Below are 54,720 nucleotides of genomic sequence, written 5' to 3' on the forward strand. Positions count from 1 at the left end.
GCCACCCCCCCCCCCTGGTTGCGTTTGTTGGGCCCGGGGGGCCGTGCGCCCCCCCCCCCGCCCCCACCGGAAGCCTTTCGGCCGGCTCGCCTGCCGTGCAGGTCAGGGTTCGTTCCGCGGCCCGCGGCCGAGCGTGACCGGCCCGGTCGCGGGCCCCTACCGTCTACGCGGCACGAGTCCGGTTTCGAAGGCGATGATCGCCAGGTGGACGCGGTCCCGGGCCACGAGCTTGGCGAACAGACGCGCGACATGGGTCTTCGCGGTCGCCGCGCTGATCACCAGCCGCTCGGCTATCTCGGTGTTCGACAGTCCCTGTCCGACCAGTGCCAGCACCTCGCGCTCCCGGTCGGTGATCCCCGCGATGGGACTCGGGTCCGGGGCGGGCCCGGCGTCCGGTTCGGGGGCCGCGGGGCCGGACGTTGCGGCGAAGTCCGCGATCAGCCGTCGGGTCACGCTCGGCGCGATCAGCGCGTCGCCCGCGGCCACCACGCGGATCGCTTCCAGGATCGCGTCCAGGGCCATGCTCTTGAGCAGGAATCCGCTGGCCCCGGCGCGCAGTGCGCCGTAGACGTACTCGTCGTCGTCGAAGGTCGTCAGCACCAGGACCTTGGGCGGGTCCGGCTCGGCGGTCGCCTGCCGGGTCGCCTCGATCCCGTCCATGCCCGGCATCCGGATGTCCATCACCACGACGTCCGGCCGCAGTTCACGCGCCAGGCGCACCGCCTCGCGGCCGTCGCCGGCCTCGCCGACCACCTCCAGGTCGTCGGTGTCGCCGATCAGGATCCCGAGCCCGACCAGCATCAGCGGCTGGTCGTCGACCAGCAGCACCCGCACGCTCATGCCGGGAGCCTCGCCGTCACCCGGAACCCGCCCTCCGGACGCCGGCCGGCGCTGAACTGGCCGGACAGCAACGTCACCCGCTCGCGCATGCCGAGCAGGCCGAAGCCGCTCCCGCCGGCCGCGGAGAGCCTCGGCCGGCCGGGCCCGCCGCGAGCGTCGTCCCCGTCGTCCACCACCTCGATCGTCACCCCTTCCGGCTCGTAACCGACCGCGACCCGGCACGTCCGCGCCCTGGAATGCCGCACCACGTTCGTCACCGACTCCTGGATGATCCGGAACGCCGACAGTTCGATCTCCGGCGGCAGTGGACGCCGCTCGCCCCGCCAGGTCACCTGAACCCGCACCCCGGCGCCGGCCGTGCGTTCGGCGAGCTGCGGGACGTCGGCCAGGCTGCCGGCCGGCGCCAGCGGAGCGGCCTGCGGCATGGCGTCGTCGGGCTCGGCGCGGCGGAGCGCCCCGAGCATGCGCTGCAGCTCCAGCAGCGTCTCCCGGCCGGTGGTCTCGATGCCGGCCAGCGCCTGCCGCGTCTGCTCGGGCTTGGTCTCCACGACCCGCGCCGCCGCTCCCGACAGCACCGTGATGATCCCGATGCTGTGCGCGACGCTGTCGTGCAACTCGCGGGCGATCCGCAGCCGCTCGGCCATGACGACGCGGGCCGCGGTCTGCTCCTGCAGGGCTTCGAGGTACTCACGGCGTTTGCGGTACACCCCGCCGAAGACCCACGCGACCGCGAACCACAACGCGAACCCCCCGGCCCACTGGGACGCGTCGCCGAGGGACTGCTCGCGGCCGTGGAGGTCGTTGAAGAACGCGGCCACGACGCTCGCGACGGAGCCGGCGGCGGCAGCCTTCGGCCGCCGGACGGCGAGGTACCCGCCCAAGCCGACGAGCAGGACGAACACGATCGAGGGCCGCGCGCCGAAGGCGTCGCCGAGGACCGCTTCGCCCAGGACCGCCGTGAAGACCGTCGTCGGCAGACGGCGCACGAGCAGAACCGGCAGGGCGAGCAGGAGCCAGAGACCGATCTTCTGGAAGCCCCCGAGGTCGGGGAACCGGAACAGGCCGTGCTCAGGGGCCGGCATCGTCAAGGGGAGCATCAGCGCATACAAGCCGGCGGTGGCCAGCACCACGGCCTGCGACATCAGCCAGGTCACGCGCTTCGATGTCGAGAGACGCTGGAGAAGCTCTTCCATGCGGAGATCGTATTCAGCCGCGCCGGCCCTGCGCGTCGCCCCGGGGATGTACGCCGGATACGCCCCCGGGCCGACGGCCTGGGAGGAGCTGGCATCCGCCGGCCGACGCGGTGGATCGTGGCCCGTTCCTACGTTCCGCCGGGCCGCGCTGCTGCTCGACGGCCTCCGGAGCGCCGGCCGGGTTCGCCTCCGGGATCGGGCGACGGAGCGTCACGGCGAGCAGGACGGCCGTGGCGAGGGCCGTCGAGACGGCGGGCAGCCAGGCGGGGGAGCCGTCGAGCAGGGCCGCGCCGAGTGCCGAGCCGCTCGCGATGCCGATCTGGAAGCCGGTGACGTAGATCGAGGACGCGCGGTCGGCGTCGTCGCCCGCCAGGCGCATGATCCCGGTCTGGAACACCGGCCCGGCGGCGGCGAACGCCCCGCCCCACAGGGCGACGGCCACCGTGGCCACCGCGGCGGCGACGGCTCCCGGCAGCGGGGCGGAGCCGAGCAGGAGCAGGCCGACGCCCGCCGTGAAGGCCGTCATCGTCACGGTGGCCGTCCGGCGCGGGGCGGTGTCGTTGTGGCGGCCGACGAGGAACGTGCCCGCGGCGCCGGCCAGTCCGAAGACCGTCAGCAGGGTGACCACGGACCCGGCCGAGCCGGTGATGCCGGCGACGAGCACGGAGAAGTAGGTGTAGCTGAGGAAGTGGGTGGTGACCAGCACGAGCGCCACCCCGCACAGCGTCAGCACCGCGCGCCGGTCCATGCGGACGCCCTCGCCCGTCCGTGCGGGCGCCTCGGCGGGCCCGACCTCCGGCCGCCGGCGCAATGCCCACGCCAGGGCGCCCGTCACGGCCGCGGTGGCGAGCGCGAGCAGCAGTGCCGTGGCGCGCCAGCCGATCAGCTGCCCGATCAGGGTGGTCCCGGGGCTGCCCACGATCGACGCCAGGGTGGCGCCGCCGAAGACGGCCGCGGTCGCCGTGCCGACCCGCTCGCGCGGCACCAGTCCGGCCGCCTCCGGGGCGATCAGCGACCACAGCACTCCGTGCGTGAGCGCGGCGGCGACCCGGCTGGCCGCCATCGTCGGGTAGTCGTGCGCGAGCGCGGCCATGAGCTCGGCGGCGAGCAGGACGAGTAGGCAGACGAGCAGGGCCGTGCGGCGGGAGACCCGCGCGGCGAGCGCGACGGTCGGCATGGTGACCACGGCCGCGACGACGGCGTAGCCGCTGAGCAGCAGCCCGATCCGCCCGGCCGGGACGCCGAGGTCGTCCGCCATGTCCTGGAGCAGGCCGACGGGGAAGACCTCGAAGGTGACGTAGACGAAGGCGGCGGCGGCCAGGGTGGCCAGCCGCGCCGCCGTGCGCGCGTCGATCCGGGCGGGGCGGTCCGCGCCGGGGCGGTCCGTGCCGGGGCGGTCCGTGCCGGGGTCCGTTCCGTTCATCAACTCACCAGCGCCGCTGCGGTTTCGGCCACGCCGCCCGGCTGCTCCGCCCCGATGCGCACCAGGACCTTGGGCCGTCGGCGGTCCGGGGACGCGAGGTGGGCGAACGCGGCGTCCAGGGACTCCACGGATTCCAGCGGGAAGACCCGGTCGACGAGCGGGTCCAGGTCGACGGCGCCCGACTCGACGAGCTCCACCAGCCGGTCCCAGTAGCCGACCCCGGACAGCGCGGCGTGCAGCGTGACGTCCTTGATCACCAGTGCGGCGGCGTCGAAGCCGTCGACGGGGTGGTGGGGCGTGCCGAGCTGGGCGATCCGGCCGCCCGGGGCGACCAGGCCGACGGCCGCCCGGACGGCGGCGCCGCTGCCGGAGGCCTCCACCACGGCGTCGTACGCCCCCTGGTCCCGCTCGCCCGGCGCCGCCAGGGCGGGCAGGCCGAGGGCGGCCGCGAGCTCGCGGGCCGCGGGGTGCGGGTCGAGGACGACGGTGTCCGCACCGAGCGCCCGCGTCACCTGGGCCGCGGCGAGCCCGAGGGTGCCGCCGCCGAGCACGGCGACCCGGTCGTGCCGGCCCACCGCGATCCGGTCCACCGCGTGCACGGCCGCCGCGGTGGGCTCCAGCAGTGCGGCGGCGGTGTCGGACAGGGCGTCGGGGATCCGGGTCAGGGTGTCCACCGGGGCGGTCAGCAGCTCGGTCCCGGCGCCGGGTCGGGGCCCCAGCACCCCGATCTCGCTGCGGTCGGGGCAGTAGCGGATCCGGCCCGCCCGGCAGGCCGGGCAGCGCCCGCAGACCCGGAAGTTGTGCCCGGAGACCCGGCGTCCGGCCCAGTCGGCGTCGACGCCGGGGCCGGTCCCGCACACCGTGCCGACCCACTCGTGGCCCGGGACGAACGGGTAGCTCTTGAGGCCGTCCCGCAGGTAGTTGCTGGTGCCGTCGAAGAAGCCGAGGTCGGTGCCGCAGAACCCGAGCAGGCCGACCCGGACGAGCACCTCGCCGGGGCCCGGTACGGGCGGGTCGACCTCGGCGATCGTCACCGTGCGCGGTGCGGTCAGCAGGATGGCTTTCACGGGGCGTTCTCCCTGGGAGCGGTGTGAGGGGTGTGCCGGGTGTGACGGGTGTGCAGGGACGCCTCGCGACACGCGGTGACGTCGGCGCGCAGGCGGCCGGGGGCCCGGCGGTAGTCGTTCTCGACGAGCACCGTGCGGGCGCCGGCGTGCCGCAGCAGGTCCGGCAGTTCGGTGCGGATGCCGCGCCAGGTCGTGGGGCGCGAGGGGTCCTTGACGTGCAGGTCGGGCAGCAGCAGTCCGGCCGCCGCGACGGCGCGGGCGAAGCCGGCGGGCGGGGTGCCGGCGTCGAGCAGGTTGCCGGTGTCCAGGACGAGGCGCAGGGCCGGGCGGCCCACCGCGCGGGCGAGGGCGAGGCTGTCCTCGGCGTCGAGCGGTGACTCGTAGGCGAGCGTCAGCCCGGCCGCGTCGGCTTCGTCGCCCAGGGTTTGCAGCAACTCGGCCGTCCCGGCGCGTAGGTGGGGAGTGACGGGCAGGCTGCGCCGGAAGCCCGGGACGTGCAGGACCCGGGCGCCCAGGCGCAGGGCGCAGTCCAGGGCCCGGCGCAGCAGGGCGAGGGCGGCGGGGTTGGCCGTGCCGTCGGGGAGGGCCAGGCCGAGGTCGTTGGCGTGGTTCACCGCCAGGACGGGGACCGGCAGGATCCCGGCGATCCCCTGGGCGGCGGCGAGTTCGGCAGGGTCGTCGAGGAACGGGCCCCGGTGGGCCCCGCCGAAGTCCAGCTGGAGCGCGTCCGCCCCGGCCGCGAGCGCGGCCCGGGCGGCGGCCGTCCGGTCGTCCGCGATCCGCCACTGCGGTGCGGCCACCGGGAGGGCGGTCACCGGCCACCCCCGACCCCGTACTGCCGGTCCCGCGGAGGTGCCACCCGGATCGCCGCCTTGAGGACCCGGCGGCCGTCCGCGGCGCGCCGCCGCGTGGTCAGGACCGTGTTGACGAGCTCGGCGGCCCCGTCGAGCCCGACCTCGTGGGTGAGGACGTCCCGGCCCAGCGCCTCGCGCGGGGCGGTGAGATGGGCGACGGCCTCGCGCAGGTGGTCGCCCGACACGCCCCGGTGGCCGTGCAGGAGCAGCGGACCGGCGGGCCGGGCGAGGCTGGTGGCCCGCGGCGGCCACGGCGCGCCGCCGCAGTGCTCGGCGCGCACCGCCGTGACGTCGACCGGGCCGGCGGTCAACTCGACCGGGCCGGACGGCAGTCCGGCGTGCACGTCCACGACCAGCGTGCCCGGCACGAGGCGGTCCAGCGCCCGCAGGGCGTCCGGGGTGCCGGTGCGCGGGGTGGCGATCACCGCGGCGACCGGTCCGGGCAGGGCGGCCAGCAGAGCCGGCAGCGCGGGGTCGTCCGGGTGGACGGCGCCGTCGCCGTGGCCGGCCAACAGGACGCGCAGGCCCGGCAGTTCGCGCGGCCACAGCTCGGTGGCGAGGCGGCCCACGATGCCGTCCCCCCAGACGACCAGCGAGGCCGGGCGCACCAGGCGGAGCGTGGTGCGCAGCCCGTACAGGACGGAGGCGAGCGGCTCGGCCAGCGAGGCGACCCGGGGGCGCACGGCGCTGTCCGGCACCGGGACGACGAGGCCCGCGCGCACCGCCGACGCCGGGATCCGGGCGAGCTCCGCCCACAGGCCGGGCAGGTTGTGCCCGAGCAGGAACGACGGGTCGTCCGGGTGCGTGGGGTTCACGGTGACGGGCGTGCCCGGGGCGAGCCCGGTGTCGCCCGGCTCGACGACGTACGCCACTCCCTCGTGCCCGAGCACCGGGGTGGGGTCGTCGCGCAGGCCGCGCAGGATCTGCCAGTCGGTGCCGCAGATGCCGGCCACGGCGGGGGCGAGCAGCGCGTCGCCCGGCCGCAGCGCGGGGGTGGGCACCTCGGCGACGTCGACGAGGGTGCGGCCGTGGCGGTCCGGGGCACGGCGCACCAGCGCGCGATGCGTGGCCGGGGTCGGGGCGCCGGTCGTGCTCGCGGCGCCGGCCGGGCGCACCGGGCTCACGGTGCTCGCCGCGCTCACCGGGCGATCCTCGGCGGCCAGTGGCCGATGCACTCCGCGCCGCGCAGCGCGTCCACGTCGCCGGGGCCGCACAGCACCAGGCGGTCGTCGAGCCAGGCCCGGCCGTAGCCGCGGGCGGCGTACGAGGTGGAGGCGGCCAGGCGGCGGCGCAGCTCGGTGGCGTAGTGCGCGCCGAGGCCCTCGACGACGCCGCCGCCGAGCCCGAGCAGGTCCAGGTGCGGGTCGAGGCACCACAGGGTGCGGATCAGCTGGGCGACCGGTTCGACGCACAGGCCGAGCAGCCGCCGGGCGGCCGGGTCGCCGGCGTCGAGCGCGCCGGGCAGCCAGTCGGCCACCCGTGCGGCGTCCGGCAGGCCCAGGCGTTCGGCGACCCGGACGAAGCCGGGGCCGGCGGCGAGCGAGGCGAGGTGGTCGGGGCCGCCGCACTCGCACGGCAGCCCGGCCAGGTCCGGCGGGCAGGCGACGGTCAGGTGTCCGACCTCGCCCTGCAGGCCCCACGCGTCGACGGGGATCACCGTCCGCTCCAGGTCGGCGGTGCGCAGCGCGATGCCGCTGCTGACGGTCAGGTAGGCGACGCGCCGGGTGCCGGGGCGGGCGTGGTTGACGGCGAAGTCGGCGAGGGCGGCGGTGACGTCGTTGACGAGGGTCCAGGTGACGTCCGGCCGGTGCTCGCGCAGGGCGGCCATGAGGTCGTACGGCTCGTCCGCCGCGCCCCACAGCGGGGCCGAGCCGTGGACGACGCCGGTGAGGTGGTCGATGGCCGCGCCGAAGGAGACGGCGGCCCTGGCGCCGGGCGGGGCGGCCCCGCCGAGCAGCTCGACCATGTCCCGCCGCAGGTCCGCGACGGCCCGTTCCGGGTGCCGCAGCCGGCTGGGCGCGGGCACCCGCTCGACCGGGCTCCCGGGGCCCCCGGCGCGCCAGCGCACCCAGGTGCCGCCGACGTCGGCGGCGAGGGTGGTCGCGGCCGGGGCCGTTGTCCCGGTCACGGCCGCACCGGCCGGCCGTCGGCGACGGGTTCCGGCACGGTGAGCGTCACGCCGGGGCGGGACGGGTCGGCCGGGGCCACCGCGAAGCCCCGGAAGTCGGGGTGCCGCTCCGCCTCGTGGTCGTGGTCGGCGCAGCCGCCGATGACCACCGTGCGCGCGCCGGAGGCCAGTCCGGCGCGGATGCCGGCGGGGGAGTCCTCGAAGACGACGGTCTCCCGCGGTTCCACGCCCACCCGCCGGGCGGCGAGCAGGTAGCCCTGTGGGTCGGGCTTGCCGCGGGTGACGTCGTCGGCGCTGACCAGCAGCTCCGGTACGGGCAGTCCGGCCGCGCCGAGCCGCACTTCGGCCAGTCGGCGGCTCGCGGAGGTGACGACCGCCCAGGAGCCGGGCGGCAGCGCGGCGAGGAGCGCGGCGGCGCCCGGCACGGCCGTGATGCCGGCGGTCTCCGACTCCTCGTGCGCGACCAGCCGCCGCGTCTCGGACGCCGCGAGCGGCGCGTCGGCGACGAAGCGGTGCACGGTCTCGCGGGTGGGGCGGCCGTGGGCGTAGGCGAGGACCTCGGCGAGGTCCAGCCCGTGCCGCCCGCTGAAGTCCGCCCAGGTGGACTCGACCAGGGCGGTCGAGTCCACCAGGGTTCCGTCCATGTCGAACAGCAGTGTGTGTGCCTGGAGCTGTGGCACGGGTCCTCCTCGACGTCGTGCTCGGGGACAGGGAGTCGGGCGCGCTCAGACGCCGGACGGGGGCGATGACAGTGCGCCGGACGGGGACGGCGGGCGGGACGGTGACACCGCGTCGGACTGGGACTGCGGGCGGGACTGGGACTGCGGGCGGGACTGGGACTGCGGGGTCCCTGCGCGGACCGGCGTCCAGCTCCGGTCCTCGTGCACGACCAGCGCCTCGCCCGCGTACGGCACCCCGCGCGTGCGGGCGAGTTCGGCCGCGAGTGGCCCGAAGTGCGCGGGCGTCATGTAGGCCCCGTAGTCGAAGCCCGCCGGCCGGCGGGCGCGGATGCCGGGGGTGTCCACCATCCCGGCGGGCAGCGCCTGGATGAACGTCACCTCGGCGGGGTCGGTCTCCTGGGCGACGGAGCGGACCAGCGAGTCGGCGGCGGCCTTGGTCGCGGCGTAGCCGGACCGGTTCGGGCCCGCGTTGTAGACCACCTCGGAGGAGATGTGCAGGAACAGGCCGGGGCCGGCCGCGCGCAGGGCGGGCAGCGTCTCCTTCAGTGTCCACGCCAGCCCGTGCACGTTGACCGCGAACTGGTCCAGCCAGTCGGCCTCGTGGACGTCCGTGAAGGGCTCGCGGCGGTCGGTGAAGTACACGGCCGAGTAGCAGACCAGGTCGACCCGGGGCGGGATGCCGGAGCGCAGGGCGGCCCGCGCCGCGTCGCCGTCGCGCAGGTCCAGCGGGTGCCAGGCGAGCAGGTCGGCGCCGGGGCCGGCGGGCCGGGAGCGGCTGAGGACGTGGGTCTCGACGCCCTCGGCGGCCCACGCGTCGGCGACGCCCCGGCCGATGCCGGTGGATCCGCCGATCACGACGGCGGTGACGGGCCGGGCCCCGCCGTGGGGGGCGCTCACGCCCACCTCGCTGCGCTCGCTCACGCGCTCACCCGCGCGTAGCCGGCCGGGATGTGCCCGGCCACCGCGGCCTTGCGCCGCAACAGCTCGGTGGCGGCGCGGAGTTCGGCCGGGGTGACGTCGTTGACGAAGTGGTGCCGGCCGATCCCGACGGGCAGCGGCAGCCGCTGGTGGCCGTCGCGATGGCGGACGGTGTCGAGCAGGGCGGCTTCCAGGAGCGCCGGGTCGGCCAGGACGTCGTTCCACACGGGCAGTCCGAGCGCGGTGGCCACGCGGTAGATCCGGTCGGCCTGCTCCTCGGAGAGGTCGCCGCGCAGGGTGGCCAGCGCGGTGGTGAGGGCCATGTCGATCATGACGGCCTCGCCGTGCAGCAGTTCCGGCAGCGCGTGCATCTCGACGGTCGGGCTGAAGGTGTGCCCGTAGTCCACGCACCGCTCCAGGTGGGACTCCCACAGGTTGGGCTGGAGCTCTTCGAGCATCAGGTGGATGGCCTCGGCGACGATCGCGTCCGACGCGGCGGCCAGCTCCCCGGTGGAGCCCTGGAGCCGGTCCGCGTGGACGGCGGCGCCCCAGGACTCCAGCAGCGCGAACAGTTCCTCGGAGCGGATGAGGGCCATCTTCATGATCTCGGCGAGGCCGTTGCTGATGTGCCGCGGCGCGAGGCTGCGCAGGAAGGTGCGGTCCAGGAAGGTGGCCGTCGCCGGGGCGTAGGTGCCCAGGCGGTTCTTGCCGAGGCCGTAGTTGACGCCGGTCTTGACGCCGACCCCGGCGTCGACCAGGCCGATCAGCGTGGTGGGGATGCGGATGTACGGGGTTCCGCGCCGGTAGAGGCTGGCGGCGAAGCCGACGATGTCGGTGAGCACGCCGCCGCCGATGGCGAGGACCGGCTCGCGGCGGCGGTCGATGCCGAAGTCGTTCATGGCGTCGACCACGCGCAGGACGGACTCCCACTCCTTCACGGGTTCGTCCGCCCGCAGCGGCAGCATCGTGACCGCGACGCGGTGGTAGGTGAAGTAGTCGCGGATCCGGCCGCCGTAGAGCTTGTCGACGTTCTCGTCGATGACGACGAGGCGGCGGTCGCCGGCGCGCATGGGCGCGTCCGGGCAGCCGTCGAGGAGGGCCGTGTTGTCGAGCGCGAACAGGTGGTCGGAGCTGACGACGTGGTAGCGCACCTGGCGGACGGCCTCCACCGTCCACGCCGGGCCGCCGGCCCGGCCGTCGTCGACGCTGTGCCGCAGGCCCTGGGTGAAAGTCGTACCGCTGCGCATGTCTCCTCCGGATTCGGAAGGGTTCGGGCGGTCCTGCGTCCCCGGCCTCCCGGGGCTCCTGCGCCCTGGACTGCCAGGGCTCCCGCACCCCGGGTGGCCGGGGCGACGCAGGACCTTCTCACAGGACGATTGTCTTTGTGGCGATCGCAAACGCCAGTATATTAGCACTTGCTGCCACTATATTGGCAGGTGTGTTGATGAGGTGGCACTGGTGTTAGACTTCGAGAACCTCGGCGACTTCACAGGCGAAGCGCTAGCGTCTACCCTGCCGTCACCGAACGTCGCGCCGAGTCGTCCCGACCCGAGGCGCCGGAGCCCAGGGAGACGGACATGGCCACGTTGGCGGAACGCCTCAACGCGTGGTTCGCGGATGCAGCCACCACGGACGCCGTGGGACGCCGCCGGGAACCCTCCACGTCCGAGGTCGCCCAGGCGATCTCCGAGGACCCGTCCCACGACGTCACCATCTCCAGGAGCTACCTGGCCGCCCTGCGCAACGGCTCGCAGACCAACCCCACGATCAGCGTGCTCGCCGCGATCGTGCAGTACTTCCGCGCCCGCCCGATGACCCTCCCGGTCTCGGTGGGGGCGCTCATCAACGAGGAGACGGCCGCCGACGCGGCCGACGACCCGGCCTGGGCCTCCGTCCTCGCCGACCGGCAGGTGCGCTCGATCGCGATGCGGGCCGGCGGGATGACCCCGGAGGTCCGCGAGCAACTACTGTCGATCATGGACGCGCTGGACGCCCCGAGGCCTCCGGCGCCGAGTCCCGGGGAGGACACCGCACGATGAAGGCCGTGGGGATCACGCGCACCGGAGGCCCGGAGGTACTCGGCCTCCTCGACCTGCCCGAACCGGACGGGGACGGACTCGTCATCCGGGTGGCGGCCGCCGCCGTCAACCCCGTGGACCTGGCCACCCGTTCGGGCTTGATCCCCACCGCCCTCCCGGCCGTCCTCGGCTGGGACCTCGCCGGCACCGTCGCCCACGCACCCGCCGGCTGCGGCTACACCGCCGGCGACCGCGTCATGGCGATGACCGCCCAACTGGGCACCGGTGTCGGCAGCATGGCGGAGTACGTCCGCTTCGACCCCGAGTACGTCGTCCGCGTCCCCGACGCCCTGGACCTCGTCGACGCGGCCGCCCTGCCGCTGGCCGGCGTCACCGCCGTCCAGGCGCTGCGCCGCACCCCCGTCCGGGCCGGCCGCCGGGTGCTGCTCGTCGGCGCCCAGGGCAGCCTCGGCGGACAGCTCGCCGTCCGGCTGCTCGACGAGCCGGACACCACCACCGACCTCCTCGTCCGCCCCGGCGACGCCGAGGCCTGCCGGGCGCTGCGCCTCGGCCGCCCGGGCGGGGGAGCGGTGCTGACCGACCCGGCGCGCGTCGAGGCGAAGGCCTACGACGTCGTCGTGGACGCCGGCGGCGCCCCGGACCTGATCGAGGCGGTGTGCCCGGGCGGCACGTTCCTGACCCTCGTCCCGTTCGCCGCGCCCGACCCGGCCCGCCGCCCGGACGTGGAGTTCGTCCTCCACGGTGTGGAGCTGGACCGCGCGGACCTGGCCGAGGTGGCCGCCCGCGCCGCCCGCGACGCCGGTGTGCGGCCGCGGACGACCGTCCTCCCGTTCGCCGACGCGCACGAGGCGCACCGGCGGCTGGAGGCCGGCGGATTCCGGGGCAAGTTCGTCCTGGTGCCGTAGGGTTCCCGCACCCTCGGGCCGGTGCGCCGGGCGGCGCACCGGCCCGGGCGGCTACGCCGCGCCCGTGCGCTGGGCCCGCAGCGCCCGCAGCTCGCGGGAGATCTCGATCAGCCCGACGAGGTCGCTCTCGTAGTCGTCGGAGGCCTCGCGGGGCCCCGGGATGAACAGCGCGTTCGTCTTCGGCGCCGCCTCGCCCAGCGACTGCGCCCCGTACAGGAGCAGCGCGCGGTCGACGATGCGGGCCGCCGCGCGCGGATCCTTCGGCAGACCGTCCCCGCCGGGTGCCAACTCGTCGGCGGCGAGCCGGAGGTAGGGGCCGAGCCGGGTCAGCCCGTCCCGGCACTCGACGTACCGCCGGTACGTCGCCGAGGCGTAGTCCGCGACGGGCCCCAGCTGCCGCCCGACGAAACTCCGCTGGTCGAGGATCAGTTCGGGGTAGAAGACCGCCACCCGCTGCCACAGCGCCTCCAGGCCGTGGTACTGCGCGCGGTGGTCGCGCCGGTCCCGCCGGAGCTGGAACAGGCCCACGAAGAACGGCAGGCTCAGCCCCGCGCACACCACGATCGTGGCGGCGATGCCGAAGCCGAAGTCCTCGTCGTACGTCACCGGCGTCCCGGGCGCGCGCAGCCCCGGCAGGTTGACCCACAGGACGCGGAAGACGCAGCTCAGGTCCAGCCCGATCAGGCCGGCGGCGATGACCGCCAGGGACCATCTGCGCAGCGGGTGCCCGGCGCGCGAGTGCCGCAGGGCGAGCAGGGCGCACGCGGCGTACCCGGAGAACAGGAAGACGTTGCCCAGGTCGTAGAACACCCGCACCCGCCAGTCGAGCAGGAAGTGGCTGGTCAGGGTGTGGTTGCGGAGCGGCGGCGGCAGCAGGACGGTCATCGCGACCATGCCCGCCAGGCAGGCCGCGCACAGCAGCACCTCCCACGAGCGCCCGGCCGTACGGCGGTTGATCGGGCGCTCCCGCAGGAACGAGACCATGAGGCAGAGCCCGACCAGGACCAGCGCGTTGTAGCTGCACTTGGCGACCCCAGCGGTGGTGCGCCGGTCGAGGAGGGCGACCAGGCGGGGCTGCGCCAGCAGGTTGCCCAGCCCCATGAACAGCAGGGACAGGCTCAGGTGCAGCCGCATGGGATCGCGGAAGCGGCGGCGGACGAGCGCGGGCAGCGTCCAGGCGGTACCGGCGAGCAGCGTGACGATGGCGACGCAGTCGAACGCCCTCACGTCAGCCCGTCGGTCAGGACCAGGCTGTTGTACACCGAGGGCTGCCAGGGCTCGTCGATGCCGTAGCGCTGCGCCCGGCGCCCGAGCGTGATCGCGTGCCGCATGATCGTGGAGGCGATGACCTCGGCGTCCCGCTCGTCCCGGTCGGAGTAACACCCGTGCGGCCCGGCCTCGGTGGGCCGTCCGCCCGCGAGGTCGTACGCGACGATGTGGCCGACCTCGTGCAGGATGATGTGGGCCTGGTGGGCCTTGGTGGTGTGGGACTGGTAGACGATGGCGTCCTCGTGCGGGCGCGATATCAGCATGCCGAACGGCCCGTCGACCGGCAGCTCCCACGGCATCAGCCGGATCGGCGTGCCGCGGTCCTCGCCGAGCCGCTCGCACAGCTCCGCCGGGTCGAGCGGCACGGGCAGCTCCAGCCGCCGCATCAACCGACGGCTGTGGGTCTGCAAGTGGGCGTCCCGGCTCCGGCCCTGGCGCGAGTCCCTTAACCGCCGATAGGAGTCCCGTACACGCCTGCTGAGCATTGCTTTCCCCCGCGTTGATCTCTTTAGGCCTTACCCAAACCTACGTCAGCAAGTGGGCTCCACCCAGATTTCCCAATCGAACGTAACGAAAACGTAACGCCATGTAATGGACAGGGCAACCGGGTTCGGGGCCGACGCCGGGCGCGCCGGGTCAGGCGCGCTGGGCCGGGTGTGCCGCGCCGGGCATGCCACAGTGCCCCCGGTCCCGCCTTCATCGGCGAGACGGCCCGGTAGGCGGCCGTCATCGCGGGCATCGCGCACAGGCCGATGCCGAATCCGCGCACCACCATCGCGGCGCCGAGGTACCAGTAGTTGGTGTCGGAGCCGATGGCGACGAAGGGGAGGGTGGCGACGATGCTGACCATGCCGCCGATGAAGGAGGTCGGCCCGCTGCCCAGCTTGTCGATCAGCCGCGCGCCGAGCACCATCGCGATGGCGGCGCCGCTCGGGATCGGCACCCTCTACCGGCACTTCCCCACCCGGGAGGCGCTGCTGGCCGAGCACACCGACCCCAAGCGCGCCTCCCGCATCCTGGCGCTCCTCAACGCCGGGCTGCTCAGTGACGGGCGTCCCACGCTCTGATCCGCCCGCGCGCGGTTCGGTGCCGAGCAGCGCGGCGCCCGCGCCGTCGCGTGTCCGGGATCCTGCGTTCCTGGGGCCGGCGGTGTGCCCGGGCGTTCTGGTCCATGCTGATCAGCTACGGAAGCTCCTGGGTCCACGTTCCGGTCCTGCCGCCCGAGGAGGAGGGGCCGGGCCGGTGGCACCCCGAACGGCTCTGCCCGGAAGTTCCGCTGACGCCCCTCGAACGCTTCCTGGCGGAGCAGTTGGGCACCGGACCGTTCTGACCGCTCCGGTCGGCCGGAGCACGGACGCCTGCGTGAGGTCGCCGTTCCCGGCCGCCCGGGGCCGAGGGCCGGGACCCGGGGCAACCCCGGCGGACCGGGCGGCGGGTACGGGCCGGACCGGGCGGCGGGTACGGGCCGGACCCGGCCGCGCGTTCGCGGCCGGGGCACCGGCCGCCCGGCTCAGTGGGTGGCGCCGGCCAGGCCGGTGAGCCGCTGCGCCACGTCCGCCGGGCTCGGCATCGCCGCGATCTCGGCGCCGACCTCGCGCGCGGCCCGGCGCAGCCCCTCGTCGGTGAGCAGCCGCTCCAGCAGCGCGGGGCCGATCTCCTCGGCACTCGCCCGGAGCCCCGCGCCGCGGGCGTGCACGGCGTCCGCGGTGATGTAGCGGTCGGAGCCGTCGGGCAGCACGAGTTGCGGGACGCCCGCGTCCAGCGCGCCGAGCGCGCTGGCGCTGCCGCCGTGGTGGATCGCCGCCGCGCTGGTGTCCAGCAGCGCCCGCCACGGCACCCAGCCGTACGCGCGGACGTTGTCCGGCAGCGTGCCGAGCGTGCTCAGGTCGAGTTCGCCGGTGGCCAGCACGAACTCCGCGTCGAGGCCGGCCGCCGCCGCGATCACCCGCTCGACCCTGGTCAGGCCGTCGGTCTTGGGCGGCACGGTGCCGAGCGTCACCGCGACGCGCGGGCGGCCGGCGGGCGCGGCCAGCGGTGCCGGGACGCCGCCCTCGCCGTTGTACGAGACGGGCCGCATCGAGCAGCCGTACAGATCACCCCCCGTCGTGCTCGGCGGTGCGAGGTCGATGGTCTCGGCCGGCTCGGGCAGCCGGTCGATCCCGTGCCGCGCGAAGGTGTCCGCCATCTCGGCGAGCATCAGCGCGCGCAGCTTCGGGGTGCGGACGAAGCCCAGGTCGTGCTGGACGGCGGGCACGCCCAGGCGGGCCGCCGCGAGCAGGGCCACCGGGAACTGGTACTCGTACACCACGAGGTCCGGCCGCCACCGTGCGGCGAGTTCGACCACCGCGTCGGCCACCCGGCTGTTGACGTGGGCTGCGAGCGGCACGAACGCCTCGCGGTCGGCCGAGTTGGTCGCGATCACCCGCTCCATCAGGTCGGGCCGCCGGGTGCGGCCGGCTTCCCTGATCTCCTTGCGCCAGTCGACGCCGGGGGCGATGGACAGGTACGGCAGCCCGGACGCGGCGACCGGCTCGCCGCCGTCCATCGAGGCCACCGCGACCTCGTGGCCGAGCCCGCGCATCGCCCTGGCGAGCGGGACCAGCGGGAAGAGGTGGCCGAAGCCGGGGGCGCCGGCGAACAGTACGCGCATGGGAGGAACCTCGGTCGTCGGGACGGGCGGGATCAGGAGGAGGCCCGGTGCAGGGCGGCTTCGAGGCCGTTCAGCACGGCGTTGCAGTCGCGGTGCAGGGTGGCGGCGTCGACGGCGGTCAGCAGGAAGACGCCGAGCCAGTTGCGCGACCCCGCGGCCGGGTCGAAGGCCGGCACCGGCTCGCCCTCGGGCAGGGTGAAGGCCGGCACGGCCTCGATGGTGCTGCCCGGCGACAGCAGGCCCTGCCAGTCCACGGCCCGCGGGTTCCAGACCGGGCTGCTCCGCCAGGGCGTCCCGGCCGCGTCGGCCGGGACGACGGCCACCGACGCGGCGGCCCTCACCCCGTCGGTGAGCATGGCCGCGGGGTAGTCGACGCGCTCGCCGAGCAACTGCCGCACCAGCATGCCGATCGGGTCGAGCCCGAAGACCTCGTGGACCTGCCGGGTCGTCAGCAGGCCGCCGAACCTCGCGGCGGTCTCGATGACCACCAGCCCGCCGTCCGCCATGAGCTTCAGCTCGGTGTGCGTGCCGCAGTTCTCCAGCCCGAGCGCGTCGACGGCCTGCCGCGAGACCTCCTCGATCCGGCGCTGCACCGGCACCGGGAGGACCGCGGGCGAGGTGCTGGCCACCTCGACGAAGGAGGGCACGGTCGGCAGCTTGGCGGTGATGGCCAGCGGGTGGTAGACGCCGTCCGCGACGATCCCCTCCACGCTCACGTAGTCGCCGTAGCCGGGCTCCTCGTACCAGCCCGCGGTGGAGCCCTGGGCGATCTCCTCGACCAGCCGGTCCCGGTCGGTGTCCGCGGCGTAGAGCTCGTTCATGCCGACCCGGCTGCCGGCCCGCAGCCCGCGCTCGATCTCCTCCCACGCCGGGGCGGCGTCCTCGGGCGCGTCCAGCACGATCTGTGCCACCGACCCGGCGCCCCAGGCCGGCTTGAGCAGCAGCGGGGGCGTCAACCCGGCCAGCGCGGCGTCCAGGTCGGCGAGGCTGTCGACCCGGCGGAAGGCGGGTATCGGCACGCCGGCCGCGGCCCACGCCTCCCGCATCAGCCTCTTGTCCCGGGCGCGGAGGATCCCCTGGCCGGCCCCGGCCAGCCCGAGCCGGCTCGCCGCGTGCGCGACGGCCAGCACGGCGAACTCCGAGAGGGTCAGCACCGCGTCGGCCCCGAGGGCCTTCGCATGCTCCACGATCAGCTCGACGAGCTCGTCGCCGCGCGGGGCGTCCGGCACGAGTTCGATGCTCGTACAGCTCGGACGCCAGACCTCCTCCGCGGTCGTGGGCAGCGGTGCCAGCGCGAGGACGTGCAGCTCGCCGCAGGCGGCGATGCGGGGGAAGGCGTATTCGAGCGGGGCTCCGCCCTTGACGTAGACGTACAGGATCTTGTTCAACTTCGGCTCTCCATAAGGAAGTTCAGTTGGCCCGGCGGCACGTGCGAGCTGCCTCGCGCAGGCCTGCTCAGGGCTGGGGGCCAAGGGTGCGGGACTCGTCAGCCGGCGGTGCGGAAGGGGCGCACCTGCAGCAGGCTGATCCGGTCGCCCTCGACCGCCCACTCGACGTCGACCGGGGCGTCGTACGCCTCGTCGGGCGAGAAGTGCGACTGCAGCAGCCGGCTGATCAGGGCCAGCCGGCCCAGGACGTCCTTGGTCCCGCCGTCCAGGTCGGCGCCGGCGGTGCCCAGCGAGACCGTGCGGCTGCCGCCCTCCATCGTGTTGCACAGGTACTGGATCGGGGCGCCCCGGCCGGTGACGACGTCGGTCACCGAGCGCGGCGAGATGTTGAGGAGGACGTTGCGGAAGTCCCCCGGGCTCAGCGGGTTGCAGCTCACCAGGACGCCGCCGACGGTGGCACCCACCTGCTCCTGGACGATCACGCCCATGCGGCAGTGCTCCGGCGGGATGCCGGCCTGGCTCCGCAGCAGCACCGCGCGCGGCGACAGCAGCGACGCCCACACCTCCCGGACCGCGTCGAGGAGCGCATCGCCCGGGGTCGTGCCCGGGGCCATGCCGCCCGCACTCCCGACGTTCGCCACCGACTCGTACAGGCCGGCGGCCGAGAAGCCGGGCAGGTCCTCGGCGTTGGAGGAGCTGCGGACGACCAGGACGGGTGCGCCGTACAGGTGCCGGCCGACGGCCCGGTCGATCTCGGTGCGGATCGGTCCGGGTACCGGGACGGCGCGGATCAGCCGCTGCGCTTCGAGGCAGAGCTCCTCGACCCGCTGGGCCGAAGTCCCGTCGGACACAGCCGAATCGATCGCTCCGACGACTCCCCGGAGCTCTGCCGACGAGTCGAGGAAGCACTGCTGGAGGGCGAAGGGCAGAACGATCCCGCGCGGAACCTGGGCATGCTCCTTCACCAACTGCTGTGCGGCGAAATCGAGTTCCGCGACGTCCGCGTCCTCCGGGAGGTCGAGCTGCCGGGCCAGGTAGCGCAGCAGGTTGTCCCGGGGCGGCCGGGGCGCGCGGTAGAAGCCGAGCCAGCGCGGCGAGCCGTGCTGCAGCAGGTGGGTGAGCTCGCCGAGGCCCGCCGCCTTGGTGCCGAACCGGACGTGGTCGCCGGCGCGCAGCTCGGACAGCGGGGCGATCGGCGTGGGCGTGAGGTCGGGCACGTCCACGACGACGCGGTCGCCCGGCGCGGCGGGCCGCGTGTCCCCGGGGTTGCCCGGCTGCGCGGCCTCCAGGTGGAAGTCCTCGCCGTCCGCCGCGACCCGGTAGCGCACCCACCGCCCGGCCAGCCCGGCACGCTCGATCCGTTCGACGGCCCCGAGGCCGACGGCGTTGGGGATCCGCCAGCCGGCGGCCATCACGTTGATGTGGGAGAGCGGCGTGGTGTGCTCGGTGTGGATGATCCCGGACACCCGGGGGATGTCCTCGGGCACCCGCGGCATCACCACGATGTCGTGCCACGCCAGCGGCTCGGGATCACCCCGGTACTCCTCCTCCGACCGGAACACCCGCAGCCGCCCGTGGGCCGCCCCGGCCGCGAGCGGCACGAACGCGGCCGTGGAGTAGAGCTGGTGGGACAGTACGCGCGGTATCTCGCTCTCCGGGATGCGGGCGACGTAGCCCTCCTGCCGGTGGTTGGCCGGCTTGAGGACCAGCGGCAGCGCCGGGTCGACGTGCTCGCGCACCCGGTGGAAGAAGTGCCGCAGCATCTCCTGGGACATGGTGTCGACGTCGACCGTTTCCAGGGACAGGAATTCGCCGTGGTGGTTGTGGTGGGTGTGGTGCGCGAGGGTGCCGAGATAGAAACGGCGATCGGGATTCCGGTAAACCTCGTCGTTGAACGCGTCGAGCCCGCGGGCCAGTTCGTCGATCGACATTCCGAGGATCTCGCTCGCGATGTACCGGACGTGGAGGGTGCCGTCGGCACTGTCGATGAAGTGGAGCACCGACTCCTGACGGTCGAGCACGATCTTCACGTAGGGGTAGCCCCCGACCTGCCCGGCGAGCCGGGAGAACTCCTGGAGCGTGAGCTGTTCATCTGGAAGGCGGGGCCGCGTGGTCGCGTCGTTGCGATCCGACCGGGTAGTGCGCACAGTTCAGCCATTCGTCATCGTGTACACGATCATGTGTACTTGGTGCAGAAGGGTGGTACGGCTACGCACACACTGCCATCGAATATGAAGGTTTGACGAATGATCACACGGCATCAGGCCATCGCGAATCGTTTCGGCCAGGTAAACGGCCGCCAATGAATGATGTGACCCTCGTGGCTGTGGCAAGGGTCACATCGGGGATGTGCGTCCAGATGCTTGATGTGCGATCAAGCGCATCCGGAATTATTGATTTCCATACGATTCTCCGGCGACCGCCGGCCGTTCAGTCCGCCACGGCGTACGCCACCGTCACCGGCGCGTGGTCCGACCACCGCTCGGCGTGGGTGTCGGCACGCTCCACGCGGGCTTCGGTGGCGCGGGCGGCGAGGCCGGGGGTGGCGACCTGGAGGTCGATCTGCCAGCGGATAGACGCCTTTTCGAAAGACGTCCGCCCAGTCGATCGACGCCTATTCGGTGGTGGGGGGGGGGGGGGGGGGGGGGCGGCGCCCCGGCCCCCCCCCCCCCCCCCACGGGGGTACCGTTGTTTCAGCGGCGCGACCAGCAGTCGAGCAGCACCGGTTCCAGCCGCAGTCGACTGCCGTCCCGGTCGAAGGCCTGGAGTGCTTCCAGACAGGTCAGGGCCCACTCGGATGAGGGTAGGTCCAGGCCGGCCAGCTCGATCGCGATGAGGACGTCCGCCTCGTCGGTCCAGTCCGTGCCGAACTCCTCGGCCACGGCGCGATAGCCCTGTCCCACCAGCGGATCCGCGGTGACTCCGACGGCGTGGAGGAAGTCTGCGGCGAACTCCTTCTGCTGGAGGTTGTCGCGCAGCACGTTCAGGGCCTCCTCCTCGTTCCCGGAGTGGTTGTGCAGGCTGATCGCCCGGTCCAGCAGGACAGGCCACCCGCCGGTGAGTTCGAGCAGCCGGGTCACCCGTTCCGCGGTGAATAGGTCGGTGTGCTGCGCCCAGGTCCGCAGGCTGCGCTGGTCGTGACGGCGGAGGAAGACCGCGATCGAGTCGATAACCTCCTGATCGGCCAGCAGCTCGCGCCAGAGCCGAAGTTGGTGGAGGCCGAGGATCAGGACGGCGGCCCGGGTGACACCCGGCCGTTCCGGCACGAGGGTGCGGGCGAGTGCCACGGCTTCCCGGCAGGTGTCCTCACCAGTCTGTTTTCTCGCCAGGTCGCTGACAATCACCCTTCGTTCACCGGGACGGCCATCGGTGAGAGCTTGCCGGAAGACCAACGGACGTCCGATTGGCGGCAAACTCCAACCCCCTACCCGGTCGGTGACCGACCGGAGCGTCCGTTCGATGTCACCGATACCGGTCGCGGGCGTGCCGAAGACCACCCTCGTCTGGTTGACGCGGCCAGCTGCCAGGAGGTCGTCCACCTGGGTGACGGTCAGTGGTGCGGTCCGCTTGTCGGGCAGCTCGGGTCGGCCTTCGAGGACGATGGTCTGCTCCAACGCGCATTCCTCGGAAGCGGTGAGCAAGCGGTTCTCGACCTCCTTGGCGGTGCCGATCATGCGCAGGGCGTTCGGCCCGCGCAGGTGCCAGCCCTGGCCGTCGTGGTTCGGCGCGAGGATACCGAGACCGACCATCTCCTGCAGGTAGGCGCGGAAGCCCTCGCTGTCCAGATCGACGAAGCCGTCGGGCCACCAGCTCGCGCACTCGTCACGGAGTTCGGCGTCGCTCAGACGGGTCTCCAACCCGTAGTCCCGAGCGTGTCGGGCGAGGACGTTCGCGATCACGTCGTACCGGTCGTCGAGCGTGAGGGTGTCCTTGAAAGCCGCGGTGATGTCGGCCCGCAGCGACGGGTCCGACTCGACCGCCTCGACATCGGTGACGGAGATGGCGTAGGGCGGGCCGCTGGCGTCTCCGCGGCTTCGCCGCTGTTGCATCACCTCCACCAGCCTGCTGCCGAACATCTGCAGGAGGAAAGGTTGGTACGAGCAGTAGCCCAGCACCCGGTTGACCAGGTCGACGTCGACGAACTCGAAGCCGAGGGCGCGCATCGGGTCGACCAGCAGGTCGGCTGCGAACTGTGGTGCGAGCGGGCCGATGACGGTCGGCGTCTGAGCCAGGTGGCTGAACGGTCCGTTGCGGGCCAGACGGGTGAAGCGCTGGACGGAGTGCAGGCCGGCGAAGACCACCTTCATCCGGCCGGGCGTTTCCGTGCACAGCCCGCGCAGTCGTCGGGTCTCGGTGCAGTGCGGCACGTCCGCCTCGAAGAAGCGGTCGCATTCGTCCATCAGGATCAGCAGCCGTCGGCGCGGTTCGGCGCCGAGCCATTTCTTGATGCCGGCGCGGACCCTCTCGTACAGATCGGTCTCGGCCTTGCGGCGAGGTTGATCGAGCACCTGCTGGTCGGTCAGCTCCCGGTCCAGGACACCCCAGATGGCGTCCGCGCCAAGCGCGGTGCCCTTGCCGATGTTGTGGTGGTCCAGGTTGAGGTACAGCTTCTGGTGGTAATCGGGTTGCTGCTCCGCGAACCGGTCCCCGGCATCGTTGAGCAGGGCCGACTTTCCAAGGCCACGTCCACCGAAGATGATCTGAGTGCCGTCCGGGTCCAGGATCTTCTTGCGCTCGGCGTCCCGCCCGTAGAACATCTCCCGACCGATTCGCCCGCGCTTCTCCCGGATGTACGGGTTCACCCCGGAGAACGGCAACAGCGTCTCGGTCGCCACGCTGACCTGGCGGTTACCCTGGGCCGCGAGGTAGGCGAGCGCGGCGTCGTCGACGACCATCAGCGGGGCGATGTTCACCGAGGCGGCGGCGAGCTCGGCTCGCGCCTTGCTGTCGAGGGTGCCGAAGTAGGCGACCAGCAGGCTTTCCTTGCTGGGTTCCTGGGCTACCCGGCTGAGCAACAGCTGAGCCGGGGGGCGGCCCCAGATCATCAGGACTCGGAGCCGACCGGCCTGTTCCTGGATCTTGGACCCGAAGGCCGGGGCCCAGGCGCGGCCGTTGATCGCGACGTCGAGCACGTCGACGAAGCGGTACTCGACGGTGCGCGGGAGACTGTCAAGCGGGACCACTCGCTTGGCCTCGTAGCCGAGGAGGTTGAGCACCAGGCGGAGATCCCGCGGCTCGGAGCCCAGCCGGTTTTTGGGCGGGGCGGTGCCGAGCCTCTGCCAGGCTTCCAGCGCCAGCGCCGCGCGCTCGGCCTCGTTGGCGGACAGCCGACTGTAGTCGAGCGCGGCCAGTTCCGGGTGCCGACCACGACTGCGGACCGATCGGATCAGGGCGCCGTCGATCCCGCGGCCGAGTCCATCGGGGACGGACGGAAAGAAGCCGGCCAGGTGGGAGTCGCCCGACACGATCTCGGGAACGGGCTCGCCGAGTTCAAGGAAGTACACGAGGTCGGCGGCGGTGGCCAGGCCGTCGGTCTCCAGGTGTCGCAGTACCTGTGCGTGGTCCTCGTCGCTGACCGCGGGCAGCGCGTCCAAGCGGGAGCGCAGCCGTTCGGCGGCTTCGTTGCGGAAGCGGGGGAGGAGTTCCGCCACCTTGTCCAGAGTGCGTCGCACCAGGATCAGTTCGCGCTTGCCGCTTTCTTCGGCGTCGGGCTGCGCCCCCGCGAGGAGCTCCTGGAGACCGACATCCTGATCGTCGGTGAGGGCGCCGTCGGCCTGCGCGCGCCGGAGTTCGGCGACCAGGTCGGTATGCCGGGCGAGCAGCTCCTCGCAACGCCGCCGTTCGGTCTCGAACAGGTCGGTACGACGGGTGGACGGGAAAGACGCCTGGTGCCCGTCCAGCGAGCCGTGTTCCGCGAGGTCGAGGATGCGGTGCGCGGCGCCGAAGGCGTCCTCGTTCTCTTGGATCGTCAGGGCCTCTTCCCAGGTCCGGTCCTGGGCCGCGAGCAACGCGTTCACCGTCGGTTGCTCGTCGGCGGCAAGGGGGATCTTGAGCAGTTCGGCATCGATCGTCTGATGAGCATCGAGGCCGAGCACGTGCCTCGGGAGGACCGGGACCGGGCCCAGCTCGACCTCCTCCACCAGAGCGCTGATCGAAACGTGCGCAGCCCATGCGGAGGCGGAGGTTAGTGCGTCGGTCGATCGACCCCTGATTCCGTCGAGGTCGTCCAGGGCCTGCTGCCGTCCGGCGAGAAGGGTCTGTCGCATGGCCGCGGTCTCCTGCCGGGCCCAGTCGGTCTCAGCCGTACGACCCTGCCTGATGGCCACGGTGATGTCGAGCCAGGACTTGGCGTAGTCCGTGGTCCGTTCGACGAGGTGCACGAGGTCCTGGCGGCCGGAACCCTGCAGTGCCCGGCCACTGGAGGCACGCAGTCCACGGTCCATCCGGTCGATCTCGGACTGGATGTCGGTGAGCCGGGACAAGCGGTCGACGACCTCGCGGGCCTTCGACTCGGCCTCCGGCGCATCCTCGACCACCGCGTGCAGGACCGAACCGAGCATTCCGTCCGGGGCGAGCCAACGCTTGGCGATGGTCGTGGCCCGGTTGAACCGGAGCCTCGGAGGCCTCAGCAGGTCGCGTCCGTGCTGGACAACCTCGTGCAACCGGCTCTCGGACTCGGACAGGTCTGCCGTGGCGCTCAGGGGCTTGGTGAGGGCCAGGGCGTTGCCGAGGGTCGGATCTGCGACCGCGATGGCGAGCGCGGCGAGGCCGTCGGGCAGCCGGGCGGCCAGTGTTTTCAGCTGGGCGCCGGCCGCGTACTCGCCGGTGACCAGCGAGGCCCGGAGTAGCGCCGGCAGGACGAGCAGCTCGGTGTTCTCGAAGGTCTTCGTTCCGAAGGCCTCGCAGTGCTGGAGTGCCTTGACGAAGGCCTGGGCACCGCCGACGCTCCCCGGCTTGAGGGCCGCGCCGGCGGCGGCGAGGTGGAGGGCGGCTTGTTCCGCGCCGGGTCGGCCGGCGGCCCGGGCCAGGTGGAAGGCGAGACCGAACCGCCCCTCGGCGACCAGGTGGGTGATCGCGGTCGCCACCTCGGCTTCGGCGTCGGTGGTGGAGGGCACGGTGGGGGCCGCGGGTCCCGTCTCCGGGGCGTTGACCGGCTGCTCGTTCGTGACGGCTGCCACGGGTTCCACGAGCAACGGCGTGGTGGTCGGCTCGGCGGTGGGCGGGTTCTCGTGTTCTGCCGGTACGGACACCGGGGTGTCGGGCGCGACCGGGATGGGGGCAAAGGGCGTGGCCGGGGCGACGCGCATCGGTTCTTCGCGCCCGGACGGGGCAGTGACGGTGCGCGGGGCGGCCTCGGTCGTCGGGAGCGCTGGTGGTTCTTGGGGCAGGACCGGTTCATCGGAGCGGGGCGGCTCGTCGGGGAGGGAGAGCTCCGTGTACAGCAGGGCCGCGACGGCACAGGTCGGCAGGGTGGTGCCGATTCGCTGCTGACGGCGCATGATCTCGGTCGGTGAGTCCGGCTGGTCGAGGAGTCGTACGAGAGCGACCAGAGCACCGAGCGCCTCGGCCCGGGTGCAGTCGGCGTCCTCCCAACGCGGGGCGTCGAGCAGGGCACGGGCCAGCTCGCGTGCGGCTTCCAGCCCGCCGGCGGCGGGACTCGCCTCGGGACAGGTGATGGTCAGCAGTTCCAGGAGGGCCGCGCGGTTCGTTCGGTCGCGGCGGCACTCGTCGAGGTACGAGCTCACGCGCTCGGTCAAATCGCCCAGCTGGGCAGGGACCTTCTGCACCCCTGCCGCGGCCAGGCCCTCCCGGACCTGTCGGAAGGCGCCGGTCAGCACGGTGAGGGCTCGGATGTCCTGCTCGTCGGGCGGGTACCCGGCCTCCAACGCCGGTCCGATGCGCCGTGAGGACTCGTGGGCGGCCTGCATGGCGGCTTTCAGCGCCTGGTGTGCGGCAAACAGGTCGAGCCCGCTGTTGGGCGAGGGTTCGTCCGGGGCGGTTGCCGACTGCCCGGCTGCCGCCTCGGGGGAGCAGTGCGTGGCCGACTCGGCGAACTCCCGTTGGGTGGGGACCAATGCCGCGGTCGGCGTGTCAGGCGGGCCATAGGCGCTGAACCCGGGGGTCGCCTCGACGACATCGATGGCCGTCTGTCGGACGACGTCCAGGAGTGGTTGCTCCGCCTTGAAACCCAGCCAGTCCCGCTCGGCGGCCCAGAGCAGGACTCGGGCATCGGCCGCCGAGGCATTGCACCAGGCCAGCAAGGCGAGCCGGACGAGGGTATCGCCCCATCGGGCGACGGGGTCGGCCACGGCGACCGCGGCGGAGTCCGCGGCAGCACCGACGTCGTTCATCACCCGGTACGTCAACGTCTGGACGGCACAGCGGCAGCGCCGATGGCGCGAATCCCGCTGCATGCGGGAGAGCATGTCTTGGCACAGCGCCCTTCCGGCCCGGCGAGGGGCGGCCAGCTTGATGCCCAGCTTGCCCAGCAGTCGTTGCCGCTCCTTCGGGGAGAGCGAGTTGAAGGCCAGCTCGATCATGCCGGCGTTCACCTCGTCCAAGGTGGCCGCGACGGGTTGGTCGAGGGCGTTCAGTGCGTTCGCCAGCGGCCGCAGAGTGGCGAGTGCGGTTCCCGGTGGGGAGTACGGGGGCGCCGGTCGTGCCTCGTAACTGTCGTCCATGCATGCTCCGGTTCGGGGGAGAGGAGGGTTGGGCGCGGGATTCATCGCGCCCGGGTGTGTTCCGTGACGAAGGTGTAGCCCGAGGGCAGTTCCCAGCCGTCGGCCTTGCCGAGTTTTCGGCAGTGCCGCCGGTAGGCGGCCCGTTGGGCCTCGCTGGGGGTCGTTCCCGGGGTCAAGCGCCGCAGGAAGCCGTGGACCTGGTGCGGCTTCGGTGTCGAGCGCCAGCCGTCGCCCGAGCCGGCCGTAGCGGGTGCGGCGCGTTGCCTCGGAATGACGACGGGGGCGTAGCCGATCAGAGGGATCGGTGGCTCGTCGGGGTGCGCCGGGTAATGCGGGCGGCCGTCAGCGTCTCGGCTGCCGCTGGCGGCGTAGAGACGGGCGACGGAGATGAGCTCGTCCACTGCTGTCTGGAGTGCCGCTGTCTGTCGGACACCGGGTGGCTGTCCGTACACTGCGACGGGCAGGGCGGACCGGTCGAGGACGGCGTGCCCGTCCACAGTCAGCAGTCCGCAGCGGCGTACGGCGCGCATGACCAGGTCGCGTTCGCCGAGACCGGCGGGTGAATCGGCGTCCCGGGTGTTGCCGGGGACGTTTTCCCTGGTGAGGATCTCCTTGGCGTAGCGATGACGGATCTCGACTCCGTCGACCATGACCGGTGTCTCAAGGAGCATGGTGGTGGCCCGGATCACCCGTCCGCCACGCGGCCACTGCAACAGCAGCTCGATGCCGGGGAAGAAGGTCAGCGGCCAGTCGATGCCCGACAGGCGCGCTGGTTCGCCGGAGAGCTCGGGCATGGTGTCCTGGACGCGTTGGGTCTCCTCGATCTCCCCACCGTCGTGGTTGAGTTCGAGCCGGACGAGGGCGCCGTCCCTGGGCAGGACGGCGGACAACTCGTCGGAGACGAGCGGCCGAAGGAGTAGGACGCCGTCCATGATGTGCGAGAGTCGTAGGGGTACTCGCCAGATGATCTCGCTGTCGGACACGCGCAGGAGCTCGGCCTGGGCCATGCCGGTGGCGCCGAGTGGTGCGTCGACGGGGGGCAGTCCCTGTTCGTCGGCGCGAGCGGCGTTGTGAGGATCGGGTTCCGGGGCCGCACCGGGGAGGGCGGACGGTGGGAGGGGCTGCTGGGAGGTGGTGCGCCAGCCCGCACCGGCCGGCGTGAAAGGGTCCTCGATGGTCTCGCCCACTCCGGGGTGGCGAGACCGCCAGATCCCGCCACCCTCGAAGGCGTCGTCAAGGTGGACCCGGGTGCCGTTCTCGAACAGCCCGTCCTTGCTCTCCCCCTGCACGACGTCGGCGACGGCCAGGTTGGCCCGGCAGACGGCGGCCGCGTAGTCGACCCCGGTGAGCCGTGGAGCGGCCCCGGTGACCGTCGACAGCCAGGGGCCGACCGCCGTGTAGACGGTTGTGGTGATCGGCATGCCGCGGCGGCGCCGGTCGGCGGCCCGGCCGGCCAGTTGCAGCGAGGTCGCAAGCCTGCTCATGTCACCGCGGCCGAGTGGCCCGTCGTCCTGCCACGTCGTGGCCAGCGAGCTTCGGGGCAGCGCGTACGGGCCCCAACAGCGAAGCTGTTCGCAGGATTTCAGCACCGAGGTGACCGTCCGCAGCATGCGAACCAGGGCACCGTGGAGCAGGGCATCGTCCCCGGTGGCCACGAGGTCGACGACGGAGATCGGTACCGTGGGGCTCAGCAGTTGGCCACGGGCTTCGCGCAACAAGTAATCCGCGTATGCGGACAGCTCGTCCTGCGCGGCCGCGTCGGGCGACGGGTAGCGCGCGTCGACGAGTACGTGGCCGTTCCGGTCGATCCAGCGCTGCTGGAATCGCAGTCGGTCGAGCTGGGACCCGGTCAGGCTGAGCGCGTCGCCGAAGGCGTGGACGTCGGGGACCAGCAGCTCGCGACGTATCGGGGTCTCGTCTGGGCTCGGCGCGACACCGCTGGGCTCGGCGCCGGCTGGTGCTCCGGAGACCCATTCCGGGACGTCGCCCAGTGGCCCCGTGGCAAGATGGCGGCCCTCCTTGTAGACGACTTCGGCGTACAAGGGCTGCGAACCTGTGGCGATGCGCACCATGGCACCCACCGGCACGGCGGGGATGCACTCGCCCAGGGTGACGACCGGGAAGGCGTCCGGGTCCAGCGGGCTGCCACCATAGCCCTGGCCGTTGAGGTCGTAGCCGAAGTAGAGGGCGTTGAAGGCCACCGCGGCATGGACCGGACCGCGACGGGCGGAGACGAGCGTCGACAGGTACCGGCGGAGCCGGTCGAGGTCACGTGCCGTCAGGGCGTCTGCGCCGTCCACGACGGCAGGGGTCAGGAGTGGTTCGTCGACGTAAGGTCGCCAGACTCCGGACGGTGAGGGTGGTGCCATGGTCACGCGCGCTCCTCGTTCCTTCCACGTCGGGCCGTGTTCAGGGTGGCCATGGGCACGGGCCGCGCTCGCCAGCGGTCGTTCAGGGTGGCGACCAACGCGCCTGCTGCGACCAGCCGTTGCACGCTTCGTTCCACCTCGGCGTAGGGAAGTCCGACCTGTCCGCCGAAGTGCGGGCTGTCACGCAGTTGGCGGGGTAGAGGTACCGTGCGCCGGTTCACCGGGTCGTACGAGGTCTCCTCGCCGCGCAGCGCCCGCCACAGGGAGCGTGCATGCACGCCGGCAGGCATCCGTCGGGCGAGGCGATAGGTCCTGAGGTCGATCCGCTGTTCGCGCAGTGCGCTGTCCGTGCCGCCTCCGGCACGCGGGTTCGGATTCTCGAATGCCTGCGCGACTGGTGGGCGTCGCTGCTCCTTCGGCCAGTCCGGGACCGCCCAGCAGGCCGAGCATCGGCACCGCGCGGTGCTGCAGCAACCCTCCGGGAGGTCGATGACCCCGAAGTAGTCGGCGAACTTCCGTTGGGCGCATACTGCCGGGTGGTCGAAGAACGCTTTGAGCAGGGCGAGTTCCTCGCGGGCCCGCTCGGCGCGGCGGGAGACCAGGGGCAGGAACTCTTTCGGCAATCGGTTCCCCTCGACCCGGAGCCCGGTGACCAGCCGTCTGCTCGGCGCGGCGGAAACGTCGAGGAGACCCCTGTCGTGGAGGTCCGCGAGGATTTCCCAGCTACCGGCGGGGCCATCGGAGACCTCGCGATAGCCGTCGACGTTCCGGGCCAGGTGGGCGTCGAGTTCGTCCATCCGCAGGCGGGAACGCTCGGTCAGGGCCAGGACGCCCGCGACGATCGAGCGCTCCATGACACCATCACGGTCCCCGCGGGCGGGCCCCGCGCCGGCCGGACTTCCCTCCCCTGCCTTGACCGCGCAGATCGGCGGGTAGTCGCCGAGGTCGGTGACGGCGCCCAGATCGGCCAGTGCGCTGAACGCCCGCATCACGCCGCCCGAGTAGCGGTCGGCCACGTGTCCCTTGCGCACTTCGTCCTCGTCGAGCACCCCGGCGGCGATGTCCTCCGCCATCAGGGCGTCGGCCAGCGCGACCGCGTCCAGGCTGCCCCGCCGCCGCAGGACCGCCTCTCCCATGCGGCGGAGCAACGAGGGGGAGAGGTCCTGCGCGGTCATGAACCGTACGGTGCGCATGCCGCGGCTGGTCGCCAGCGCGAGGGCAGTGTTCGCCGGTCCGTCGTCGGCCCCCGGCGTCCGGCTGGCGCCGTCGCGTCCGGCACGGCCGATCTGCTGGTAGAGCGCGGCGAGATCGGTCGGGGGCGACACGCAGAAGACCGTTCGGACATCGGGCCGGTTGACTCCGAGCCCGAAGGCGGAGGTGGCCACGATGACGACGGGGACGAAGTCGTCGTCGCCTTGGTGGGGGGCCTCGCGGAACTCGGTCATCACGGCGGCCTTCTCGGCCTCGGAGAGCCGGCCGTGGAACCGCAGGACACGCTTGCCCGCGTCCCCGACGTACTCCCGCAGGTGGGCATGGAGGGCGTTGACCTCCTTGACGGTGAGGCAGTAGAGGATCGCGTGCCCGTCCGCGGCGTCCACGACCCGCTCGGCCAGGCCGGCTACCTCTGCGGTGCCGCCGCGACGGAACGTGCGCCGGAAGATTGCCAGCTCAGGGCGGATCGGGTTCTCCCGGACCGTCACGAGTCCGCCGTCGGGGACGGCGCCGCGTTCCGCGGCCTGCTCCTCGGGAGAGCCGGCGGTGGATGGTTCGGCTGAGGCACCGAACAGGACCTCGCGCATGGTGGCGTGCACGGACCGGTTGGCAGTGGCGGTCACCGCGGTGACCGGCAGCCCGTGGTCCCGGCGTAGCTCCGCGAGGAACCGGCCGAGGCGGCGCATGCTGGGGCGGAAGTCCTCCCACTGGGCCACCGTGTGGGCTTCGTCGACGGCGATGCGGGTCACCCGGCCCGCTGCCACCGCTTGGCGGACCAGCTCGCGGAACCGCCGCTGGCACAGTCGCTCCGGGCTGACGTAGACCAGCTTGATGCCGTGTTCCTCGCGGCCCAGCAGCTGATCGGCGACTTCCGTCTTCCCGGCTCGGCTACTCGACTCCCGCAGCGGTGAGATGAGCGCCCGCACCGCGCCGCCGATCGAGCGGTTGAGCTCCAGCGCCTGATCGTGCATTAGCGCGACGAGTGGGCTCACCACGATGGTGGTGCCGGGCAGGACGAGTGCGGGCAGTTGGAAGGTGTAGCTCTTGCCGAAGCCGGTGGGGAGCAGGCCCAGCACGTTCCGGCCCTCCGTTGCGGCGGCGATCACCTGCTTCTGGGCGGGTTTGAGCTTCGTGGGTCTTTCGTCCAGCCTGAGCAGACCTCCGATCTCGGCCGCGCGTTCCAGGACGGCAGGGACGAGGCCGCCGTCGGCCTGCAGCCGGGCAGTTTCCTCCTGGGTGAGGGCCAGTTCGCGGATCCGGCGGGTGAAAGGCAGCAGTGTGTGGCGGTCCAGCTGTTCGGGTGTGCAGAGCGCCGCCGCTCGGGCGGTGTCGATGAGCCCAGCGTCGGCCAGCGACTCCCAGATGCGCCGCCACCCGTCGGCCATGGTCATCACGTTGCCGGCTCCCGGTTCGCCCGTGATCGGGTCTGGGCGCAGCAGGCCCTGGTCCAGACTGCCGAGGAAGGCCTTCCGGTAGGCGCGGCGCAGGCTCGTGCTGCCGCCGAGCTTGCGGTCGCTTATCACGATGACACCGCGATGGCGGTCCGAGCGGATGAGCCGACCGACGGCCTGCCGCAACTGGAGCGCCGCCAGCGGCAGGTAGTAGGCCTCTGTGGCGACACCCTCCGGGTCGGGGTCCCCGGCCTCCTCGGCCCGCTGTCGGACTGCCGCGCGACGGGCCTCGATCACGGGCGCGGCGAATGGAGCGAACGGGAGCTTGTTGATCCAGACCAGCCGCAGCCGGTGCTCGTCCTTCACGTCGACGCCTTGCCACAGGCCCTTGGTGCCCACCAGGAATCCGCCGCCCTCCTCCTGGTTGGTGAACTCGGTGAGGGCCCGGCCGTTGCCCAGGACGAGGGCGTTGACGGTCGGAGCGCAGTGGCTGCGGGCGCGCAGCTCCTGTTCCAGGAACTCGCTGATTCCCGCGGAGGTCTTCCGCGCAGTGGTGAGCACCATGGCGCCGCCGTCGTACCCGTTGCCGTCGGCGCGGGGACGGACCGCCTCCTGTGCGTAGCCGGCAAGTTGGTGGGCGATGGTGCGCATCGCGCCCTCCTCCTGCTCGGCCCAGGAGGGGAAGTCGGAGAAGCAGACCAGCTCGGCCTGCCGGGACAGGTCGAAGGGCGACTCCAGCGCGAGCGTCGGAAGCGTCGGAGGGAGTCCGAGCCTGGTCCGGATGAACTCCCAGCTCCCGGAGACCCGCAGGGTCGCGGAGACGTAGTGGACGCGGGGTAACAGGCTCAGGAAGCGGCGCCACTCGCTGTCCTCGGGCAGGTCGATCGGGCTGGACGCAACGCGGAACCGGTACGAGCGCAGGCCCGAGCGGGGTTCGGCGAGTTCTTCCAGGAAGACCACCCGGGAGGGGAGGGCTTCGGGTGTGCCGTCCAACCGCACCGCGCGGTGCAACAGGGCGCCGATGTTCTCGGCGAGTCGGTCCAGCGTCGTCGCGGTCTCGTCGGACCGGCGGGCGAGGGCGAGCATGCGCTCCTTCGCCAGCGTGTCGAGCGCGTCGGTGTGCTCGGCCGCGAAGCGGGTGAGCATGGCGGACACGGAGCCGACGGCCCGGGCGAAGTCCGTGAGGAGTCGTTGGACGGCCCTGGCCTCGGAGCTGCCGGAGGTGCCGGCGTAGGGGCTGGCCAGGACTGTGCTGCGGTTGCCGATTCGTACTCCGACGCCCCGGGCCCGGGCGTCGAAGGCCCGGGCCGCCAGCCTCGGCAGGTGTTCCCCGTCCAGCAGGGTCTCCAAGCCCCCGATGGCGTCGGCGGCCCGATCTCTGGCGGTCCCGCTCCGGGCGTCGGTGAGCCAGGCGGTGCACTCGCAGAGCAGTTCCTCCAACGCCTGGTAGTCGACGGCCGCCGTCAACGCCGAGGTGGCGGCGTTCTCGAGTTCGTGGGCCTCGTCGATGACCAGCAGGGTGTCTCGGCCGAGGGCCTGGAGGTCGTCGAGATGGGAGAGGGTCACCGCGTGGTTTGCCAGGAGTAGCCGATGTCCGATCATCGCCTCGCGCACGGTGTCGGTGTGGGCGGCGATCGGGGTCCGTTCGTTCGGCGCGTAGTCGCCATCACGCTGGGAGAGCGATTCGAGCCAGGGCCCGAGCACGTGGTCGGTGTACTCACTGAGGAACGCGGGCAGGTCCACCGGGTCCACCGACCTGGCCGTCCAGGAAAGCGGGGGCTCGGCGGCGGCGCGCAGTCGCAGCAGGAGGTATACGGCCAGTTCGCGGAACCGGAGGCGTTCCACCGGACGGGCCCGGCCGCGCGACTCGGGCCTGCCCTGTGCGGCCTGGGCCAGGGTGGCCGTCAGGGCGGCCAGGGAAAGCCGGTTCGACCGGCCCTTCACCAGATCGCTGAGTTGCAGGAGACCGGGCAGCGCCGTTTCGAGGTCCCTGAGGTCTTGGGCCAGCTGGCTCTGCAGCTGTTTGGTGAAGGTGGCGATGACGGCTGTGCGTCCTGGAGCGCCCGCGAGCCAGTCGAGCGCGGCGGCCAGGACCGCGTAGCTCTTTCCCGTGCCGGTGGGCGCTTCGAGTAGCCCGGAGGTACCGGAACGGGCCCATTCGTGCAGGGCAGCCGTCATGCGCTCCTGGGCGTCCCGAGGCTGCGCCCGGGCTCCGTGGACGATGGCGGCGAGCTTGGTCGCGTCAACCCTGCCGTCCGGCCCGAGAAGGTCCTCACGGAGCCGGATCGTACCCCGGCCCCGACGTGCTTCCTGGGCGTCCCGTCGGGGGCGGTGGTGGGCGAGTTCGGCGTTCACCAGCCGGGTCACTCGCTGCTGATCCCACGGGACCTGCGCGGCGTCGGGATGGACCGGAGCATCCGCGAGTTCGAAGATGATTCGCCATCCGGGCGAGTCCGAGCACGCGGTCCGGACCAGGCTGCGCAGCTCCTCACCCCAGTTTTGGACTGCGGCGGCCGCGTGGGTCAGCAGGCGCACGAGGAGCTCGGCGTCGTGCGGAGCTGTGTGCGGGCGCGAGCCCGGCAGGGGGACCATTCGTTCGATGGCCAACGCGTGCAGCCGATGGGAGGCGGCGGTGGGCCAGATCGCGTGGGCGAGGTAAAGCGCATCCGCCGTCGCCAGACCGGCCAATGGATCGTCACAGTCCGCACGTCGCGCGCTTGCCCGGATGAGGGGGAAGTCGAGGCCGGTTCCGTTGTACGCCACCACGATGTCCGCCCCGAGCAGGAAGGCAGTCAGTTCCCGCCAGGCGACCTCGGCCGGCACGCCGGAGGCCTGCACCTTCCGACGGGTCGCCGGATCGCGTATCTGATCGACATCACAGGTGAGTTGGACGTAGCGGTGCCAGTCGGGGGCGGCTCCTGTCCAGTCCCGGTCGGTACCGAACCGGACCGCTGCCACCTGGTACACGTGGCGCTCGAGGTAGGGCTCGGTGGAAACGGTCGTGACGACGCTCTCCAGATCGATCGCGACGATGCGCAGCCCGTTCCGTTCGGTCGCCCGGGCTGCCGGCTCAACCGGTATGGGCCGAGCGTCGCTCCGGGCGTCGCCGGCGACGAAGAGTCCGTTCTTCCGGTCGAGGAGTCCGGCGGCGACGGCTTGATCGGCGAGTTTGAGCACCCGGGGCCGCAAGAGGCCCGGATGGCGGTCACGTGCGAGGGCCACCAGCTCGTCGGGCGTCGCTCCGTTCGGCAGTTCCCCGGTCAGCGCTGCGATCTGTCGGACCGCGGCGGACACGCGTGAATCGCCACTCAATCGTGCGCTCCCCTGGGGCGTGATCCATTGACCCATCCATGCCCAAGGACGGCGTCCACAATGCTGAACTCGCTTTTCGCGGAGGGTGTTTCGAGTCGGAATCATCCTAGTCAGAGATTCCGCGGAGATGGTGAGCTGAAAAATAAGTCATATAAATATTCCGCTCGGTCTGGTGCGAGGTCAGAGCGGTGGAGGCTCCGCAGGACGGAGCCTCCACCTGTGTGCCGCTATTCGGCGGTCGGATCGGCCGCGGGCACCGGCGCGAGCGGCAGGACGTACTCCTCCGCCAGCTTCGCCAGGTGGAGCGGGAGCGGCCGGGAGAGCGGATGGTACTCGTCATGGAAGCGCAGCCGGTGGGTGGCCGCCGCGACCGCAGCCGGGCGGTCCGCGGCGGCGCCGGCGCGCTCGGCCGCAGCGAGGGCCGCGGGCGAGTGGCAGCCCAGAACCGTGAGTTCCAGCGCCTGCGGGTTCCAGGCGGTGGCCGCGGGGCCGTGCGGCCAGTCCTGGTCCGGGACCAGCTTGCGGAGGTCACGGCGTACGGTCCCCGCGGTCGGAGGCTTGCCGACGGTGCTGAGGAACACCCGGTGGTCGGGGTCCGCGTCCTGCGCCACCCACAGGCCGGCTGAGAAGCCTGGCGGCTCTTCCTCGGTGGCGCCGGGCGCGTACCACTGGGGGGTCTCGCCCCGGTCGTTCCTGTCGCGCAGCAGAACGACCCGCAGGTCGGCGCCGTGCAGGGCGACGCGGACCGGCGGCCCGCCCTGGAAGGTCAACATGTCCTTCTCCAGCTGCCCGTTGTTGAGCCCGGGCCAGGTCTCGCGGAGATTCCCGCTGTTCGCCAGCAGCAACGTCGGCCGGTCGCGAACCTGGAAGAGCAGCGACCGGATCCGGCGCTCGGCCTCGTCCTGACGCTCCCTGGTGGTCGCGGCGCCTCGTCCCGACCCCGAAGAGCCGGTCCCGTCGGCGCTGTCCGCGGCGAGGCTGATCAGGAAGCTGGCGTACGGCACCCAGGCCTTGATGGCGTCGTCCCAGCCGCGTACCGGATGCGCCGTGTCGTGGGGACGGATCCGCAGGGCGACCAGCTGCCGGCCGGCCCGGCGGGTCGGCCCGTCGGCCTGGCGCCGGACCTGCCACAGCGCCAGGTACTGCAGGTCGTCCGGCAGTTCCTCGTCGAGGCGCTGTTCCGGCGGAACCACAGCGCCGAGCTGGCGCATCCCGTCGGCCAGCGCAGACCTGGCCCGCAGGTCGACGGCGGCCTCGGAGTCCTCCGGGACGACGACGAACTGGCTGACCCTGCGGGCGGCGGCGCAGCCGTGGCGCAGCGCGTGCTTCGGGTCGCTGTCGAGTTCGTGCTTGAACCGCTCCGAGCCGAGGGTCTCCACCAACGCCAGCCCCACTGGATCGATGCCGGCGCCGAGGAAGTCGGCCGTTCGGGCGGCACGGTCCCGGACGGCGGAGGACAGGACCTGGGCGCGGGATCGTCCGGGGGCGCCATCGAGCGACAGCGCAGCTCCCAGACGGCCGAGCGGGCGAGTTCGCAGCACGACGCAGAGACCGCCCACCTGCCACTCCTGAACAGCGTCCACCGGGCCGGGGCCCGCCGGGAGCCCGAGCCAGTCGCGCAGCGCGGCGACGAGTTCGTCCCGGGTCTCCTCGGTCTGCCAGAGCACATCCACCTGCAACGGGTGGCCATCGAGCGCCGCGCGCACGGCGTCACGGCGCGCGCGGACGCGCTGCCGGGTGCGCTCTTCCTGTACCTTCGGGTCCTTCGACCGGGCGGTGGGCAGGAGTACCGGTGTCGGCTTCCGATGCGCGCGTTCCAGGTCGGCCACCCGGCGGAACGCCGGAGCGAGGCCTTCCTCGACCCACTGGTCGACCAGGGACCGTTCGAGCGGCATGAGGCCGGTTCCGACCCCGTGCACGCCCATCGCGGTGCTGTGGACGACACCGGCGGCGACCCCGTCGCGGCCTGCGAGCCAGTCCGCCGGGTCGGCGATCAGGTCGGTGGGCTTCGGGTAGGCGCGCAGCACGTCGAGTTCGGGCAGCAACTCGACGAGGCTGTGCCGACGCCAGGCCGGCATGCCGAGGCGGCGGTTGAACGCCAGCGTGTTGGCGGTGAGGCGGCGGCGCGGGCCGTGGGCACCGGGCCATGGCAAAGGGGTATCGAGCAGGACGGTGGCGCCGCGGCCGGGTGGCAGCCAGACCTGCGATCCGGTCACCCACCGGCGGATCCCGTAGTCGACGTGCACGCGGAAGTGTGTCGCGAAAGGCACCGTCTGCACGGTCACGGTCACCAGCGCCGAGTAGTGCCAGGTGCGCTTTCCCCGGGTGTACTGCCGGGGAGGCCAACTGACCATCTCGACACCCTGGTCCCGGGTGACCTGCCGGAAGGACAGGTCGACGCCGCCGAGCCGAAGCGGGCGGGCGGTGAGCCTGGCCCCGATCTGCTCGGGCAGCAGGCGGTACAGGCTGCGGTCGGGGCGGGCGGTGCCGCCGTCGGTGAGCCGGGCGGCGGTGAGGTCCACGGACTCGTTCTGCCACTGCGGGTTGTGGTTGTCGATCAGTGCCAGGGCCCGGTCCAGGGCCGCCCGATGGTCGGCCACGCGTTCGTGATCGGTGTCGTCGACGGGCGGCAGCGTCATCACCCAGGACGCGAGCAGCGGGCCGACCAGTTCGGCGGGCATGTCCTGCGAGGCGTAGAACCAGGGCACCTCGGCGCTGCCGCCGGCACCCCGGCCGGTGGCGACCAGGCCCGGCGCGGTGGCGCGAAGCAGCTCGTTGAGCTTGCGTACCGGGAGGCCGACAGGCTCCTCCCGGCGGCCCCAGCGCCGTCGGTAGAGGTCGGTGAATTCGTCCCGCCACTCGTCGGGGAAGCCGATCACCCGGTAGGGCTCGACCCAGGGGTCTGCGTGCGGGTCCGGTTCGTACGCGGTGGTGCTGATCAGGCGGTGCACGCACTGTTCCTTTCGTCGTTGATGGTGCTGAGGCAGTGGTCCAGAGCCGTCCACATCGGCCGGTAGAGCGCCCGGACGATGTGGCGGTCGGCCGCGGCCACGGCGGTGCCCGCGGTGAAGTACGGCTTGAGCACGGCGTGGATGCTGTACAGGAGGCTGGTCCGCGCGGTGTCCGGTTCGTCGGACGGGCCGCCGGTGGCCAGGTTGGGCGCGAAGGCGGCATCGACGAAGGCCACGCGGGTGGGTACCGCGCCCCTGACGGACCGGCCGATAACCTGCCAGATGAGCACCAGCAGGTCCCAGGTGACCTGCAGCCGGTCGTCATCGTTCAGCCGGCTCCAGGCCAGGCTCCGCGCGAGGACGGCGTACCACCGGGAGCGGGCCTCGTCGCGGACCTTGCGAGCACCGCGGCCCAGCGTGGACTCGCTCTGCACCCAATCGTCGAAGTCCGTGCCCTCGATGGCCCGGACGATCCAGTCGTTGATCGCGTGCACGGCGAGAGCGAGGTCATCGGGGCGCGGGTTGGGCCGGGCGAGGAAGTAAACGGACCCGATGGCCGCGTGCTGATGGGCCAGGTCGAGGATGTTGTGTCCCCGTTCGACCGCCAGCAGGGGGGCCACCAGGATCTCGGCGCCGGTCGATGAGAGCGCTTCGACGTCGCCCCGGCGCAGGACGGGCGCGTGGTGCTCGTCGTCCTCCGCCCGGGTGCCGGCGTCCGGATCGTCGTCGGCGGCGAGGCGCCACACCCGACCCTTCCACCGCCGGTTGAGGGTGTGCAGGGTGTTCGCCACGACAGCGGCCTCCCCGTAGCTCCCGACCAGCAGCAGGACGTGCCGCCGGCTCTCCGGCAGGAGCTTCAGTTCCTCCTGGAGCCGGCTCGGCCCGTGGTCGTTCCTGCCGAGGACGGTGACCATCCGGCGCAGCACCTCGGCCCGTTGGTCGACGGGCTCACCGGAGAGCCGCTGCGCCTCATTGGTGGGCTCGCACCGACAGCACGACCGGCACCCGCAGTCCTCGCGGATGAACTCGAAGCGGAACTCGCTCTGTTCGGCGATCCGGTCCAGTTCCCGGGGATCCGGCTCGATGATCGCGCCGATCGGCACCTGGACGTGGTAGCGGCTGGAGCGGCCGGCCCAGCTGCTGCCGGACATCAGCAGGACGTTCGTGCCGGGACGACCGTCCACCGTCGGGAGGTCGGGCATCACCCGGAGCAGTTCCCGGCCGACCCCGCTGCACCGGAAGAAGCGCAGCTCCCCGCTGCGGATCCCGCCGGGGTCGGGTCCCTCCATCAGGAACTGGAAACCGATGACGTTGCCCATCGGGGCCTCGGGCACCATCGGGCCGTAGTCGAGCGGGCGTCGGTACATCTCGTTGAAACCCAGGTTGAGGGCTGCCGCGACGCGCGGCCACATGGCGTTGACCAGTGCGAGCCGGGGCTCCAGCGCACTCAGCAGGAGCGTGAACTCGAAGCGCGTCAGCAACAGTTCGAGCCAATCCTGCGGGTTCGACGGCAATCGGTCCCTTCGCTTGCGCCTGGTTGCTCCTCGGCCGGCGCCGGTGTTCCCACCGTTCTCGTCCGGTTCGGCGTGCGTCCTTCGGCTCAGTTGCTCGTATCGGTCACGGCCGGCGGCTGAGGGCTCCAGGAGAGGATCCAGGTCGAACAGGTGGCAGAGCACCTCCTTGAGCCGGGTCCGGGTGTTCTCGCGGTAGGTGGTGTGCAGGAGTTCGCCGAGCAGGCTGGTGAGCCGCGCGCCCTCGGGAGTGGCCGGACGCCGGTCACCGAAGGGGTTGTCCCGGAAGGCATCCAGGACCTCGGTGAGCGCGCGTCGTGGCTGCCGGTGCGGGTGCTCCGTCGTTGGCTCTGCGTTGTCGGCGGAGGTGGTCTCGCGGTCCTCCGGGAGCGGGTAGCGCTCCTCCATCAACCGGAGTTGAAGGGTCCACGCGCTGAAGTAACCAGTCCTGACCCAGGTGCGCAGGCCGTGGTTGCTGACCAGCATCGCGACCAGCCGGTCGGCCGCTGTCTGGGTGGTGTTGACGGCGGCGGACCAGTTCTCCACGTCGCGGTTGGACAGCTGGATCTGACCGCCGCCCGCCAGCTCCCTGAGCCGGTGCTGGTTGACGTCGTAGAGGAAGGACCGGCTGTCGGGCCTGTCGGCGATCAGAGGGATGGCCGGGGCGAACATCCCGTCGAGCTGCATCTGGATCCGGTCGGCTTCGTCGACGATCACCAAGTCGCTGCGTCGGCAGGCGAGTTCGAGGTACCGGATCCGCTCGTGGTTCTGTGCGTGCGGCACCTTGGAGTCGATCAGACTGGCGATGGTGGCGACCCAGACGACCGCTCTGACGAGCTCCTGGGCGCCGTGGTGACGCGGGCAGCCGGACCAGAACGGGCACGCCAGCGACTTCCGGCCCCAGGAGTCGTCCCGGGCATCGCGCCGACGGCTGGGCGCCTGCAGCCGGGTACACGGTGCTTCGCTGACGTCCAGCAGGTCGTCGGCGGGATGGCCTTCCTCGTGGCGCAGCGCGTTCACTGCGCACGAGGTGCCGAGGTAGTCGAACCCGGGGTCGTCGTGGGTGAGCAGGTTGCGTCGGCCGAGGCCGACCAGCCTCCGATGCAGCCGCTCGGCGTGCTGCTGGCGACTCGAAGCGCCGATCACCGGTGCGGCCGAGTCGGGTACGTGGGTGTTGTACAACCGGACCAGCTTGAGCTGCTCGGTCACGTCCCCGACGACTACGGTCACCCGCAGCCCCTGACGGGCCAGGTGCACGGCCAGAACGTCCCGCACGGTGCTTTTGCCGGCGCCGACGATGCCCAGCAGGTGCTGGATCCGGGCCACCTCGAACCGCTCGGATCGCTGAAATCGCCCGTCCTGGCGGGTGAAGAGGTGCACGGCCTCCAGGCGGCCGACCCAGTTCGCAGGTTGTCGCGCGTCCATGGAGGCGGCCGTGTCGAGCAGATCGGACCACTCGAAGGTGAGCGGCTCGCCCTTGTTCACCGGCGGCGCTGCCAGGTCGTGGCGCACCGGGGGCGGCAGGGTGAGGTCCGGGAGTCGGACGCTGGCCAGTTGGCGGCCGACCGGGAAGGCGTGGCGCCCGGAGCCGGCGAACGCCAGGGGCCGTCCGGCGAATACGGGAGCCGCCTGGAGGAGCCGGTCGTAGACCTCCCAACGGTCCGGGGCCACGGACAGGGAGGCGCGGCGGACGGCCGGGTGCTCCGGATCCGTGACGTCGTAGGCCCGCAGTTGGCGGTCGAGGCACTGGTACTCCTCTAGCGCCTCGGTCCAGGCCAGCCGACGGCCCCAGATCCACAAGGTGTGCCGGGCGGTGCGGAGCGTCTGCTCACCGGCCGGGTCGACCGTTCCCCAAGCCCGGGCGAACGGGTAGCCGCTGAACAGCGCCCAGGCCTCTGCGGCCGGCGCACCGGGCACGTATCTCTCCTGGAGGTGGAGCCCGATCTCGATCTCACACAGGGCCTGAAGTCGCTCCGTCCGCAGCCCGTCGGAGGCGTCCGACAGCCGGTTGAGTACCTCGGTCAGTGAATGGGCGGTGCTACGCATGACCCCTCCGGGTGCCGTCGGTCGGCTCGCTGGCGGTGAACTCGCTGACGGACCTCAGGCGCACCCGCGCGCCGGGCGGAAGCGCCAGCTCGAAGGCCTGCCGGTACACCGGGCTTCTCGTCCGGTCGTCCGGCACGACGACGTTCAACTGCCCGTCGAGCCCGGAGGCCGCCTCGGCCGCCCGCTGCGCTGCCGGTATCGGTTGCTCCCGGTCCTGGACCTGATAGTCCAGCGGCTCCCCGTTGCGGCCCGGGATCCGGTGGATGCCGAGGACCGCCAGTAGCGGAGCGGAGCGATCCCCGAGGCGGGCGCGGACCTCCAGTTCGGTGCGGCCCGGCAGAGAGAGAAAGAGCCGCAGGGCAAGGGGGAGCACCAGCGCTTTGCCGGGCTGGTGGGAGGCGTCGAGTTTGAGATCCTCCGAGAGGCAGCCGCCCTCGCACCAGCGGCCGCCGGCGGTGTCGGTCTTGGCGAGCAGGCCGCACCCGGAGCAGCAATGCACCAGCCCGTCGGCCGGGTAGTGATCGGGCACGGGACCGTAGAGGTCCTTGACCAGCCGCCAGGTGTTGGCCAGGGACGGCTGCAGCAGCTCCATCGGATCGAACCGCAGGACGACCGGTCGGCGGATCAGGAAATCACGGCACTGGGCGAACCTGGCAGGACTGCCGCAAGTGTCGGCGAGCTTGGACAGGAGGGATTGCGCTTCCTGTTCCAGGGCGCCGTGGCGGCCCAGCGAGGCCAGCTCGGCACAGGTTCGCGTCGGTTCGTCGGCGGTGGGGTGGATCAGGCGGGCGCCGGGGGTGAGGAAGTCGCGAGGGAGGAACAGCCACTCCATCGGGGCCCGTTCGCGGCACCAGGTCAGCAGTTCCGGCACGCTGCGGGGCACTGTGGTTCGACGGGTGATCGACTCCAGGACGACGCGGTCCAGGGCGAGTTGGAGGCTCGCAGGGTAGGGCAACCGAAAGGCCGACGGCCGGATGCCGGTCAGGTCGATCACGCCCCGGGCCACGGCGGCGAGCAGTTCGGTGCCCGGGGGCTCGTGCGCGGTCACGCCGAGGCCTCCGTGGTGGTCTGCCGGGGCTGCCGCGCCGAGCACCACCGGGCCACCTCGCAGCCCGCGCAGTCCGGGCCGGGGACGGCCTGGAACAGGTCCTCCGAGTGCCAGCCCGTCACCTGTTCGCGCAGCGCCGCCTCGGCGGCGGCGCGGGTGCGGGAGTCGAACGGGTCGAGTGTACGGAGGTCGACGCCACCGGGTTGGAGGAGTTCTAGTTCGACCCGGCCGCCGGCTTGCCCGTCCTGGAGCGCTCCGGTGCCGATGATCCTGACGGCCAGGGCGAGTTGAGGGTAGGAGGCGAGCGGGTCACGGCAGGCGCGGTCATTGCCGGAGGTCTTCGTCTCCCGCCAGACCCAGGCTCCTTCCAAGTCCCGGTACAGCAGGTCGGGCTCCGCCAGGACGACCAGGTCGGCCGCGGTGTCGTCGAACGCCAGCTTGGGCTCGATCCCGACCTCCGCCTCCGGACCGGCGATGCGCAGCGGGCAGACCTCGGCGTGGTGGCGCAGCAGCCGGGCGCCGAGCCGGCGCTCCTCGTCGGTGAGCTGGTAGCCCTCGGGTACCCAGTCCTCCGGGACCCCCGCCTGACACGGGGTGTATGGCCGCCGGCCGTGCCGCTCCGCGAGGAAGGCGTGAATCGCCCGTCCGCGCTCGGCGGCGGCTCCCCGCTCCTGCTTGTCGTCGACCGGGAGCCGCAGACCGCGCAGGTAGCCGCGGGCCGGGCAGCTGCGGTGCGAGCGGCCGGTGGTGGAGGACCAGGTGCGGCGCGGCCGGCTCCGGTCGGAGACCCCGAGCAGGCCGCCCGCCCGCCGGAGGGTTGGGCAGGCCGGTGCGATGGCGCACGAGGCGCAGGCCGAGCCGGGCCGGTACTCGCGACCGTCGAGCAACGCCCTTACGGCCGGGGCCCCGTGGAGCCGGTGAGCCACCACGGCTTCCAGTCGGGTCCCCTCGAAGACCCTCTGCGTCCGTCCGTCGGAGAGAGCGAACTGGACGACCCGGACCTCCTCGACCCGCGGGTCCGGCGTCCCCTCCGCCGCGACGAAGGCGGCCACGGCGCGTTCCGCGTCGGTGCGTTCTCGCAGCCGGTTGACGGGCAGCCTCAGCTCACGCAGCCGGCCGTCGGGGGACTCGAAGTAGCGCCCCCAGGCGGTGATCCGGTACTCCACGGCGCCGGAGCCGTCAGGTTCGGGCCCGCAGTGTCGGTAGATCCAGGGCTTGTGGACGGGGAGGAGCCCGGGGTCGTCCGGGAAGGCCTCGCGGTACATGCGCAGCGCGTGCGCGGTCCACTGCCGCACGCCGTCGTGCAGCGGCCGCGGCCGCCGTCGGCGCGGTTCGCTCGGCGGCGGCTCGTCCGCCGTCCGCTCGATCTCGTCGGCCGCTGCCATGAACGGGCCGTTGGTGAACGACTCCAAAGCCTCGGGCTTCCACGCGGGCCGCTCCCGGGCCCGGAGCCCGCGGGCCTTGAACACGTCGGACGCGGGACAGCGATACTGCTCCGGTCCGAACATGCCGAGGGTTATCCGGACGGCGGAGGAATCGCCGACCAGGCCTTCGGGCGGCCAACTGCCTGCCATACTGACCTCACTTTTCTGGGGCCCGGTGCGCTCGGTCGAGCGGGCCGCGGGTTTCTCTTTCCTTATGGAGCTTCTGTGTTATTTCCTGGGATGCTGCTGAACGCCCGCTATCGAGTTGTCCGGAAGCTCGGCGAGGGTGGCGAGGGGGAGATCTTCGTCGCTCGGGACATCGAAATCGGGCGTGATGTCGCCATCAAACTCCAACCCGCTCGGACGTTCGAGTCGCTTGCCACCTATGCGGATTACGGCCGGTACATCGACCAGGAATACAGACGCATGTGGGACGTCCTGGAGGTCCGGGGGATCCCGCGGATCTTCGACCGGGGCACTTTCGGCCGAAGCGACCGGCAGTTCCTCGTCATGGAACTCGTCGAAGGAGTAACAGTCGCCGAATGGATCGCCGATCACGAGCCGGTTTCGGCACTGGATGCGGTATCGGTCATCGGGCAGCTGTGCGAGATCCTCGGTCGACTGCACAGCAAGGGCTACGTCCACCGCGATGTCACACCGAACAACACGATGATCCAGTACGACGGTTGCGTGCGGCTGCTGGACGTCGGCATCTCGGTAAGGGCCGGCGGGCTCAACACCGCGCCCGGGGGAAGCCCCGGTTACGCCGCACCGGAACAGTACGACCGGGAAGCCGAACTTACCCCGCAGGTGGATGTGTTTGCCCTCGGCGCGTTGTTGTTCCGGATGGTCACCGGGCAATTGCCCTACCACCCCGTGGAGTACCCGTTCGACGGCACCGAACGGGCCTTCCCGGCCGGTCTGCGGGCCGTAATGCCGGACGCCCTCCGGAGCCTGGGGTTGGCCATGGTCTCGCTCAACCCGCTGGAGCGTCCGAGGGGGGTGGACGAGCTGTACGGCTACTTGCGGCCAATGCTTCCCGAGCTCGGGTCCGCCGCGTCCTCGAAGGTGACAAAGCCCGATCCGACCGCGTACTACCGCCGCGGTCTGTGGAGGACCTGAGCCACCGGTCTGCACCCGGCCGTCCGGCTGTCACGGCTGGGACCTCAGTCGTTCGACGGCCGCGTCGGGGTCGCCCTCGCCCAGTCCGACCAGCAGGGACCGGGCCTCGGCGACCGTCTGGGCCGCCATCAGGGGCCGCTCGGCGAGCGCGAGCGTGTCGGCGAGCCATACGAGGGTCCTGGCCTCCCGGCTCCGGTAGTGCAGCGACCGGTAGAGCCTTACCGCGCGGACGAAGGCGGACACGGCGCTCCTGAGGTCGCCGAGTGCCACATGGGTCCGGCCCAGGCTGAAGGACGCGTACGCCCGGCCGTTGACGTCGTCCGTGCTGCTCAGCAGGTTCAGCGCCCGCTGGCAGTAGTCCCGGCCGATGTCGTAACGCTGCAGGTCGTAGTGGGCGGCACCGATGCCGGCCAGCGCCGCGCCCTCGCCGAGGACGTCGTTGAGTTCCTGGAAAGCCGTGAGCGCCCGGGTGAGGTGTCCGAGCGCCTCGCCCGGCGCGCCGTTCTCCCGCAGCATGACCCCGAGGGTGTGGTGCCCGAGGGCGGTGCCGCGGAGATCCCCGCTTTCCTCGCTCAGCCTTACCGCGCTGCGCAACTCGCGGGTCGCCCGGGCCAGGTTCCCGAGACCGCGGTGGGTGCCGCCGAGCATGCGGTGGACCATGGCGACGTCCGTCGGTGCTGCGACCCGCCGGGCGGCCTCGAGGGCACCGGGCAGGTGCCGGAGGGTGTCCAGGTACCGGCCGGAGCGCCACTGGAAGGAGACGAGCACCATCGGTAGCAACCAGGTGTAATGGTCGAGTCCGCGAGCGTGGGCGGTGTCGATCAGGGCCGTCAGCGTCGAGTACTCGGCTTCGAACCAGGCCATTGCCCCGGTGACGTCCTTCGGAATGTCAACGCGGACTCCCTGCGGTTCGCCGATCGGCAGGTTGCGGGCCGGGTCCAGCCGGCGGTCGCAGGACGCGGCGTTCTGCAGCATGAACTCCAGGACGCTTTGCGCCACTTCGGCCCGCTCGGCCTCACTGCGCTGCGCTGCCAGCTCACCGGCGTAGACCCGGAGCAGGTCGTGGAGGGCGAAGCGGGAGAGGGAGGCCTCGGTCGCCAGGTTCATGCTCACGATCTCGTCGAAGGCGTTGCTGGTGCCGAGGGGGTCGTCCGGCCGGAGCGCACGAACGGCGGCCCAGCTGATCGTGGGACCCGGGTGCACCGCCAGCTGCCAGAAGAGCTCTCTCGCCACGGGCGGCAACTGTTCGTGCGAGGCGTCGAACGACAGTCGGACGCTCGTCTCCTCCGTGCCGAGGTCGAGTTGGCGCAGCCGGGTGCTGTCCTCGCGGAGGCCGCGGCTGACGTCCCCGATCGCCTGCGGCGGGCGCTTGAGGATCTGAGCGGCGGTGATCGCCAGCGCCAGGGGCATCCCGGCGCAGCACTGGACGAGGTCCTCGAGGAACGGGCGGACCAGCCTCATCCGCTGTTCGCCGAGGTGTCTGCCCAGCAACTCCGTCGCGGCGCGCCGGTTCAGCGGAGCGAGGGTTACGAGGTCGGCGCCCTGGTTGACCCACAGGCCGTGCAGCTGGCGACGGCTGGTGACGATCGCGGCACTGCTCCCCGGCCCGGGGAGGAGGTGCTGGACGTGCTGCTCGTTGCGGGCATTGTCCAGGATCAGCAGAACGGCCCGGTCCGCGAGAGCGGTGCGGTAGGCGGCGAGCATGCCGTCCCGCGTGGGGGTCGCACGCACGCCGAGGTCGTTGAGAAATCTGGCGAGCAGTTGCTCGTGGCGTTCCGGCTCGCGCGAAGAGAAGCCGCCGAGGTCGACGTAGAGGGTGCCGTCGGGGAAGTGCTGCTCGAGCTCGCCGGCCGTCCACTTCGCCAGAACCGTCTTGCCGACCCCGGGCATGCCCGAGATCACCGCGATCCGGGACCTGCCCTCGGTCCGGCCCAGCAGGGTATCGCTGATCCTGTCGACCTGGGTGTCCCGGCCGACCAGGTGGGGCGGGCGGGCCGGGAGTTGGCGGGGCGTCGTACGGGCGGGCGGGGCTTGTGCGCCCGGTGGTGCGTGAGCCGCGTCGGGGGCGAGTAGGAGGTGGACGGTGGACCGTCCGAACTGCCGTTCCCAGCTGGTCAGCAGCGGCTCGACCTCGTCCGGCCGGCCCAGGGCTTCCAGGATCCGGACTTCCAGTTCGAGTAGTGTCTCGTTGCTCGGCCAGCGTCCACGGGCCTCGCCGACGCGGTGGAGAGCGGCACGGTGCTCTCCGTACCCCAGCTCGGCACGGATGCAGTCGGCGGTCGCGTCCCGGAGCTGCATCAGGAGGGCGTCCCGCTTCCTGCGGAACCCGGTTCCGGACAGGCCTGCCAGGGGGCCGCGGTCCTGCCACTGCCCGACCGCGGTTCTGAGTTCCCGAAGCCGGACGGAAGGGTCCGCTGCGGTGGTGGCCCTGCCGTAGTGCTCCTGGAACCGGGTGTAGTCGAAGTGCCGTGGATCGACCTGGATCCGGCAGAACCCCCGACCGGTCCGCAGCGGGATGTCCGGGACAACTTGCCGTAACTGGTGGGAACACTGGCGAATTCGACCTGCGTTCGAAGCCTCGCCGGGCCAGAGGTAGCTCGTGATCTCCGCGTGTGTGACGCTGGTGTTGGCCGCCAACAGGAGCGTGGCGAGGAACTCCAGAATTTTGGGATTGACCTCCGTCGGAACTCCTCCCTGCAGGACCTCCACTGACCCCAGGATGCGAAACTCCATGCCTTCCGCCCCTTCCCCTCCCCTTTGTGGTCGGCCCGGTCGGCCGATGCGGAAAGCATGCCACGGACCATCGATCGGGGATTAACGTTCGCCTAACGCAAGCGAGTTGGCAACCTCCAGTGCTTCTGGCACGCTGCATTCACCTCGCCCCGGCTGGCGCATCGTCGGCAGCCGGGGTCCGGCCGCCCAGTGAATTCGAACGACCGGCCGAATTTCTCGAAATGAAATTCGGCGGCGCGCTGGTGTGTGCCGGAGGACGCAACGTGTGATCAAGGAGAACGTCATGATTCGGACGCAGCGCAAGCGCATCGGCCACAACGCCAACTCCCGGCCGGCGGACCATCGTCCGCCCAAGGCCACGGTGCCGCCCCGGCGCCCCCGTCGCCCCCGCCCGGCGCCGGAGCCGATCCCGAAGCCGGCCGCGGCGGTGCGGCCGGACCGGTTTTGGAAGCCGGTTTGCCCCACGGCGCACCGGGCCTTCGATGCCGAGCTGTTCGTCGACCTCGAATAGCCCGCCGTCGCGGCCTGGTCCGCCTGGCTGGGGTGACCGGGCCGGGCTACCCGGTTCGCCCCGGCGTAGCGGGTCGCCAGGCCTCGCCAGTTTTTGAGGCGGTTGATGCATCGTTCGACGGTGTTGCGCTGCGTGTAGGTCTCGCGATCGAAGGCGGGCGGTCTGCCTCGGTCGCGGCCCTTGTGCTTGCGGTTGGCGACCTGGTCCGGGCGTTGCGGGATCACCGCCCGGATCCCGCGTCGACGCAGGTGCTCGCGGGTGGCCCTGGAGGAGTAGGCGCGGTCCGCCAGGACGACAAGGGCCGAGTGCGTGGCCGACCGATCGGTCTGGGAACCCGAAGGGCGGCCATGACCGGCTCGAAGGCGGGTGCGTCATTGGACTGGCCGGGCATGAGGACGAAGCACAGTGGTCGGCGGCGACCGTCCGCGGCCAGGTGGATCGTCGTGGTCAGACCACCGCGGCAGCGTCCGATGGCATGTGGTGCGGCTCGCCGGCCGGGCCCCCTTTGACGGGCCCCGGCCGCGTGCTGGTGTGCACGGACGATGGTGGAGTCGACCGCGACGACCCAGGCCAACTCGCCCTTGGCGTCGGCCTGGGCCATCAGGGCGGTGAAGACCCTATCTCAGGTCCCGTCGATGGCCCAGTTCCGCAGCCGGGTGTAGGCCCTTCCAGGAGCCGTACTCGTCGGGCAGGTGGACCCACTGCGAGCCGGTCTGGAACCTCCAGGCGATCGCGTCGATCACCTGACGGTGATCACGCCACCGCCCACCCCGCTTCGGCGTGCGTGCAAGTCAGTCGTCGCCGAAGTCGAACTCAGCGGTGACGGGCGCGTGGTCGCTCCAGCGCTCCGCGTGGGAGGCTGCGCGCTCGACGTGGGCCTCGATGCACTTGTCTGCGATGCCCGGGCTTGTCACGATGAGGTCGATGCGCCAGCCCGAGTCGTTGTCGAAGGCGCGGCCGCGGTAGGACCACCAGGAGTAGGGGCCGGTGCGGTCGGGGTGGAGGGCGCGGACGACGTCGACGTAGCCGGCCTCGTCGTAGACGCGGGAGAGCCAGGCGCGCTCCTCGGAGAGGAAGCCGGCGGACTTCTGGTTGGCCTTCCAGTTCTTGAGGTCCTCGGGGCGGTGCGCGATGTTCCAGTCGCCGCAGACGACGACCTCGCGGCCGTCGGCGGCGGCGCGGGTGCGCAGGGCGGTGAGGTGGACGAGGAATTCCGCCATGAAGCGTTCCTTTTCGTCCTGGCGCTCGGTGCCGACCTCGCCGGAGGGGAGGTAGAGGCTCGCGACGGTGAGGCCCGGGAGGTCGATTTCCACGTACCTGCCCGAATTGTCGAATTCCTCCGATCCGAATCCGATCGCCGTCCGCTGCGGTTCCGCGCGGGACAGGACGGCGACGCCCGCCCGGCCCTTGGCGACGGACGGGGCCCAGACGGCGTGCCAGCCGTCCAGGTCCCGGAGCTCGACGGGCAGCTGGCCGGGCTCGGAGCGCACCTCCTGCAGGCAGATGACGTCCGCCTCGGTGGCGGCCAGCCACTCGATGAAGCCCTTCTTGGCGGCGGCCCGGATTCCGTTCACGTTCACACTCGTCACCACGATCACCCGGGCAGCCTACCGAGTGGATGCGTACGGCCCGCGCCGTGACGCGCGTCCGGACGTGAATGACGTGAACGCGGCATGAAGTCCCGCGACGGTCGCACCAAGCCGTGCCATTGGTCTTGACCATCTCCGCGAGATGCCCCTAGGGTCGCTTACTGCAAGGACCTTTAATAAAGAAGGACGGATAAAGGCCCGCTCTCCCACCTGCCGCAACAGCGGACAGCGGGCCCGCGATCCGCCCCTCTTCTCAGCCCGCCACTCCGGCCGGGCGGACGCGACAGGGTGGAGGACACGGTGGGGACGACAGGGCAGCTCACGTCGGTACCGGAGCCGAAGTACTGGCACCTGCGCACGGTGCTGCTCCGCGCCATCGACTCGGAGTTCTCCACCGGCCAGGTGCTGCCCAACGAGCGCGAGCTTTCCGCCCGCTTCGGTGTCGCCCGCGCGACGCTGCGCCAGGCGCTCGACCAGCTGGAGCTGGAGGGCCGCCTGGTCCGCCGCCGCGGCATCGGCACCCTGATCGCCGCCCCGCGCGTCGGCGTGCCGGTCAACCGGCAGGAGGAGGGCTGGCCCGGTGCCGGGCGCAGCCAGTCCTGGCGCACGGTGGACTGCACCACCGCCCCGGCCTCCCCGCAGCTCGCCAAGCACCTGGGCATCGCCGAGGGCGCCACCGTGCACACCGTGCGCCGGGTCCGGCTGGTCGAGGGCCGGGCGGTGGCCACCGAGTCGCTGCACGTGCCCGCCTGCGCGCTGCCGCACCTGCCGGGCTTCCGCGCCGAGAGCGACCGCGCCCGTTCGGTGCTGCGCCAGTTGGAGCGCTTGGAGGTCGACGGCGAGTCCCGCGCGGTCGAGCTGGGCGTCGCCGAGGCCGACGAGGCCGTCCTGCTGGAGCGCCCGCCGGGTTCGCCGGTGCTGGTGATGACGACCCAGTACGCCTCGGCCGGCCGCCTGGTGGCGCTGGCCGTCGCGACCTACCGCGCCGACACCTGCAAGCTCACCTTCGGTGAGGCCGGTCTCGTCGAGGTCACCCCGGTCGCGGCCTCCGCCGCCGCCTCGTCTTCCGAGGTGCGCACCGCCTCCTGAACCGTCGGCTCCTGAACCGTCGGCTCCTGAACTGCCGCCTCCTGAGCCACGGCGGCCCGCGAACCACATCGCACCACCCTCGGTCGTTCGCCCACCCGGAGGTGTCAGACCCGGGGCGGGTCGACGGCGAAGAGCTGCTCCTCGACGTGGTCCAGGGCGACGCGCAGGGCGCCCATCGCGACGACCTCCGAGCCGAGCGCGGCCAGGGCCACCTCGGGCGCGCGGAGCGTGAACTCGGCGAGCCGCTCGCGCAGCGGCTCCAGGACGCCGTCGAGCCCGGCGGCCCACCCGCCGACCACGACCAGGCGCGGGTCGATCGCGAGGACGAGGGCGGCGACGGACTGCACGAGGCGGGTCAGGAAGCGGTCCATGGCGACCTTGGCCACCTCGTCGCCCTCGCGCGCGAGCCGCAGGACGCGGGCGACGGCCGCCTCGTCGAGCGGGTTGAGGGGCTTGCCGGTGGTGGACAGGAGCCGCTCGGGGGTGACCTCCTGGCCCAGCAGGTGCAGCGCGCCGATCTCGCCGGCGGCGCCGCCGTACCCGCGGTGCAGGCGGCCGTTGATGAGCGAGCCGGCCCCGGGGCTGAGGCCGGCCATGACGAAGACGACGTCGTCGGCGCCGACCGCCGCGCCCTGCCAGTGCTCGGCGATCGCGGCGAGGTTGGCGTCGTTCTCGATCAGCACGGGGCAGCGGAAGGAGCGGCGCAGCCGCACGCCGAGGTCGAGGCCGGTCCAGCCGGGCATCGCCGTGCCGAGCCGGATGGTGCCCTCGCGGTCGACGATGCCGGGGGTGCCGATGCCGACGGCCCACAGGTTGTCGCGCGAGATGCCGGCCTTGCGCAGGACCTCGGCGACGGCGGTGCGGACGGCGGCGAGCCGGTCCTCGGCCTCCAGGGTCTCGTCGACGGGCTTGAAGTGACTGCCCAGCACCTCGCCGGTGAGGTCGGCGAGGATGACGCGGACGTCGTGCACGCCGATCTCGATGCCGAGGATGTGCCCGGCCTCGGCGCGGAAGCGGAACCAGCGGGCGGGCCGGCCGCGGCGGCCGGTGCCCGGCTGGCCGTCCTCCTTGGGCTGGTCGACCTCGGCGACGAGCCCGGTGTCGACGAGTCCCTCGATGACGCCCTCGACGGTGGGCCGGGAGAGCCCGGTCTCGCCGACGAGCTGAGTGAGGGTCACGGCGTGGCCGGCCCGCAACGCCCGGAGCGTGACCGCCGCGTTGATCCGCCGCAGCAGTGAGGAGTCCCCGCCGGTGAGCCGATCCGCCAACACGATGCCCTTCGCCGTTCGCGCGACTGCCCTGGCGCGCGGAGTCGAGTCCGCGGGGACCGCCAACGCCCCGCGGGGTTCCGCCGCCCGGATCCGAGGCCGCCGACGGCGGGAGGAGCCGCCTGCATCACGGCCGGGAGGCCTGGGCCCGTCCCCGAACTCCCGCGTGCCGGGCGGTGACGAGCCCAGGCGGATGCTACCCGGGCCCGGGGCCGACGGGCGAGGATCCTCGCAGCTCATCCCCGCTTCGGTATCGAAATGGTACGCATCGGGTGGCGGTGCGTGACCCGGGCTTCACCGCTCGACCACGAAGCGCTCACCGTGCTGCCGCCGGGGCGGGTGGGACCACGCGGCCCGGTCGTGAGCGCCGCAGAGCGAGCCGACGCCGCGCCAGGCGCCGATGGACAGGGCGGAGAGCGCGGAGCCGATCGAGCCGGCGGAGGCGAACGAGCCGATGGAACCCACGGATCCGAACGAGCCGATCGAGCCGATGGACAGGAAGGAGCCCACCGAGCCGATCGACAGGATCGACCCGACCGAGCCGATCGAGAGCAGCGAGCCGAGCGAGCCGAGCGACGCGATCGAGGCGATCGACGCGAGCGGGTCCGCGTGCCGGGAGGACCGGGCCATGTCCTCGATCCTAGTGCGGCGGCTCAGGGCACGCGGGCGACGAACAGGTGCTGGCCGAGCAGGCCCATCGGGTGCCCGTCCTCGGGCAGGGCGAGGACGGTTGCGCAGCCGGCCGCCGTCAGTGCCGCGCGCCACTCCTCGGCGGGAGCGGGCGCGGGCGCCGGCGCGGCGAGGGCGTCGGGTTCGGTGGTGACGAGGACGTCGAGCTGCTCGTCCGTCGCCGCGACGAGCAGCAGCCGGCCGCCGGGCGCCAGCAGGCGGACGAGCTCCGCGACGGTGGTGTCCGGGTCGCCGGCGCCGGCGGCGACGACGACGTCGAAGCGGCCGCCGTCGGGCAGCGGGTGGTGCTCGACGACCTGGCGGGGGCGGGCGGACAGGGCGCGGGCGATCGCGGTGTCGGTGCCGTCGCCGTCGCTGAGCTCCAGGACCCGCAGCGGCGCGGGCCCGTCGTGCGCCTCGGCCATGCCGCGGACGAGCGAGCCGAGCGCCGCGCCGAAGTACCCGCGGGCGGCGGTCCAGCGCAGCGGGGGGACGGCCGGGCGGGGCGGCTCCTGGCCGGTGATCCGGCGGGGCAGGCGCAGGGCGGCGCGCCGGACCCGGTCGAGGGCGGCGGCCTGGCCGAGCCCGTCGGCCCAGGCGTCGGCGGCCGGGCGCCAGGTCTCGCGGACCTCGGCGGCGGCGAGCGGCGGCGCGCCGACGTAGCGGTCGTCGTGCCGGGCTATCAGGCCGTGCCGGGCGAGGGCGTCGAGCCAGCGCACGACCTGGGGGCGGTAGACGGGGGTGACGACGACGGAGTCGAGGATCTCGGTCTCGGTGTGCCCGGTGGCGGGGTCGGTGAGGACGCCGTACTGCTGGAGGGTCAGCAGGAGCGAGCCGAGGACGGCGTGGTCGAGGTGTGCGCCGAAGTCGCGGACCTGCTCGGCGGTGATGCCGATGGCGTGCTTCCAGGCGGCGGTCGCGGCGGTTGCGGCGGCGGCGCGCAGCCGGTGCTCGGCGGCCTCGGCGTCGCTGTGCGGCTCGCGCAGGTGGGCGACGACGGCGCCGAGCGCGTCGACGGCGGCGTAGACGTCGTCCTGCCGGGGCTCGGGGCCGACGTGCAGGACGAGGCGCAGCGCGGACAGGTCGTGGGCGGCGAGGCCGGGCACGCGGGCGAGGCGCCAGAGCAGGTCGGAGGGCAGCGTGAGGTGGGTGGTGCCGGTGGTGGCGAGGGCGGCGAGCTGCTCCTCGGGGCGCTGGTCGGGGTCGGCGCAGTGGACGGTGCCGCCGGCCAGCAGGGTGGCGAGGGCGAGTTCGACGGCGAGGTCGGTCGCGGGGTGGAGCAGGGTGTGCCGGATGGGCTCCGGGCCGAGGACGCCCGCCCAGTGCCGCAGCCGCTGCTCGGCGGCGCGGGCGGTGCTCGCGGGCAGCGCGGAGTGTGCGGCGACCTTGGCGGCGACGGCTCCGGGCAGTCCGCCGGGCGGGGAGACGCCGAGCAGCAGGCCGATGCCGCTGATCGAGCGGCCGCCGGCGACGACGGCGGGTCGGTCGCCGAGTTCGCGCAGCGCGCTGACCAGGGCGGGGGACGTGGGCAAGGTGATCACTCCGGGTGGCAGGGGAAGCCGGACCACTGAACCATGCGGGGGAGCCGGTGGTAGCCGTATCCGGGTAAAAATTCGTAATGATTTTCATATCGGATCGTCAACTCGGCCCCGGAAATCTCGCCGTGAACGGGCCGGAACTGCGCAATCCGGATGGGCTCCGCGGAGTCGGCCCGATGTCTTGACACCCGCGGCGCGTCCTGGATTACTGGCCCTGGGGTCGCCCGGCCGAACGATCGGTCGGGGCGGCCGCGGGGGCCCGGCCGACCTGCGAAGGAGCGACGATGACCAGCAGCGCGCCCGAAGAAGCCGGGGTCCCCGAGGGAGCCGGGAGCGCCTCGCCGAGGCGCCTCGGCGAGCCCGTCCCGCCGGGGCTGCTGGACGCCGGCGAGCGGATGACGGTCGGCGAACTGCGCGCCCTCCAGCTCGACCGCCTCCGGGCCACCCTGCGGCACGCGTACGACAACGTCGAGCTGTACCGCCGCAAGTTCGACGCCGCCAGGGTCGGGCCGGGGGACTGCCGCAGCCTGGCGGACCTCGCCCGCTTCCCGTTCACCACCAAGGCCGACCTGCGCGAGGGCTACCCGTTCGGCCTGTTCGCCGTCCCGATGGACCGGGTCCGCCGGATCCACGCCTCCAGCGGCACCACCGGGCGCCCGACCGTCGTCGGCTACACCGAGAACGACCTGTCGATGTGGGCGGACGTCGTCGCCCGCTCGATCCGCGCGGCCGGCGGACGGGCCGGCCACAAGGTGCACATCGCGTACGGCTACGGGCTGTTCACCGGCGGGGGGGGGGGGGGCCCCCCCCCCCCCCGCGCGGGGGGGGGGGGGGGGGCGCCGGCGCGGGGGGGGGGGGCCGGGGCGCGGGGGGGGGGGGCGCGCGCGCGCGCGGCCGCACAA

Annotated in this window: 34 protein-coding genes and 3 pseudogenes; 8 read left to right on the plus strand and 29 right to left on the minus strand. The window is 72.6% G+C overall.

The window, feature by feature from the left end:
• Window positions 1-156 precede the first annotated feature (156 nt).
• From ACFV4G_RS20385 to ACFV4G_RS20430, 10 genes are read right to left on the minus strand one after another with little or no spacing between them, the layout of a single operon-like run.
• Window positions 157-840, minus strand: a complete 684-nt coding sequence (locus ACFV4G_RS20385) for a response regulator (protein WP_380442249.1) — start codon at window positions 838-840, stop codon at window positions 157-159.
• Window positions 837-2,033: a sensor histidine kinase gene (locus ACFV4G_RS20390; protein ID WP_380442251.1), complete on the minus strand. Its 1,197-nt coding sequence runs from the start codon at window positions 2,031-2,033 to the stop codon at window positions 837-839. Before ACFV4G_RS20390 ends, ACFV4G_RS20385 begins: the two co-directional genes overlap by 4 nt.
• 13 nt (window positions 2,034-2,046) lie before the next feature.
• Window positions 2,047-3,456 carry an MFS transporter gene (locus ACFV4G_RS20395; RefSeq protein WP_380442253.1) on the minus strand — a complete coding sequence of 470 codons (1,410 nt, stop codon included), beginning with the start codon at window positions 3,454-3,456 and terminating at the stop codon, window positions 2,047-2,049.
• On the minus strand, window positions 3,456-4,523 hold the full coding sequence (locus ACFV4G_RS20400; RefSeq protein WP_380442255.1) for a zinc-binding dehydrogenase: 1,068 nt from the start codon (window positions 4,521-4,523) through the stop codon (window positions 3,456-3,458). The genes ACFV4G_RS20395 and ACFV4G_RS20400 overlap by 1 nt, the downstream gene beginning before the upstream one ends.
• Window positions 4,520-5,338 carry a sugar phosphate isomerase/epimerase family protein gene (locus tag ACFV4G_RS20405; RefSeq protein ID WP_380442257.1) on the minus strand — a complete coding sequence of 273 codons (819 nt, stop codon included), beginning with the start codon at window positions 5,336-5,338 and terminating at the stop codon, window positions 4,520-4,522. The genes ACFV4G_RS20400 and ACFV4G_RS20405 overlap by 4 nt, the downstream gene beginning before the upstream one ends.
• Window positions 5,335-6,519: an alcohol dehydrogenase catalytic domain-containing protein gene (locus tag ACFV4G_RS20410; RefSeq protein ID WP_380442259.1), complete on the minus strand. Its 1,185-nt coding sequence runs from the start codon at window positions 6,517-6,519 to the stop codon at window positions 5,335-5,337. Before ACFV4G_RS20410 ends, ACFV4G_RS20405 begins: the two co-directional genes overlap by 4 nt.
• Entirely contained in the window at window positions 6,516-7,505 is a 990-nt protein-coding gene (locus ACFV4G_RS20415) for an ROK family protein (RefSeq protein WP_380442261.1), read from the minus strand. The genes ACFV4G_RS20410 and ACFV4G_RS20415 overlap by 4 nt, the downstream gene beginning before the upstream one ends.
• The gene (locus tag ACFV4G_RS20420) at window positions 7,502-8,185 is read right to left on the minus strand and encodes an HAD-IA family hydrolase (RefSeq protein ID WP_380442263.1); all 684 of its coding nucleotides are present in this window, start codon (window positions 8,183-8,185) and stop codon (window positions 7,502-7,504) included. The genes ACFV4G_RS20415 and ACFV4G_RS20420 overlap by 4 nt, the downstream gene beginning before the upstream one ends.
• Window positions 8,186-8,230: 45 nt before the next feature.
• A complete protein-coding gene (locus tag ACFV4G_RS20425; protein ID WP_380442265.1) occupies window positions 8,231-9,106 on the minus strand; it encodes an SDR family NAD(P)-dependent oxidoreductase in 876 nt (291 codons plus the stop codon).
• Window positions 9,103-10,350: a sedoheptulose 7-phosphate cyclase gene (locus ACFV4G_RS20430; protein WP_380442267.1), complete on the minus strand. Its 1,248-nt coding sequence runs from the start codon at window positions 10,348-10,350 to the stop codon at window positions 9,103-9,105. The genes ACFV4G_RS20425 and ACFV4G_RS20430 overlap by 4 nt, the downstream gene beginning before the upstream one ends.
• A gap of 330 nt (window positions 10,351-10,680) precedes the next feature.
• On the opposite strand from ACFV4G_RS20430, the gene ACFV4G_RS20435 reads away from it, so the two are divergent.
• Together ACFV4G_RS20435 and ACFV4G_RS20440 are read left to right on the plus strand one after the other, a co-directional pair.
• Complete coding sequence (locus ACFV4G_RS20435; protein WP_380442269.1) at window positions 10,681-11,142, plus strand: hypothetical protein; 462 nt, start codon at window positions 10,681-10,683, stop codon at window positions 11,140-11,142.
• A gap of 5 nt (window positions 11,143-11,147) precedes the next feature.
• Entirely contained in the window at window positions 11,148-12,047 is a 900-nt protein-coding gene (locus ACFV4G_RS20440) for an alcohol dehydrogenase catalytic domain-containing protein (protein ID WP_380442271.1), read from the plus strand.
• 51 nt (window positions 12,048-12,098) lie between these two features.
• On the opposite strand, the gene ACFV4G_RS20445 is transcribed toward ACFV4G_RS20440, so the two are convergent.
• Window positions 12,099-13,274: an MAB_1171c family putative transporter gene (locus ACFV4G_RS20445; RefSeq protein ID WP_380442273.1), complete on the minus strand. Its 1,176-nt coding sequence runs from the start codon at window positions 13,272-13,274 to the stop codon at window positions 12,099-12,101.
• Window positions 13,271-13,726: a hypothetical protein gene (locus ACFV4G_RS20450; protein WP_380442275.1), complete on the minus strand. Its 456-nt coding sequence runs from the start codon at window positions 13,724-13,726 to the stop codon at window positions 13,271-13,273. Before ACFV4G_RS20450 ends, ACFV4G_RS20445 begins: the two co-directional genes overlap by 4 nt.
• 420 nt (window positions 13,727-14,146) lie before the next feature.
• Between ACFV4G_RS20450 and ACFV4G_RS20455 the strand changes: the two genes are divergently transcribed.
• Together ACFV4G_RS20455 and ACFV4G_RS20460 are read left to right on the plus strand one after the other, a co-directional pair.
• Window positions 14,147-14,383 carry a hypothetical protein gene (locus ACFV4G_RS20455; RefSeq protein ID WP_380442277.1) on the plus strand — a complete coding sequence of 79 codons (237 nt, stop codon included), beginning with the start codon at window positions 14,147-14,149 and terminating at the stop codon, window positions 14,381-14,383.
• A 104-nt stretch (window positions 14,384-14,487) separates the two neighbouring features.
• Complete coding sequence (locus tag ACFV4G_RS20460) at window positions 14,488-14,646, plus strand: DUF6059 family protein (RefSeq protein ID WP_380442279.1); 159 nt, start codon at window positions 14,488-14,490, stop codon at window positions 14,644-14,646.
• A 180-nt stretch (window positions 14,647-14,826) separates the two neighbouring features.
• Here the strand turns inward: ACFV4G_RS20460 and ACFV4G_RS20465 are convergent, their stop codons facing one another.
• The 11 genes and pseudogenes from ACFV4G_RS20465 to ACFV4G_RS20515 all read right to left on the minus strand — a co-directional run bounded on the left by ACFV4G_RS20465 (window position 14,827) and on the right by ACFV4G_RS20515 (window position 43,449).
• A complete protein-coding gene (locus ACFV4G_RS20465; RefSeq protein ID WP_380442281.1) occupies window positions 14,827-15,966 on the minus strand; it encodes a nucleotide disphospho-sugar-binding domain-containing protein in 1,140 nt (379 codons plus the stop codon).
• A 32-nt stretch (window positions 15,967-15,998) separates the two neighbouring features.
• Complete coding sequence (locus tag ACFV4G_RS20470) at window positions 15,999-17,354, minus strand: acetyl-CoA carboxylase biotin carboxylase subunit family protein (protein ID WP_380442283.1); 1,356 nt, start codon at window positions 17,352-17,354, stop codon at window positions 15,999-16,001.
• Window positions 17,355-17,452: 98 nt separating this feature from the next.
• Window positions 17,453-19,501 carry a PEP/pyruvate-binding domain-containing protein gene (locus ACFV4G_RS20475; protein WP_380442285.1) on the minus strand — a complete coding sequence of 683 codons (2,049 nt, stop codon included), beginning with the start codon at window positions 19,499-19,501 and terminating at the stop codon, window positions 17,453-17,455.
• Window positions 19,502-19,784: 283 nt separating this feature from the next.
• A pseudogene (locus ACFV4G_RS20480) lies at window positions 19,785-19,922 on the minus strand (exodeoxyribonuclease III); the annotation flags it as partial.
• Window positions 19,923-20,047: 125 nt separating this feature from the next.
• Complete coding sequence (locus ACFV4G_RS20485; RefSeq protein ID WP_380442287.1) at window positions 20,048-26,035, minus strand: hypothetical protein; 5,988 nt, start codon at window positions 26,033-26,035, stop codon at window positions 20,048-20,050.
• A 41-nt stretch (window positions 26,036-26,076) separates the two neighbouring features.
• Window positions 26,077-28,335: a hypothetical protein gene (locus tag ACFV4G_RS20490; RefSeq protein ID WP_380442289.1), complete on the minus strand. Its 2,259-nt coding sequence runs from the start codon at window positions 28,333-28,335 to the stop codon at window positions 26,077-26,079.
• Between the two features lie 71 nt (window positions 28,336-28,406).
• Entirely contained in the window at window positions 28,407-34,301 is a 5,895-nt protein-coding gene (locus tag ACFV4G_RS20495) for a DEAD/DEAH box helicase (protein WP_380442291.1), read from the minus strand.
• Window positions 34,302-34,546: 245 nt separating this feature from the next.
• Window positions 34,547-37,270, minus strand: coding sequence for a pPIWI_RE module domain-containing protein (locus ACFV4G_RS20500; protein ID WP_380442293.1), 2,724 nt, complete (start codon window positions 37,268-37,270; stop codon window positions 34,547-34,549).
• Window positions 37,258-40,827, minus strand: coding sequence for a hypothetical protein (locus tag ACFV4G_RS20505; protein ID WP_380442295.1), 3,570 nt, complete (start codon window positions 40,825-40,827; stop codon window positions 37,258-37,260). The genes ACFV4G_RS20500 and ACFV4G_RS20505 overlap by 13 nt, the downstream gene beginning before the upstream one ends.
• A complete protein-coding gene (locus ACFV4G_RS20510; protein WP_380442297.1) occupies window positions 40,820-41,875 on the minus strand; it encodes a hypothetical protein in 1,056 nt (351 codons plus the stop codon). Before ACFV4G_RS20510 ends, ACFV4G_RS20505 begins: the two co-directional genes overlap by 8 nt.
• Window positions 41,872-43,449 (minus strand): PD-(D/E)XK nuclease family protein, encoded by a 1,578-nt coding sequence (locus ACFV4G_RS20515; RefSeq protein ID WP_380442299.1) that lies wholly within the window; start codon window positions 43,447-43,449, stop codon window positions 41,872-41,874. Before ACFV4G_RS20515 ends, ACFV4G_RS20510 begins: the two co-directional genes overlap by 4 nt.
• Before the next feature lie 90 nt (window positions 43,450-43,539).
• On the opposite strand from ACFV4G_RS20515, the gene ACFV4G_RS20520 reads away from it, so the two are divergent.
• On the plus strand, window positions 43,540-44,421 hold the full coding sequence (locus tag ACFV4G_RS20520) for a serine/threonine-protein kinase (protein ID WP_380442301.1): 882 nt from the start codon (window positions 43,540-43,542) through the stop codon (window positions 44,419-44,421).
• Between the two features lie 30 nt (window positions 44,422-44,451).
• Here the strand turns inward: ACFV4G_RS20520 and ACFV4G_RS20525 are convergent, their stop codons facing one another.
• A complete protein-coding gene (locus tag ACFV4G_RS20525; RefSeq protein WP_380442304.1) occupies window positions 44,452-47,154 on the minus strand; it encodes a tetratricopeptide repeat protein in 2,703 nt (900 codons plus the stop codon).
• A gap of 265 nt (window positions 47,155-47,419) precedes the next feature.
• Between ACFV4G_RS20525 and ACFV4G_RS20530 the strand changes: the two genes are divergently transcribed.
• A complete protein-coding gene (locus ACFV4G_RS20530) occupies window positions 47,420-47,665 on the plus strand; it encodes a hypothetical protein (RefSeq protein WP_380442306.1) in 246 nt (81 codons plus the stop codon).
• Here the strand turns inward: ACFV4G_RS20530 and ACFV4G_RS20535 are convergent.
• Both ACFV4G_RS20535 and ACFV4G_RS20540 read right to left on the minus strand, forming a co-directional pair.
• A pseudogene (locus tag ACFV4G_RS20535) lies at window positions 47,662-48,444 on the minus strand (IS5 family transposase); the annotation flags it as partial. The gene ACFV4G_RS20530 and the pseudogene ACFV4G_RS20535 sit on opposite strands and share 4 nt — an antisense overlap.
• Before the next feature lie 12 nt (window positions 48,445-48,456).
• Window positions 48,457-49,263 (minus strand): exodeoxyribonuclease III, encoded by an 807-nt coding sequence (locus ACFV4G_RS20540; protein WP_380442308.1) that lies wholly within the window; start codon window positions 49,261-49,263, stop codon window positions 48,457-48,459.
• 291 nt (window positions 49,264-49,554) lie between these two features.
• On the opposite strand from ACFV4G_RS20540, the gene ACFV4G_RS20545 reads away from it, so the two are divergent.
• Window positions 49,555-50,343 carry a GntR family transcriptional regulator gene (locus ACFV4G_RS20545; RefSeq protein WP_380442310.1) on the plus strand — a complete coding sequence of 263 codons (789 nt, stop codon included), beginning with the start codon at window positions 49,555-49,557 and terminating at the stop codon, window positions 50,341-50,343.
• Window positions 50,344-50,447: 104 nt separating this feature from the next.
• On the opposite strand, the gene ACFV4G_RS20550 is transcribed toward ACFV4G_RS20545, so the two are convergent.
• From ACFV4G_RS20550 to ACFV4G_RS20560, 3 genes are all read right to left on the minus strand, one after another.
• Window positions 50,448-51,611 carry an ROK family protein gene (locus tag ACFV4G_RS20550; protein WP_380442312.1) on the minus strand — a complete coding sequence of 388 codons (1,164 nt, stop codon included), beginning with the start codon at window positions 51,609-51,611 and terminating at the stop codon, window positions 50,448-50,450.
• 294 nt (window positions 51,612-51,905) lie between these two features.
• Window positions 51,906-52,241: a hypothetical protein gene (locus tag ACFV4G_RS20555; RefSeq protein ID WP_380442314.1), complete on the minus strand. Its 336-nt coding sequence runs from the start codon at window positions 52,239-52,241 to the stop codon at window positions 51,906-51,908.
• Window positions 52,242-52,264: 23 nt separating this feature from the next.
• A complete protein-coding gene (locus ACFV4G_RS20560) occupies window positions 52,265-53,812 on the minus strand; it encodes a hypothetical protein (protein ID WP_380442316.1) in 1,548 nt (515 codons plus the stop codon).
• 401 nt (window positions 53,813-54,213) lie between these two features.
• Between ACFV4G_RS20560 and ACFV4G_RS20565 the strand changes: the two are divergent.
• Window positions 54,214-54,617: pseudogene (locus tag ACFV4G_RS20565) on the plus strand (phenylacetate--CoA ligase); the annotation flags it as partial.
• Window positions 54,618-54,720: the final 103 nt, after the last annotated feature.

The sequence above is a fragment of the Kitasatospora sp. NPDC059747 genome, assembly GCF_042732955.1.
In the GTDB taxonomy this organism is placed as follows: domain Bacteria; phylum Actinomycetota; class Actinomycetes; order Streptomycetales; family Streptomycetaceae; genus Kitasatospora.

Coding starts and splice junctions, on each gene's coding strand:
- ACFV4G_RS20385 (WP_380442249.1), bottom strand. CDS start 840: ATGAGCGTGCGGGTGCTGCTGGTCGACGACCAGCCGCTGATGCTGGTC.
- ACFV4G_RS20390 (WP_380442251.1), bottom strand. CDS start 2,033: ATGGAAGAGCTTCTCCAGCGTCTCTCGACATCGAAGCGCGTGACCTGG.
- ACFV4G_RS20395 (WP_380442253.1), bottom strand. CDS start 3,456: ATGAACGGAACGGACCCCGGCACGGACCGCCCCGGCACGGACCGCCCC.
- ACFV4G_RS20430 (WP_380442267.1), bottom strand. CDS start 10,350: ATGCGCAGCGGTACGACTTTCACCCAGGGCCTGCGGCACAGCGTCGAC.
- ACFV4G_RS20435 (WP_380442269.1), top strand. CDS start 10,681: ATGGCCACGTTGGCGGAACGCCTCAACGCGTGGTTCGCGGATGCAGCC.
- ACFV4G_RS20460 (WP_380442279.1), top strand. CDS start 14,488: ATGCTGATCAGCTACGGAAGCTCCTGGGTCCACGTTCCGGTCCTGCCG.
- ACFV4G_RS20465 (WP_380442281.1), bottom strand. CDS start 15,966: ATGCGCGTACTGTTCGCCGGCGCCCCCGGCTTCGGCCACCTCTTCCCG.
- ACFV4G_RS20485 (WP_380442287.1), bottom strand. CDS start 26,035: ATGGACGACAGTTACGAGGCACGACCGGCGCCCCCGTACTCCCCACCG.
- ACFV4G_RS20505 (WP_380442295.1), bottom strand. CDS start 40,827: ATGCGTAGCACCGCCCATTCACTGACCGAGGTACTCAACCGGCTGTCG.
- ACFV4G_RS20515 (WP_380442299.1), bottom strand. CDS start 43,449: ATGGCAGGCAGTTGGCCGCCCGAAGGCCTGGTCGGCGATTCCTCCGCC.
- ACFV4G_RS20520 (WP_380442301.1), top strand. CDS start 43,540: ATGCTGCTGAACGCCCGCTATCGAGTTGTCCGGAAGCTCGGCGAGGGT.
- ACFV4G_RS20525 (WP_380442304.1), bottom strand. CDS start 47,154: ATGGAGTTTCGCATCCTGGGGTCAGTGGAGGTCCTGCAGGGAGGAGTT.
- ACFV4G_RS20555 (WP_380442314.1), bottom strand. CDS start 52,241: ATGGCCCGGTCCTCCCGGCACGCGGACCCGCTCGCGTCGATCGCCTCG.